Annotated in this window: 52 protein-coding genes (1 of these 52 only partly in view); 21 read left to right on the plus strand and 31 right to left on the minus strand. The window is 63.9% G+C overall.

All coding sequences use genetic code 11. The features are described from left to right. Positions 1-744 (plus strand): class 1 integron integrase IntI1 (gene intI1 / locus EA795_RS00005; RefSeq protein ID WP_050949598.1); only part of this gene is annotated, 744 nt, incomplete at its 5' end. 336 nt (positions 745-1,080) lie between these two features. Beyond that, positions 1,081-2,664, plus strand: coding sequence for a hypothetical protein (locus tag EA795_RS00010; protein WP_240644971.1), 1,584 nt, complete (start codon positions 1,081-1,083; stop codon positions 2,662-2,664). Here EA795_RS00010 and tnpC read toward each other — a convergent pair. The 5 genes from tnpC to EA795_RS00040 form a co-directional block, all read right to left on the minus strand. Then, entirely contained in the window at positions 2,646-4,193 is a 1,548-nt protein-coding gene (gene tnpC, locus EA795_RS00015; RefSeq protein WP_122074881.1) for an IS66 family transposase, read from the minus strand. The two genes, EA795_RS00010 and tnpC, sit on opposite strands and share 19 nt — an antisense overlap. Positions 4,194-4,254: 61 nt before the next feature. Next, complete coding sequence (gene tnpB / locus EA795_RS21350) at positions 4,255-4,590, minus strand: IS66 family insertion sequence element accessory protein TnpB (RefSeq protein ID WP_010562499.1); 336 nt, start codon at positions 4,588-4,590, stop codon at positions 4,255-4,257. Next, entirely contained in the window at positions 4,587-4,904 is a 318-nt protein-coding gene (gene tnpA / locus EA795_RS21600) for an IS66-like element accessory protein TnpA (RefSeq protein ID WP_122074883.1), read from the minus strand. Before tnpA ends, tnpB begins: the two co-directional genes overlap by 4 nt. A 461-nt stretch (positions 4,905-5,365) precedes the next feature. Continuing rightward, the gene (locus tag EA795_RS00035; protein ID WP_003118436.1) at positions 5,366-6,169 is read right to left on the minus strand and encodes an inositol monophosphatase family protein; all 804 of its coding nucleotides are present in this window, start codon (positions 6,167-6,169) and stop codon (positions 5,366-5,368) included. Between the two features lie 276 nt (positions 6,170-6,445). Continuing rightward, positions 6,446-6,841 (minus strand): hypothetical protein, encoded by a 396-nt coding sequence (locus tag EA795_RS00040; RefSeq protein ID WP_147456290.1) that lies wholly within the window; start codon positions 6,839-6,841, stop codon positions 6,446-6,448. Here EA795_RS00040 and EA795_RS00045 point away from each other — a divergent pair. After that, positions 6,834-7,823: a formylglycine-generating enzyme family protein gene (locus tag EA795_RS00045; protein WP_122074887.1), complete on the plus strand. Its 990-nt coding sequence runs from the start codon at positions 6,834-6,836 to the stop codon at positions 7,821-7,823. The genes EA795_RS00040 and EA795_RS00045 overlap by 8 nt on opposite strands. A 30-nt stretch (positions 7,824-7,853) precedes the next feature. Here the strand turns inward: EA795_RS00045 and EA795_RS00050 are convergent, their stop codons facing one another. From EA795_RS00050 to EA795_RS00065, 4 genes are all read right to left on the minus strand, one after another. Then, positions 7,854-10,457: a LysM peptidoglycan-binding domain-containing protein gene (locus EA795_RS00050; protein ID WP_122074889.1), complete on the minus strand. Its 2,604-nt coding sequence runs from the start codon at positions 10,455-10,457 to the stop codon at positions 7,854-7,856. Between the two features lie 12 nt (positions 10,458-10,469). Further along, positions 10,470-11,324, minus strand: a complete 855-nt coding sequence (locus tag EA795_RS00055) for a DUF4123 domain-containing protein (protein WP_122074891.1) — start codon at positions 11,322-11,324, stop codon at positions 10,470-10,472. Beyond that, on the minus strand, positions 11,317-13,371 hold the full coding sequence (locus EA795_RS00060) for a type VI secretion system Vgr family protein (protein ID WP_122074893.1): 2,055 nt from the start codon (positions 13,369-13,371) through the stop codon (positions 11,317-11,319). The genes EA795_RS00055 and EA795_RS00060 overlap by 8 nt, the downstream gene beginning before the upstream one ends. 171 nt (positions 13,372-13,542) lie before the next feature. Further along, positions 13,543-14,046 (minus strand): AP2 domain-containing protein, encoded by a 504-nt coding sequence (locus EA795_RS00065; RefSeq protein ID WP_122074895.1) that lies wholly within the window; start codon positions 14,044-14,046, stop codon positions 13,543-13,545. A 479-nt stretch (positions 14,047-14,525) separates the two neighbouring features. On the opposite strand from EA795_RS00065, the gene EA795_RS00070 reads away from it, so the two are divergent. Beyond that, positions 14,526-16,025 carry a catalase gene (locus tag EA795_RS00070; protein ID WP_122074897.1) on the plus strand — a complete coding sequence of 500 codons (1,500 nt, stop codon included), beginning with the start codon at positions 14,526-14,528 and terminating at the stop codon, positions 16,023-16,025. A gap of 80 nt (positions 16,026-16,105) precedes the next feature. On the opposite strand, the gene EA795_RS00075 is transcribed toward EA795_RS00070, so the two are convergent. From EA795_RS00075 to EA795_RS00110, 8 genes are all read right to left on the minus strand, one after another. Beyond that, positions 16,106-16,684 (minus strand): biliverdin-producing heme oxygenase, encoded by a 579-nt coding sequence (locus EA795_RS00075; RefSeq protein ID WP_122074899.1) that lies wholly within the window; start codon positions 16,682-16,684, stop codon positions 16,106-16,108. Next, positions 16,677-19,079 (minus strand): response regulator, encoded by a 2,403-nt coding sequence (locus EA795_RS00080; protein WP_122074901.1) that lies wholly within the window; start codon positions 19,077-19,079, stop codon positions 16,677-16,679. The genes EA795_RS00075 and EA795_RS00080 overlap by 8 nt, the downstream gene beginning before the upstream one ends. Positions 19,080-19,142: 63 nt before the next feature. After that, positions 19,143-19,619: a response regulator gene (locus tag EA795_RS00085; protein ID WP_122074903.1), complete on the minus strand. Its 477-nt coding sequence runs from the start codon at positions 19,617-19,619 to the stop codon at positions 19,143-19,145. A gap of 11 nt (positions 19,620-19,630) precedes the next feature. Further along, a complete protein-coding gene (locus EA795_RS00090) occupies positions 19,631-21,883 on the minus strand; it encodes an ATP-binding protein (protein WP_122074905.1) in 2,253 nt (750 codons plus the stop codon). 304 nt (positions 21,884-22,187) lie between these two features. Further along, positions 22,188-23,531, minus strand: coding sequence for a short-chain fatty acid transporter (locus EA795_RS00095; protein ID WP_122074907.1), 1,344 nt, complete (start codon positions 23,529-23,531; stop codon positions 22,188-22,190). Positions 23,532-23,935: 404 nt separating this feature from the next. Continuing rightward, positions 23,936-25,114, minus strand: coding sequence for an acetyl-CoA C-acetyltransferase (locus EA795_RS00100; protein ID WP_014854654.1), 1,179 nt, complete (start codon positions 25,112-25,114; stop codon positions 23,936-23,938). 5 nt (positions 25,115-25,119) lie between these two features. Next, positions 25,120-25,788, minus strand: a complete 669-nt coding sequence (locus EA795_RS00105; RefSeq protein ID WP_014854653.1) for a CoA transferase subunit B — start codon at positions 25,786-25,788, stop codon at positions 25,120-25,122. A gap of 47 nt (positions 25,789-25,835) precedes the next feature. Next, complete coding sequence (locus tag EA795_RS00110) at positions 25,836-26,534, minus strand: CoA transferase subunit A (protein WP_014854652.1); 699 nt, start codon at positions 26,532-26,534, stop codon at positions 25,836-25,838. 142 nt (positions 26,535-26,676) lie between these two features. Here EA795_RS00110 and EA795_RS00115 point away from each other — a divergent pair, with 142 nt between their 5' ends. Then, the gene (locus EA795_RS00115) at positions 26,677-27,588 is read left to right on the plus strand and encodes a LysR family transcriptional regulator (protein ID WP_014854651.1); all 912 of its coding nucleotides are present in this window, start codon (positions 26,677-26,679) and stop codon (positions 27,586-27,588) included. A gap of 104 nt (positions 27,589-27,692) precedes the next feature. Here EA795_RS00115 and EA795_RS00120 read toward each other — a convergent pair whose 3' ends face one another. From EA795_RS00120 to EA795_RS00150, 7 genes are all read right to left on the minus strand, one after another. Beyond that, positions 27,693-27,908: a TOBE domain-containing protein gene (locus tag EA795_RS00120; protein ID WP_014854650.1), complete on the minus strand. Its 216-nt coding sequence runs from the start codon at positions 27,906-27,908 to the stop codon at positions 27,693-27,695. A gap of 22 nt (positions 27,909-27,930) precedes the next feature. Beyond that, the gene (ssuB, locus tag EA795_RS00125) at positions 27,931-28,731 is read right to left on the minus strand and encodes an aliphatic sulfonates ABC transporter ATP-binding protein (RefSeq protein WP_014854649.1); all 801 of its coding nucleotides are present in this window, start codon (positions 28,729-28,731) and stop codon (positions 27,931-27,933) included. Beyond that, complete coding sequence (gene ssuC / locus EA795_RS00130) at positions 28,728-29,519, minus strand: aliphatic sulfonate ABC transporter permease SsuC (RefSeq protein WP_122074909.1); 792 nt, start codon at positions 29,517-29,519, stop codon at positions 28,728-28,730. Before ssuC ends, ssuB begins: the two co-directional genes overlap by 4 nt. A 249-nt stretch (positions 29,520-29,768) precedes the next feature. Further along, positions 29,769-30,917 (minus strand): FMNH2-dependent alkanesulfonate monooxygenase, encoded by a 1,149-nt coding sequence (ssuD, locus tag EA795_RS00135; protein ID WP_014854647.1) that lies wholly within the window; start codon positions 30,915-30,917, stop codon positions 29,769-29,771. Positions 30,918-31,001: 84 nt separating this feature from the next. Continuing rightward, entirely contained in the window at positions 31,002-31,985 is a 984-nt protein-coding gene (locus EA795_RS00140; RefSeq protein WP_014854646.1) for a sulfonate ABC transporter substrate-binding protein, read from the minus strand. 166 nt (positions 31,986-32,151) lie between these two features. Then, complete coding sequence (gene ssuE / locus EA795_RS00145) at positions 32,152-32,745, minus strand: NADPH-dependent FMN reductase (RefSeq protein WP_014854645.1); 594 nt, start codon at positions 32,743-32,745, stop codon at positions 32,152-32,154. A gap of 21 nt (positions 32,746-32,766) precedes the next feature. Further along, positions 32,767-33,405, minus strand: a complete 639-nt coding sequence (locus EA795_RS00150) for a peroxiredoxin (RefSeq protein WP_014854644.1) — start codon at positions 33,403-33,405, stop codon at positions 32,767-32,769. Positions 33,406-33,730: 325 nt separating this feature from the next. Between EA795_RS00150 and EA795_RS00155 the strand changes: the two genes are divergently transcribed. The 5 genes from EA795_RS00155 (at position 33,731) to hemP (ending at position 40,783) form a co-directional block, all read left to right on the plus strand. Beyond that, the gene (locus EA795_RS00155; protein WP_122074911.1) at positions 33,731-35,626 is read left to right on the plus strand and encodes a TonB-dependent receptor plug domain-containing protein; all 1,896 of its coding nucleotides are present in this window, start codon (positions 33,731-33,733) and stop codon (positions 35,624-35,626) included. Then, positions 35,626-39,585 (plus strand): cobaltochelatase subunit CobN, encoded by a 3,960-nt coding sequence (gene cobN, locus EA795_RS00160; RefSeq protein WP_122074913.1) that lies wholly within the window; start codon positions 35,626-35,628, stop codon positions 39,583-39,585. The genes EA795_RS00155 and cobN overlap by 1 nt, the downstream gene beginning before the upstream one ends. Before the next feature lie 141 nt (positions 39,586-39,726). Then, positions 39,727-40,260 carry a MotA/TolQ/ExbB proton channel family protein gene (locus EA795_RS00165; RefSeq protein ID WP_122074915.1) on the plus strand — a complete coding sequence of 178 codons (534 nt, stop codon included), beginning with the start codon at positions 39,727-39,729 and terminating at the stop codon, positions 40,258-40,260. Positions 40,261-40,265: 5 nt separating this feature from the next. After that, positions 40,266-40,574: a DUF2149 domain-containing protein gene (locus EA795_RS00170; RefSeq protein ID WP_202947594.1), complete on the plus strand. Its 309-nt coding sequence runs from the start codon at positions 40,266-40,268 to the stop codon at positions 40,572-40,574. 14 nt (positions 40,575-40,588) lie between these two features. Then, complete coding sequence (hemP, locus tag EA795_RS00175; RefSeq protein ID WP_122074917.1) at positions 40,589-40,783, plus strand: hemin uptake protein HemP; 195 nt, start codon at positions 40,589-40,591, stop codon at positions 40,781-40,783. 116 nt (positions 40,784-40,899) lie between these two features. Here the strand turns inward: hemP and EA795_RS00180 are convergent, their stop codons facing one another. The 4 genes from EA795_RS00180 to trpB all read right to left on the minus strand — a co-directional run bounded on the left by EA795_RS00180 (position 40,900) and on the right by trpB (position 44,870). Further along, a complete protein-coding gene (locus tag EA795_RS00180) occupies positions 40,900-41,286 on the minus strand; it encodes a hypothetical protein (RefSeq protein ID WP_122074919.1) in 387 nt (128 codons plus the stop codon). Positions 41,287-41,423: 137 nt separating this feature from the next. Next, entirely contained in the window at positions 41,424-42,680 is a 1,257-nt protein-coding gene (locus tag EA795_RS00185) for an MFS transporter (protein ID WP_181076088.1), read from the minus strand. A gap of 172 nt (positions 42,681-42,852) precedes the next feature. Continuing rightward, positions 42,853-43,662 carry a tryptophan synthase subunit alpha gene (gene trpA, locus EA795_RS00190; protein WP_122074923.1) on the minus strand — a complete coding sequence of 270 codons (810 nt, stop codon included), beginning with the start codon at positions 43,660-43,662 and terminating at the stop codon, positions 42,853-42,855. Next, positions 43,659-44,870, minus strand: a complete 1,212-nt coding sequence (trpB, locus tag EA795_RS00195; RefSeq protein WP_122074925.1) for a tryptophan synthase subunit beta — start codon at positions 44,868-44,870, stop codon at positions 43,659-43,661. The genes trpA and trpB overlap by 4 nt, the downstream gene beginning before the upstream one ends. Positions 44,871-45,041: 171 nt before the next feature. Between trpB and EA795_RS00200 the strand changes: the two genes are divergently transcribed. Beyond that, a complete protein-coding gene (locus EA795_RS00200) occupies positions 45,042-45,941 on the plus strand; it encodes a LysR family transcriptional regulator (protein WP_014854634.1) in 900 nt (299 codons plus the stop codon). A gap of 78 nt (positions 45,942-46,019) precedes the next feature. On the opposite strand, the gene EA795_RS00205 is transcribed toward EA795_RS00200, so the two are convergent. Further along, positions 46,020-47,333 (minus strand): OprD family porin, encoded by a 1,314-nt coding sequence (locus tag EA795_RS00205; RefSeq protein WP_122074927.1) that lies wholly within the window; start codon positions 47,331-47,333, stop codon positions 46,020-46,022. 227 nt (positions 47,334-47,560) lie between these two features. Continuing rightward, on the minus strand, positions 47,561-48,142 hold the full coding sequence (locus tag EA795_RS00210) for an alpha/beta hydrolase (protein ID WP_014854632.1): 582 nt from the start codon (positions 48,140-48,142) through the stop codon (positions 47,561-47,563). Positions 48,143-48,401: 259 nt separating this feature from the next. Between EA795_RS00210 and oscA the strand changes: the two genes are divergently transcribed. The 7 genes from oscA (at position 48,402) to EA795_RS00245 (ending at position 53,909) form a co-directional block, all read left to right on the plus strand. Continuing rightward, on the plus strand, positions 48,402-48,584 hold the full coding sequence (gene oscA / locus EA795_RS00215; RefSeq protein ID WP_014854631.1) for a sulfur starvation response protein OscA: 183 nt from the start codon (positions 48,402-48,404) through the stop codon (positions 48,582-48,584). 174 nt (positions 48,585-48,758) lie between these two features. Then, the gene (locus tag EA795_RS00220; protein WP_014854630.1) at positions 48,759-49,757 is read left to right on the plus strand and encodes a sulfate ABC transporter substrate-binding protein; all 999 of its coding nucleotides are present in this window, start codon (positions 48,759-48,761) and stop codon (positions 49,755-49,757) included. Positions 49,758-50,045: 288 nt separating this feature from the next. After that, the gene (gene cysT, locus EA795_RS00225; protein WP_014854629.1) at positions 50,046-50,864 is read left to right on the plus strand and encodes a sulfate ABC transporter permease subunit CysT; all 819 of its coding nucleotides are present in this window, start codon (positions 50,046-50,048) and stop codon (positions 50,862-50,864) included. A 10-nt stretch (positions 50,865-50,874) separates the two neighbouring features. Further along, positions 50,875-51,750, plus strand: a complete 876-nt coding sequence (gene cysW, locus EA795_RS00230; protein WP_014854628.1) for a sulfate ABC transporter permease subunit CysW — start codon at positions 50,875-50,877, stop codon at positions 51,748-51,750. Next, positions 51,747-52,721 (plus strand): sulfate/molybdate ABC transporter ATP-binding protein, encoded by a 975-nt coding sequence (locus EA795_RS00235; protein ID WP_014854627.1) that lies wholly within the window; start codon positions 51,747-51,749, stop codon positions 52,719-52,721. The genes cysW and EA795_RS00235 overlap by 4 nt, the downstream gene beginning before the upstream one ends. An 82-nt stretch (positions 52,722-52,803) precedes the next feature. Then, on the plus strand, positions 52,804-53,211 hold the full coding sequence (locus tag EA795_RS00240) for an SMI1/KNR4 family protein (RefSeq protein ID WP_014854626.1): 408 nt from the start codon (positions 52,804-52,806) through the stop codon (positions 53,209-53,211). A gap of 323 nt (positions 53,212-53,534) precedes the next feature. Then, positions 53,535-53,909 carry a DUF3301 domain-containing protein gene (locus EA795_RS00245; protein WP_014854625.1) on the plus strand — a complete coding sequence of 125 codons (375 nt, stop codon included), beginning with the start codon at positions 53,535-53,537 and terminating at the stop codon, positions 53,907-53,909. An 86-nt stretch (positions 53,910-53,995) separates the two neighbouring features. On the opposite strand, the gene EA795_RS00250 is transcribed toward EA795_RS00245, so the two are convergent. After that, positions 53,996-54,994, minus strand: a complete 999-nt coding sequence (locus EA795_RS00250; protein WP_014854624.1) for a CobW family GTP-binding protein — start codon at positions 54,992-54,994, stop codon at positions 53,996-53,998. Positions 54,995-55,073: 79 nt separating this feature from the next. Here EA795_RS00250 and EA795_RS00255 point away from each other — a divergent pair, with 79 nt between their 5' ends. The 3 genes from EA795_RS00255 to EA795_RS00265 all read left to right on the plus strand — a co-directional run. Next, on the plus strand, positions 55,074-55,430 hold the full coding sequence (locus EA795_RS00255) for a hypothetical protein (protein ID WP_014854623.1): 357 nt from the start codon (positions 55,074-55,076) through the stop codon (positions 55,428-55,430). A gap of 161 nt (positions 55,431-55,591) precedes the next feature. Beyond that, positions 55,592-56,107: a sigma-70 family RNA polymerase sigma factor gene (locus tag EA795_RS00260; protein WP_014854622.1), complete on the plus strand. Its 516-nt coding sequence runs from the start codon at positions 55,592-55,594 to the stop codon at positions 56,105-56,107. Next, positions 56,104-56,445: the 5' end (the start) of a FecR domain-containing protein gene (locus EA795_RS00265; protein WP_014854621.1), read on the plus strand. 615 nt of this gene lie beyond the right edge of the window; only the first 342 of its 957 coding nucleotides appear in the window; its start codon is at positions 56,104-56,106; its stop codon lies off the right edge, out of view. The genes EA795_RS00260 and EA795_RS00265 overlap by 4 nt, the downstream gene beginning before the upstream one ends.

The following is a 56,445-nucleotide window of genomic DNA, read 5'->3' on the forward strand; positions in this document are numbered from 1 at the left end:
GGCAAGGTGCTGTGCACGGATCTGCCCTGGCTTCAGGAGATCGGAAGACCTCGGCCGTCGCGGCGCTTGCCGGTGGTGCTGACCCCGGATGAAGTGGTTCGCATCCTCGGTTTTCTGGAAGGCGAGCATCGTTTGTTCGCCCAGCTTCTGTATGGAACGGGCATGCGGATCAGTGAGGGTTTGCAACTGCGGGTCAAGGATCTGGATTTCGATCACGGCACGATCATCGTGCGGGAGGGCAAGGGCTCCAAGGATCGGGCCTTGATGTTACCCGAGAGCTTGGCACCCAGCCTGCGCGAGCAGCTGTCGCGTGCACGGGCATGGTGGCTGAAGGACCAGGCCGAGGGCCGCAGCGGCGTTGCGCTTCCCGACGCCCTTGAGCGGAAGTATCCGCGCGCCGGGCATTCCTGGCCGTGGTTCTGGGTTTTTGCGCAGCACACGCATTCGACCGATCCACGGAGCGGTGTCGTGCGTCGCCATCACATGTATGACCAGACCTTTCAGCGCGCCTTCAAACGTGCCGTAGAACAAGCAGGCATCACGAAGCCCGCCACACCGCACACCCTCCGCCACTCGTTCGCGACGGCCTTGCTCCGCAGCGGTTACGACATTCGAACCGTGCAGGATCTGCTCGGCCATTCCGACGTCTCTACGACGATGATTTACACGCATGTGCTGAAAGTTGGCGGTGCCGGAGTGCGCTCACCGCTTGATGCGCTGCCGCCCCTCACTAGTGAGAGGTAGGGCAGCGCAAGTCAATCCTGGCGGATTCACTACCCCTGCGCGAAGGCCATCGGTGCCGCATCGAACGGCCGGTTGCGGAAAGTCCTCCCTGCGTCCGCTGATGGCCGATTGCAGCCGGTCGTGAAGCGCAGAAAACGGGTACTAGCGGTCGCTCATGTCACCCTCACACAGCAGCATGTGACAAGGCCTGTCGACTGTGCATGGGCCTATTGGCTTCAGAGAGTAGAGCGTTGCCGTGGTTAGCCAAGGTACCTTGCGAACCTTTATGGGATTGACCTGTACAGCGCCGGAGCGGAGATTAGGCTCTACCGAACCAATGGTAGTGCGAGAGGGAAGATGCGCCGATTTGAAGCCAAGGATCTAATAGCGCTCGCGACCGCGCCAATGAATCCAGATGATCATTGGTACGTGGATGCTGAACAAGCCTCGCAGTACCTGGTCACGAATGCGCATGCTGATGAGACCGTCATCTATGCATCCGCTCCCGCGGTACTGATCGTCGGAGCTCTAGTACCAACCGTTAACGTCACACCGGTTGACGGAGACGCGCTTCAGAATACGTCGCTTTGCACTGATGCAGCTTGGAAGATTCAAAAGTCTTGGAGCGCAGCTGAAGGTTACCGCGTATACCTAGAGCCACCATTTCCGAATGACCGGGTATCAGCCCTCTCTGGCGGCGAGACGCTCGTCACAAGGCGATATTTTTCGGGAGTGCACAAAGGCCCGGCTCCAATTGAAGTCAGCCAGAAACTCGTCCACTGCCTAGACATTCACTATATCCCCGAGCGGAATGCCTACTGTCGCCTAGACGGCAATGGGGATATCGAGGATGTGATACGGATTATGACGCTTCCAATTGATGAGCAGTTGGAAGGTAGAGAAGTCGTAACGATTCTTCGCAAAGATCTGGACATCTACATGGCAGTCGCGGATCTAGCGCTGGTTATCAAGTTTGACTTCACGCGGACCGTTCGCGGTAGCTTCAGCGGCTGGAATGACCTAAGCCGCTACCATCGCGATGGGGAGGATCTTTTTTACCATGGCGGTTCAGCCGCTCGTGCCAGCTTTATGCACGGCGCTATGGTTGTGCGCTCACAAACAACCCTGGCTGAACAGGAAGAGGCGTGGTGCAGGGATTTTGAAGGTGACCCTGACCGGGAATATGCAGTTTTCAAAATTTACGACCGCAAAAATGATCGCAATGTCGAGACGTCCGCTAGCCCGCTTCATATCGTCAGCTACTTCGAGCAAAGCGACCTGCCGTGGCAGATATCTCCCGCATTCTTTAGGCCCGAGGTTCTCCAGCGCTTCAAGGCGGACCCAGAAAAATACACGCTCGAAGACCGAAGCATCTCCTGCCGCGGAGCTTGGCACATCAAGTCGTACGACATAAATGAGGCAGGTCAAGTCCACGTTTACATCGGCGACCTCGCCAAGCTTCCTATTGCAGAGCAAAACTACTGGAAGACATTCAACGAATGGCCGAAGTCATCCATCTCGGCACGAGCCCATCGGACGGATCTAGAGGGGCAGTGGTGCACGACCTACGACCCCTTAACTTCTTTAAGAAATAAGGTGAGAGCGCTGGATAAGGCTAGCCCGGAATGGTGGAACCGGAGAGGCGATGCACTGATGGATAGCGTACTGGCCCCGGCTACCGACTCCCCGAAAGAATGGGGAGATGAAATCTTGGCGCTCGACCAATTGCTGGTGGAGGGCTTTCTAGATAAACCTCTGCGAAAGATCGCCCAAGAAAAAGGGCGAGAAGTAGAGTCTGTGTGGCGCTCGCTGAAGCTTCTTCATGAAATTCTGCTTGGAAGCACTCTGAGTGAGGAGGCTGCCAAACAACTTCTGGCTCCTATGAAAAAGCGTAAGCGTCTGCCGAACTCACCTTGCGTAATTCAGGCGGGTGCCCATTGATGCGGCAGTAGTTGGCCAATCTCGCTGGCCCGCTGTGTCGGCAGCCGCATCAGCACATCCTTCAGGTAGGCGTACGGATCATGCCCATTCATCCGCGCCGACTGGATCAGGCTCATGATCGCCGCCGCCCGTTTGCCGCTGCGCAGCGACCCGGCAAACAGCCAGTTCGAGCGTCCAAGGGCCCATGGTCGAATCTGGTTCTCGACCTGATTGTTGTCGATGGGCACAGAGCCATCTTCGACATAGCGAGTCAGAGCCAGCCAGCGTTTGAGGCTGTAATCCAAGGCTTTCGCCGTGGCTGATCCGTTGGGCACTCGATCACGCTGGGCCAGCATCCATTCATGCAGCGCATCGAGGATCGGTGAAGACTTTTCCTGGCGTATTCGCCAGCGTTCTTCATCGCTCATGTGCCGTGCTTGCCGCTCGATTTCATACAGCCCGGCAATGGAGTGCAGCGCCTGTTCGGCTAACTGGCTTTTGTTCGCTGCGTGCAGATCGAAAAATTTGCGGCGGGCGTGGGCCATGCAGCCAATTTCGGTGATGCCCTGCTCGAAGCTGGCCTTGTAGCCGGCGAAGTCGTCGCAGACCAGCTTGCCACTCCACTGACCCAGAAAATTGCGCGCATGCTCACCAGTCCGGCTGGGGCTGAAGTCATACACCACGGCCTTCAGGTCGGCGAAGGGTGTGGTGCAGTATGCCCAGACGTAAGCCCGGTGGGTTTTCTTCTCGCCAGGGGCCAGCATTTGCACGGGGGTTTCGTCGGCGTGGATCACGCCTTGCGCCAGTACCGCCTCGCGCAGGGCGTCGACCAATGGTTGGAGCTGTACGCCGGTTTGTCCGACCCACTGCGCCAGCGTCGAGCGGGCGATGGCCAGGCCAGCGCGCCCAAAAATCTTTTCTTGTCTATACAGCGGCAGGTGGTCGGCAAATTTGGCCACCATCACGTGAGCCAGCAGGCCGGCAGTGGGGATGCCCTTGTCGATCACCTGGGCTGGTACCGGCGCCTGGATCAGTGTTTCGCACTGACGGCAGGCCCATTTGCCACGCACGTGCTGTTCGACGGTGAACACGCCCGGCGTGTAATCCAGCTTTTCGCTGATGTCTTCGCCGATGCGTTGCAGCTGGCAGCCGCAGGCGCATTGAGTGTTCTGCGGCTCGTGACGGATCACAGTACGCGGAAACTGGGCTGGCAGCGGTGCGCGCTTGGGCTGTTGGCGGGGTTCAGCCGGAGCCGCCGGAGGATTGAGGGTTTTCAGTTCCGCCTCGATAGCGGCAATGTCCGTGTCGAGCAAATCATCCAGCAGGCTGCCCTGGTCAGGGCTTAGTTGCTCGCTACGCTTGGCGAACTTGTGTCGCTTGAACCAGGCGATTTCATGGGTGAGCTGCTCGATGACGGTTTGATCGCGGTCGATCTTCTTGCCCATCGTTTCAACCGTCTTACCCAACGTGTCGACTTGCGACAGCAACTGCGCAGCGAGTGCGCGCAGTTGCTCAGGTGTCAGTTGGTCGAGATTGGGCGAGGAAGTCATGCCGCTGATTGTGCCAGAGCAGGCGATCAGCGCAGATAAAGCGATGGGCTAATGGCCGGCGCTATAACACTGTGATCGCACCGGCTGCACCAACCCGCTGCCAAGGTAAACCGAGCACCAAAGCCTGAAGCTGCTCGGTGTCGAGTTCAACTTCCGAGCCGCGGTGGATGCCTGGCCAGTGAAACTTGCCCTGGTTCAATCGCCGCGCGGCCAGCCAGATTCCTACACCGTCATGCACCAACACTTTCATGCGGTTGGCGCGGCGGTTGGCGAACAGATAAGCACAGTGCGGCTTCGCCGCACCGAATACCTCCACTACACGGGCCAATGCGGTCTCGGTGCCGGCGCGCATGTCCATCGGCTCAGTGGCAAGCCAGATGCTATCGATGCGGATCACGGGGCAAGCCCCCGGACAAAGCGGGCGCAGCCGTCAGGATCGGACACTGGCCATTTCACTGTGACTGACTGCTCGCCAAGCGATAGCTCAATAATCACCGATGCTGCAGTCGGCCGTTTGGGCGTAGCCCTCAATGGAACGAACGCCGGCAACACCGCGGGTAGCTGATCTCGGTAAAGCGGTAGCCATTTTCGAATGACGTTGGCGTTGATGCCATGGCTGATGGCAACGCTGGAGACGGTCGCACCCGGTTGTAGGCATTCCTGAACGACCTGGACCTTGAACGGTTTGGGGTAAGAGCTTCGTTGGCGCATGGAAATCCTAACGTTAAGGACGAACGCGTCCGCTCAAAAATACGCGGACACCATCGCCCTTAATGCTGGAGTTCGGAAGGTGACTTGGCTGGACGCTTACGAAAAAGCTCCATGAGCTTCGCAATGAGATCCGCGGGCACGCGACCCATGAGAAAAAAGAGGTCGCAATTCGCGAGGCCCGTGCTACCCACGGTAATTTTCGAGCTCATTTTTTCCATATTGCAGAAGGCTGCGACCAGGCTCTCATTGGCGTGCTAAAAGCACTCGAGTTCGAAACGGAAGATTAGAAAACTCGGCTGATTGGTCTGTACGCTCCTCTCGGCGCGTAGGGCGCTAAGAGCTGTTGGTTCCCGGCTCTTCGCATGACGGCGCTCGCAAGGGGCGCCTTCTCGAATATAGTCGCGCTTGGCAAACGATTTCCTGCTTTCAACACCGGTTGAGTGCGAGTTTTCAGCTCATTATTAGCGAAACAGGCGCTTCCAGTCCCTAGTGACAAGCTCTTGACATGCTTGAGGTGCTCCGCCGAAGCAGCGCAAGGAAACCTCCTTCATTCGCTCTTCAGATTCATAGGTGATCGGCCCGCCATCTTGATCAATGAGCACGCCGCCTGCGCCGATCAGTAGTGCGTGACCTCCTACCACATCATGAGCTGACACAGGTACAAGAGACGTACCCACGACAGCATCACCAGCTGCGGCACGAGCGAGGCGATAGGCGATGCTGGGCATTGAAATGAACTCTGCCGGGGCACAAAGCTCTGCGTTGAGCTCAGGTTTGCTTGTTGCGGCAGTGCTTACCAGTACCACGCTGTTGGACGTCAACCTCAGTTGATCAAGCAGAGCATGTACTGTTTGCCTATTGCGAATGATTGCTGGCAGTCCTTCTGCCCAGGAGATGCAATCCTCACCACCATCCGGTGCGATGGGGGCGTAGACCACCCCTAGAACAGGGATTGCATTGTGAAGTAGGCCGACAGAGATGGCTGACCCTGCACGGTGTTGTAGGAAGTCCGCTGTTCCATCGTTCGGATCGACTACCCAACAGTACTCGTGACCTGTCATGTGCGTCCCAGTTTCCTCACCCCAGAAATCACAATGCAGGAGCTCGAGCAGATCTAGACGTAGCTGAGCCTCAATCTCGGAGTCGATAGCTGCTTTGTCCCCGTGGCCTCGGGGGCCGCCGATACGGTGCCACTCTGAAGACAGCAGTTTTCCGGCGGAAAGAACCCTCTCAACGACAGGGCCGAGCAAGTCCACGACGTTCATATGGACCTCCTGCATTAATCGGTTAGCCCTTAAAGATTAATCGCTTCTGCCCGAAATGCTTCTTGGCAGAAGGGGTAGATCGAGAGCGGCGACTGTGGCGGATGGAGCCTGGGAGGATGAGATGAGGCTTCTAGCGCGAAAGCTCAGCCAGCACAGAGACCGGCCTAGGCACAGATTCTTGGGTAGCCAGGGGCTCAACTACGGATGGTCAAATATTTTTGTCAATCTATGTTGTTCCAGGATTGGGGCTTCGTTCGATGTGGCAGTGGCCTTGTGTCAGACTATGTTGTCGAGGCTGGCACCTAAGGCCTCGGTTTTCCTCAGTGTTTTCAAGGGTGCTTGTGTCAATCTATGTTGTTGCCAACCATTTGCTGCTGCTGCGCTTATCAGGATTAGATCCGTCCGGGCTGTTATCAGCTCGGACATGACTTCCCAACTGTCGTGTACTTGAGCGACCTGAGACCACTTTCCCTGCTCGTAGGCTGCGTCGCAGCTACGGCCTGCAGCTTGGCTACAGACGATGGAAGCCTCAAGCTGGACGGCCATTTCGTTTGCCATCGACAGGTTGTGAGCGTCTTCCAACTCTGAGCCATGCTGGCCCTTGCCCGTCTGGCTTCTTGTTAGACTCGAGCCCTTCTGATGTGCCGTTTCAAGGACGAATACGATGAACACGATCCGAACACTTGCCCTGCTTATAGGCTGCGCCGCCGCGGCAGCCTGCAGCTCGGCCAACCTGCCTGAAAGCCAGAGGCTATCCCCCGAAAGGGTCGGCGAGATCGCCGCCCGGATCGAAGCGCAGTATCCGAATCTGGCGAAGGACAAGCGTGATGAAGTGCTTCGCGTGGTGGTGCGGTCGCTCGACGAGATGATTTTCATCGAGGGCGGCACTTTCGAGATGGGGGATTTCGGCTGGAAGTGCGATTTCAACCCCGCCGAAGTCTGCACTTGGCCGTGCGGTGTACCTGAAGACAGTGTTTGCAACATCACGATGATGGGTGATGCACCGCTGCATGCCGTAGAACTCTCCAGTTATCACCTCGCAGCCAAAAAGACCACGCTGGGTGATTTCGACTTGTATCGAGCCGTGAAGGGACTGCCACCGGTTCGAAGCGAACTGCGGGACCGAGAGCGGCTTAAATATTTATTCGATCCAATGAATCCAGCCCCGATCAGGGAATGGCAGGAAGCCAAGGACTATTGCCAGTGGGTTGGAAAACTCAGCGGCTATCCTGTGGATTTGCCCACCGAAGCGGAATGGGAATACGCCGCGCGAAGCGGCGGGCAGAAGGTGCTATATCCGACCGACGATGGCAGCTTGAAGCTCGGCGTAAACTACGCGAAGGGAGGCGGAAAAATTCTAACTGAGCGAGTCGACGCTTACCCCCCCAATCCGCTCGGGCTCTATGCCATGTCGGGTATCGCTACGGAGGTGGTGAATGATTGGTACTCAAAGGATTACTTTCAACGGTCGCCGACCAAGGATCCTCAGGGCCCTGAAGCCGGAGAGACAAAAGTCGCTCGAGGGACTAATTCAATAGAGACGCCTTGGCTTTCAGCCAATACGGTGATTCGGCGGAGTCGACCACTCGATATCGGTAAGCATCTTTTTACTGAGAGCTTTCGCTGCGCTGTTAGAAGTAGCGAGCCACTGTAAGAACGATGGGGCCCCGTGACCCCATCTCTCTTAAGCTAATCTGCTGTTGCGTTGGCGGAAAGCAGCCGCTAAGAGAGTTTCTTTCTTGTTCTGGTAAGCGACCGAGTCCTCGACCCGCCATGCATACTGCATAGCAGGCGTCGATGGATGACCTTGCAAAGCAAGCCCATCCAAGTGCCGATTGAAGTCTGCCTGCTGGCTATCAAGCAAGAAGCTATTGATCCGCTCTAGGCTTGTGATCGCATTGACCTTACTGCCGTCTACCGACATATGCTCGAGTATCTCGATCATATGTCGCCAACGCTGGACTCGAGATATAAGTTCGACAATGGCTTTCTCCTTTACGAGAGTGGCCTCCCCTATGTAGGCCTCGGTCAGCACCCATATCATCGGCCCGAGAGTTTCTGGGGGAAGCTTGTCGATCGTCAGATACTTATTGCCGACCTTGACTGCCTTGAAAGCCAGAATTCCTTTGGCAAGCTGCTCAGCCTCGACAATTCCGGCTTCACGTTCACCCCACCAATCCCTCATGCGCTGAATGCCATTGTCGACGAGCTCATTAATGGATTTTTCCGGAAAGAGCATGGCCTTGTAGAGCAGTTGGCTGATGGCGTTGAAGGCACCCTCTTCCACGCTAAACAGATATCGGTACTCAATATCACTCAACGTCTCGCAGACCAATACGACCAGGTCCCAGACTTTCTCCAGGTCAACGACGGTTCCGAAACCGCCGCCTGCACCGGGCCCGAAAACCAGGTTGGCTTTGCAATGCAAGGAAAACTGATCCAACGTAAGGCTGATGCCAAAATCCACTTCCGCCCCTATACCAAACGCAACGTTTCCTTCCGCCTTGATCTGCGCCAGCGCATTCCAGTTGGAGTTTCCGCTGGTCAGCGCGCCGGGGTTGCTTGAGTTCTTGCCGAAGTCGGCTGGTGGGAGCCATTCGACCGCACCGCTGAGTGCGCCGCCGACCTCTCCCCCCGCAAACCCTTCGGCTTTCAGGCCAGCGCGGCCGCCGGCCTTGCTGGCGTCGATCGATGGCGTCCCAAGTAAAGCAAGCGCGCCGGAGGGGCCTTCAGCCGCGCCTTTGCCAGTTTTGATGCCGGCTTCGACACCACCCTTAACCCCCGCGAAACAGGACAGCTCCAGGCTGCCGTTGAGGCGGAAGCTGCCGAACGAATGCCGGACCGGATCACCCAGGGCATTTCGGTAGCTGATCTGTAGCGTGCTGCCTGCGCGCGACGGAAAGTAGGTCGTGGTGGTGATCCTGCCTTCGGCCAGGGAGAAGGCGGCTTCGCATTTGACCCCGACGTCGATCTCGCCCTTGGCGGGATTGAAGCTTTTGATGCCCGCACTGGCGCTGGCTGCAAAGCGTAGCGCATGTGCTTCGGCGGACAGGGCGAACCGGTCGTTGTCACGTTGGGGCGACTCGTACTGGTACAGCTCCTGGTGCAGCGTGTTGAGCAGGTTGTCGTCCTGGGATTTCCAGAGCGACAGCTTGCCCTCGAGCTTGCCCAGCGGTCCGGCCTTGGCGCTTTCGCCGATCTGCGTTTTGATCTCGTCCATCAGGTCCTTGACCAGGGCCGGACTGAGGGGCTTCTCGCGCATGACCTGCGTATGGAGCTTGTAGCGCCAGGTCTTTGTGATGCGGCCCCAGAAACGCTCCGACACGTAGTAGCGGCGGTCCGGCGTGCTGAAGATGACGACTTCGCGTATGCCATGGGTGGTGGCACGGCCGCGCCCGGTTTCGACGGAACGGCTGCGCGAATAGGGACTGTTCGGGTCCGGTTTGCCACCGCCGGCGAAGGTTTCGGCATTCTTGGACCCTGTGCTCGCCGGGAGGCGTGCCTGTAGTGCGGCGATCTCCGCTTCGATCTGCGCAACCTTCCTGGCACACAGCGTGCGCCAGTTGTTCTCCACGGCGGTATGAACGTGGCCGCGTCGGACCGCGGCGAGCGTGCCGTACCGGTCGAAGAAGTCGCGCGCATCTCGCAACTCGGCGATTTGCGCCTGAAGGTCCGCCTCCTTCGTATCCGGCACCACTGTTGGCGGCTGAATCGCCTTGAGCTCGATCAGCCCGGCATCCTCGGCTTTGCCGGCCCACTCCCGCTTCCTGCAGGCCGTACAGGTGCAGGCCGCCTCGGGGTTGGCGGCCGTCTTCAGGCACTGGCTGGCGCTGGCCTGGGCGACGATGCCGTGGAACTCGTCCATCAGCGCCTGGACCCGATCGACCTCGGTTTTCAGTTCGCGCGAGTAGGCTTCGGTCAGGACGAAGAGACGGTTCTCGTCCCCGGTAAAATGCACAACGTCCACTACCTCGTCCGAACAGGGCGGCGCGCCCTTGACCGCTGCACTGCTGCAATCACCGGCGTGTTGCGGCGGAGGCAGTTCGGTGGGCTGTCTCGCCTGGCTGGGTGTTGTGGGTGGTACCGTCGCGGGCTTGGCCGGTGCCCCGCTGGTAGGGGCGGTTGGCTGGCCAGAGCCTGGGATATTTAGCTTCCAGCCGGCCTGGATCTTGTTCCGGTCCTGGATGATGGGGTTGGTGGCCTGAATGTCCGCCTGGCTGATGCCACGAGCTTTGGCAATCGATTCGAGCGTGTCGCCTGCCTGGACGACGTAGGCACTACTGGTCATGGTGCATGTTCCTTATGCAATCGTTTGCTCGAGCGCGTCGAGCTTCTCGCCTTTGGCCAGGTCCTGGCGGGTGAGTATCTGGCGGGCGTGCTCGGAGCGGAAAAACTCCTCCGAACGCTGAAGGTCGAGGCGCAGCCAGCGTTCCTGGGACGCCAGGTCATCGAAGCCCCACTGGTCGGCTTCGACGAGTGCCTCGAGCACACGCGCCTCGGTGGCGGCCGGATGATGCGGCCGGTAGTCGCCGGAAAGCTGCGCGGCGATCAGTGGCAGGCGCGCCTGGGCCAACTGTGCCTGGCGCTCGTCGTCGAGCCAGAACCAGCCAGGCGCCTTGGTGACGCCGTTCCACGGCACCAGCCGCGTAACCTGACGCCAGCCATGCTCGTTGCGCCAGGCCATGGCCGAGAACGGGCCGAGGAAGTCCAGAGCCTCCTCGGGCGACATGACGGCAAACAGCGGCTCGAGCCAGCGCGGCTCGAAGAAGCGGAACATGCGCTGCTGGTTGCGCTCGTCCCGGACGCTCAACAGGCTGCGGCAATGTGCGGCCGCCTGATCGGGCTGGACGTGGTCTTCCAGCCAGAGCACGCAACCGGCGTCCAGCTGGTTCAGCATGGCGGCGGCATAGTCGAGCAGGTGCGGATGGTCCTCGCACTCGACAAGGCAGGGGCTGACCTTGTAGAGCTCGGCATAGGGCGTATCGACGACCAGCGGGTACCAGGTTGGCAACCCGTCGTTGGCCTTGAGGTAGACCTGCATGGCCAGGTCCTCGTCGAATGCCCCGTCGAGAATGACGAAGCGGCGAGCGCCGATGCTCGTACGGGCCTGCTCCAGCGGCATCGGGATAGACTGGATGGCCGATAGCTTATGCATAGCCGTGCACCTCGCATGCACCCTGCGCGCACAGGCTGCAATTCTTCTCGACGAGCAGATGACCGGCCAGCGCCTGGGTTCGATAGAAGTTGACGGTCGTTCCGGGACCGGTCCCGGGGTCTACCGCTTCGCTGTTCAGGGGCAGGCTCGGTGTGGCGCCGGGGCCCCTGCCGGGCGCGCCACCCGAGTTGACCTTCACCTGTGCGCCCACGATGGTGACACCGCCGGGATCGAGCTTGATGAAGCTGCCGCCGGCCTGGATGGTCAGCTCCGCGCCGGCGTCGATCACGATCTTCTGCCCGGTCGAGAGATGAAATTCCTTACCGACGCTGACGTACTGCCCGGTGCCGATCTTCGTGTGCTGCGCCTGGGCGATCGTCAGGTGGTCGCTGGCCTTGAGCTGGACCTTGCGATCCAGCAGCGTCGTGCGGTGTTCTTCCTTGCGCAGCTCCGTGTAGCTGTTGGCCTCGACCGTATCGTGTCGCTCGTGGCCGACATGGATGCGCTGGTCGTTCCGGATATGTTCGTCCCAGTCACGCTGGGCATGGATGTAGATCTGTTCCTCGCCCTTGCGGTCCTCGATGCGCAGTTCGTTGTAGCCGCCACCCCCCGGGGAGCTGAGTGTCTTGAAGACGGAGCGGGTCTTGTGGGCGGGCAGCTCGTACGGCACCTCATTTTCGAGGTGGTACAGGCAGCCTGTGACGAGTGGCTGGTCGGGATCGCCTTCGAGGAAGGTGACCAGGACTTCCATCCCCACGCGCGGTATGGCGACACCGCCGTATCGACCACCCGCCCAACTGCTGGATACCCTCAGCCAGCAACTGGTCCGGTCATCGTCCTGGCCATGTCTGTCCCAGTGGAACTGGACGCGGACGCGGCCATACCGATCACAATGGATCTCCTCGCCATGGGGTCCCGTCACCCGCGCGGTCTGGCTGCCGCTGATGGTCCGCTTCGGATGGCGAAGCGGCGGGCGATAGATCGCGCCCCAGGGCGTTGCGACGAAGGCATTGCGGTAGCCCTGCGTGAAATCCAGATCGTCATCATTGGCCGATGTGATGGACTCTTCCAGCACCTGGGGCTGTTTCCCCTCGTGGACCAGGTCGGTCAGCAGCCACAGGTCGTTCCAGTCAGCGCGAGGATGCCCGGCGAGCGGCAGGAAGTGACCGCTGACCAGCCTGGCGATATCGCTTCTGCCCTCTGCCACGTGCAGGTCGGCGCGATGACGCTCCACGGCCCGGCGACTCAGGTACCTGCCATGGCCGCGATCCGAGAAGCGGCCTGGATAGTCGTAGTCCTCGAGTTCGTGCGATGCCTCGTCCTGGTGTGTCGCCTCCATGAGCACACGAGGCGTTTCGAAGTTGTAGTCGCGACGCGTCACGCGCGAGGTGCGCGTGTTGGCCTGGGCCGAGAACGCACGGACCACCTGATGATCAGCCACCATGCCGGTGTCCTGTTGGTAGGACCCGGCAGGCAGTTCCGGGAACCCCGTCTGGTCATCGCCGAAAACCAGGACATGCTCGGTCGGCGTGTGCTCGAAGTGGTAGTGGATGCCCTCCTCTTCACACAGCCGGTTGACGAAGTGCAGGTCGCTCTCGTCGTATTGAACGCAGTATTCGCGTGGCTCGTACTGGCCGGACAGCTGGAAGCGGAACTTGTCCGAGAGAATTCCGTGCTCCTTGAGCACCGTCGCGATGATGTCCGGTACGTTCTGGTGCTGGAAAATGCGCTGGTTGTGCCGGTGGGCCAGATATTGCAGCTGCGGCACCAGCGTCACCCGGTAGCGCGTCATGCGCTTGCCGGACTCGCCCTGCGCCGCGCTGTAGAGCAAGCCGTGAAAGCCGGCACCCGAGGCGTCGATCTCCAGGAAGGCGGGACAGTCTCGGAGTGCGAGGTAGTCGACGTCCGGACGATCGCTGATCAGTTCGATGTCGAACGCGTAGGCGGTGTTGATACCTTCGCGGCCCTTGAACGACAGGATCTGGAAGTCATGGCTGACGCCGAGGATCCTGAGTGTGAACTGCTTTTGGTTCGCCGATGAGAACATCCTGCTTCCTCTGCTTCCGTGCATGGCTCTGCAATGAGCCGACCTGGCATCCAGTGCAGGCGCGGAGGCTACCGGCAACGCACTGGCAAGTTCTTGCGCACCGTTGCGTCACTTCACATTCACAAAGGAAACGATCGGGAAACGAGACCTGGATCAAATTCGGGCAACGGATTACTTCGCCGAATTCTGGGCTGCTTCGTCCGGTGTCCCATCCTGTTCCCGCAGGAGCTGTGCATAGCGCATCTCCCCTTCGCTACCGCGGAACACGCGATGATCGATCTCAGTGAGCTGACGTCGGCGCTCGGCAATGGCCAGCGCCTTCGCCTTTTCCTCGCCGTAAAGATCGATCCGAAACGACTTCTTCAGCGGCTTGCCATCGCGTCGTTTGGTTTGCGCCACCCAGTACCAGTACTTGCCCATCCGATAGCGCGTGACCCCGGGATGACCACTGGTATTGGACGAGCGAACCTGCTCGCGTATGTCACGGCTGAATCTTGGCGGATGCCGCAGCAGTTGCTCGTCCCTGAAGGCCGTGGCCTTTTCCAGCGCCGCCGACTCACCGCCGTGCTTCAGGAACGGGAATTCCTTCTCGACTCGCTTGGTGCCGTCGCGATAAAGCGTGACGCGCCAGGCCCTGGCCCCGTTGTAATGAGTGATCGCGGTGATCGCATACATCTCGAGGCACCTTGGATTATTGAGGCAGCGGGCGAGTTGCTGCGGTCATCGCGCGCTGTGTGGTATGGCAAGCCCGATCAGCTTTATGTCACATCCCGACGAAAAAGCACTGGAGGGGCCGGACGTGCAACGATCGTAGCTTCGATGCGTTCGGGCGCCAGTTACGGTCGGTCATTTTCAGGAATGGTCACTACAGGCGCAACGCCGGCATCGACCATCCTTGTGGCTCGTCACGCAGTCTGTACCGGGCCATGGTACCGAGCCGTCACCCGTGACATGAATGACGTAGGCGTATTGGCGAGCGCGGAGGGAACAGCACCCAGTTGTTGGCTTCAGGGACGTCGATGTCCCGAAAAGGTCCTTCCCTGACAGCTGATATTCATCGAAGAGGCACCGTCCCGCCGAGCGGCACGGTCTACAGTGATGAAAAGAAGCCGAGTCGAAAAGCTTCGTTAGCCGCCTGAACAGGAGAAGCCGTGATGAGTGATCCGAACGAGAAACCGATTACAGGCTCGACCATGAGCACCGGCGCGCCGGCGCCCAGCGACCGCAACTCCCTCACCATCGGCGCCAACGGCCCGATCATGCTGCACGATGTGCATTTTCTGGAGCAGATGGCGCACTTCAACCGCGAAAAGGTTCCCGAGCGCCAGCCTCATGCCAAGGGTGCCGGTGCCTTCGGTTTTTTCGAAACCACCGAGGACGTGTCCGCCTACACCAGGGCCGCGCTGTTCCAGAAGGGCTGCCAGACCGAGATGCTGGCGCGCTTTTCCACGGTCGCCGGGGAGATGGGCAGCCCGGATACCTGGCGCGATGTGCGTGGCTTTTCCCTGAAGTTCTACACCGACGAAGGCAACTACGACCTGGTGGGCAACAACACGCCGATCTTCTTCGTGCGCGATCCGATGAAATTCCCGCACTTCATTCGCAGCCAGAAACGCCTGCCCGATTCGGGGCTGCGCGACAATCACATGCAGTGGGACTTCTGGACCAACAACCCCGAGTCGGCGCATCAGGTGACCTACCTGATGGGCGATCGAGGCCTGCCGCGCACCTGGCGGCACATGAACGGCTATGGCTCGCACACCTTCATGTGGGTCAACGCCGCCGGCGAGCGGTTCTGGGTCAAGTATCACTTCCATACCGAGCAGGGCATGGCGTTCTTCAGCAATGCCGAAGCGGCCGACATGGCGGGCATCGATGCGGACTACCATCGCCGCGACCTGTTCGAGGCCATTGCCCGTGGCGAATACCCGAGCTGGGAATTGTCGGTGCAGGTCATGCCCTATGCCGATGCCAGGAACTACCGCTTCAACCCCTTCGACCTGACCAAGATCTGGTCGCACAAGGACTATCCGCTGATCAAGGTGGGCCGGATGACGCTCAACCGCAATCCGCAGAACTTCTTCGCCGAGATCGAGCAGGCGGCCTTTTCCCCCGGCAACACGGTGCCCGGCATCGGCCTGTCGCCGGACAAGATGCTGCTCGGCCGCGCCTTTGCCTACAACGATGCGCAGCGCAACCGCATCGGCACCAATTTCCACCAGTTGCCGGTGAACCGGCCCAAGGTGGCGGTGAACACCTACATGTTCGATGGCCAGATGGCCTATGAACACAGCGGCAACGCCCCGGTGTATGCACCCAACAGCGAAGGTCGCAGCTGGGCCGATACCGAGGGGCAGATGAAGGATGGTTGGGAAGCGGACGGCGACATGGTACGCAGCGCCTACACCTTGCACGCGGAGGATGACGACTTCAGCCAGCCGGGCACCCTGGTGCGTGAAGTGTTCGACGACGCGCAGCGCGCCAGGCTGGTCGAACAGGTGGCCGGCAGCCTGCTGGGCGGCGTGCGCAGCCCGGTGCTGGAGCGCGCCTTCGACTACTGGAAGAGCATCGACCCCGACGTGGGTCGCCGGATCGAAGAGAAGGTCCGTGCGGGTGCCGCGCCCGAGCCGGTGCCTGGCATGGGCGAATCCTGAGCCTCACGCACCGGAGTAAATCCAGCCGAACGCAAAAGGCCAGGTCGTGGGACCTGGCCTTTTGCTGTGGTGCAGCGCGGTCAGAGTGGGCCGCTCTCCGCTGGCTCCGGGACCGAGGAGCGAGCTTCAAGGGCCGCGGCAGTGATGAACAGCTCGAATGTCGCCTCGGCGGCGGCCAGCATGGCCGGCCAGCCAAGGGGATGGGCGGCTGCCTCCAGGCGTTCGAGGAAACCGGGCCAGAGCCTGCCGACATCGCCATGTTCCAGGTACCGGGTCGGCGCCCTGGGGACGATCAGATGCAGCCGGCGCGCAAGAACCCGCCCGCCCAGGCGCGAGCCCTCCAGCACATAGGCGGCGCCCCAGCAGCTGGCGGGATCGGGTAGTTGCAACGCCGGTAGCGGCACAGGTAACGGGTCGCCCAGTGTCTGCAGATCGGTCGCCAGCGCCTGGCGTCTGACGCGCGACGGCCAGTCGTCCAGCAGGGCGGTGACGCCCGCCTGCTCCAGTGCGACTTCCAGGCTGCCCAGCACGCGGCTGTGGGCACGCAGGAACCGGCGGTAGCCACCTGGCTGATCGAAGCCGAAACCGGCGTAGGCGGCATCCACCTGTTCATGCAAGGGGGCGGTTGCCGTCCTGAGGCGGGTGCGCCATTCAGCCATTGGCCAGGCTGCCTTCCTGCAGCGCCAGCTGGATCCGTCTGGCCAGTTGCTCCTCGCGGAAGGGCTTCTGAATGATCGGAAAGCCTGCAAGGCCCAGATCGGTCAGCTCCGCATAGCCGGTGACGATGATCACCGGCAGTTCCGGGTAGAGGGCGCGTACGGATCGGGCCAGCTCCCCGCCACTCATGCCCGGCATGGCGTAGTCGGCCAGCAGCAGGTCCACCTCGATGCCTTCGGCCAGCAGCTGTAGCGTCTGCATGCCGCTGTCCGTTTCGGTCACCGTGAAGCCGAAGTTGCGCAGCATTTGCGCCGTCACTTCGCGCACGCTGCGATCATCGTCGGCCAGGAGGATGCTGCGTCCGCCCGTGATGGGCTGCAGGCTTGCTGGCACCACCGGTTCCGCTATCTGCGGTGCGCTGGTGCGCGGCAGGAAGACCTGTACCGTGGTGCCGACGCCGAGCTGGCTCTGGATGCGAGCGCCGCCGCTGGATTGCTTGGCGAAGCCGAACACCTGCGCCAGGCCCAGGCCGGAACCCTTGCCCACTTCCTTGGTGGTGAAGAAGGGCTCGAAGGCCTTGCTCAGTACCTCCTCGCTCATCCCCGTGCCGGTGTCGGTCACCGACAGCATCACGTACTCGCCCGGCGTGGGCTCTTCGGCGCGCAGTGCCGGCTGGTCGATGACCACGTTGCGGGTGCCGAGGGTCAGGCGGCCGTTGACGCCCATGGCATCGCGGGCATTGATGGCCAGGTTGAGGATGATCATCTCGATCTGCGTCGGGTCCACCAGCGCATGCCAGAGGTCGGCCTGCATGTCGGTTTCGATGCGCACGTTGCCGCCCAGGGTGCTCTTGAGCAGGCTGAGCAGTGCCAGCAGGGTCTCGTTGAGGTTGACCTCGGTGGGGGCCAGTTGCTGGCGCCGGGCGAAGGCGAGCAACTGGCTGGTCAGGGTGGCGCCGCGCTCGCCGGCTTCGCGAATGTACTGCAGCCGGCGCAGGCTGCGCTCGGCTGGAACGTTGGTCTCGAGGTCGTTCTGCAGAAAGCTGGTGCTGGTCAGGATGACCGTCAACAGGTTGTTGAAGTCATGGGCGACGCCCGCGGTGAGCTGGCCGACGGCTTCGAGGCGCTGCATCTGCTGCAGGGTCGCTTCGACCCGTTCACGCTCCTGGATCTGTGCCCTCAGCTCGCGGTTGGCTTCGGCCAGCTTGTCGACGGTGGCGATCTCGTTGGTGATGTCGCGGGCCGCCGCGTAGATGCGGCCATCTTCGGCCACGGCGGACCAGGACAGCCAGCGATAGCTGTCGTCGCGATGGCGCATCCGGTTGACGAAGCGATTGGTGACCTTGCCTTTGGCAATGCGGATGTTTTCCGCCATCGAGTCCTGCAGGTCGTCCGGGTGCACCAGCTGACTCAGGGGTTGCTGCATCAACTGCCCGAGCGACCAGCCGAGAATGTGCTCCCAGATGGGGTTTAGCGCGATCGGCATCATGTCGAGCCGGGTGACAGCCAGCAGATCACGCGAAAGCTCCCAGGTACGGTCGCGTTCGCGGGTGCGTTCCTCGACCCGTTCGCCCAGGGTTTCGTTCAGGCGCTTGAGGTTCTGGGTCGCCAGCTGCTGCTCGGTGATGTCCATCATCACGCCGAGGAAGCGGGTACATTCGCCATCTTCGAAGAAGGCCTGTCCGCGGGTCTCGATCCAGCAGATGCGGCCATCTTCACGCAGCACGCGATAGGTGGTGCAGAATTCGCTGTCGCTTTCCTGGGTGATAGCCCGTTGCACCTGCAGGCGCAGGGCTTCGCGATCCTCCGGGTGGCAGAGCTGCTCCAGCAGCGCCATGCTCACGGGCGTATCTGCCGCGAGGCCGAACATCGCGCGGCTGCGTTCGTCCCAGATCAGGGTGTCGCTTGGCGGCTCGTAATCCCACAGGCCCAGGCGTGCGGCGTCGATGGCCAGGCGTGCCCGTACCTCAACCTCGCGCAGCGCCTGTTCCGCGTCCAGCCGCCGCCGCCGCTCGTTGACCTCGCCCAGTGCACGTTCCACCGCCTTGGGCAAAAAGCCGAGGTTCTGCTTGAGGACGTAATCGACCGCGCCGGAGCGCATCATGTTGACGGCGTTCTCTTCGCCGAACACGCCGGAGAGGAAGATGAATGGCGTCTGCGGCGCCAGGTTGCATGCATCCTGCAGTGCCTGGCTGCCTGAAAAGCCTGGCAGGATGAAATCGGCCAGTATCAGGTCGAACTCGCGTCGCTGCAGCGCCTCGACCACGCCGTCATGGTCGAAGACCCGCTCGGCATGCACCAGGGTGTAGCCGTTGCGCTCCAGCGAAAGCTGGGCCAGTTCGGCATCGTGTGGGCTGTCCTCGATGAACAGGACGCTGATGTGCTTTGGCGCTGGCATATTTACCCAGTCAGGGAACGCGGAAGTCGTTGAAACAGCCACCATGCAGCAGCGAGTGACAGATCATTCACTTGGGTCTTCGTGCTGGCGCGACCGCTTGAGCCGCAGGGAGCCAGGCGGAGGCTCATTGAGCACGGCCCAGAAGATCCCTAGGTCGGAAATCGCGGCGACGAAATCCTTGAACTCGACGGGCTTGACCACATAGGCATTCACGCCCAGCTCGTAGGCTTTGAGCAGGTCGGGCTCTTCCCGCGACGAGGTCAGCATGACCACCGGGATGCTGCGCAGCTCAGGCGTCTCGCGCACGATCTTGAGCACTTCCAGGCCATCGACCTTCGGCAGTTTCAGGTCCAGCAGCAACACGGCCGGATTGCCATCGGCCCGCCCGGCATGGTCGCCGGTGCGCTGCAGATAGTTCAGTGCTTCAGCACCATCGCGCATGATCACCACATCGTTCGCCAGCTGGCTACGCTCCAGCGCGATCAGCGTCAGTTCCAGATCGTGGGGGTTGTCTTCCACGAGAAGTATCGGTTTCAGCATCGCTTGTCTCGTCAGGAAGAGAGAGGTGTGTAGGGCAGTTTCGGTAGCGAGAAATAGAAGGTAGCGCCCTGGCCCAGCTCGCCTTCCGCCCAGACTCGCCCATCGTGGCGCTCGATGATGCGCCGCACGCTAGCCAGGCCGATGCCGGTTCCCTCGAACTCTTCCATGCGATGCAGACGCTGAAAAACACCGAACAACTTGCCGGCATATTGCATATCGAAGCCCACGCCATTGTCGCGTACATAGACGGTCACTTCGTTCGAACGTTGCTCGGCGCCGATCTCGATGATCGCCCGCTCGCGGGTGCGGGTGTACTTCACCGCATTGCCGATCAGGTTGCGCAGCGCCATGTGCAGGAACGCCGCATCGGCGACGACTATCGGCATCGGTAGCAGCCGCCATTCGATCTGTCGGTCCTGGCAATCCGGCACGAGTTCGTTGCGGATCGAGGCGACCAGCGCGCCCAGATCCACGTCTGACAACCGCAGCGCGGAGCGTCCCATCTGCGAGAAGCTCAGCAGATTGTCGACCAGGGTGCCGGCAAAGCTGGCCGCGTCGGCGATGTTGTCGAGAAAGCGCATGCCGCGCTCACTGAGGCGATCGCCTTCCAGTTCGCCGAGCAGCTCCGTATAGCCGGCGATGTGCCGCAGCGGCGCACGTAGGTCGTGGGACACGCTGTAGGAGAACGACTCCAGTTCCTTGTTGCTGGCGCGCAGCTCGCCGGCCATCTGGGCCAGCTCTTCGGCCTTGCGCAGCACGATACCCAGCACGGCGTTGCGCAGTTCGAGCGCACCTTCGATCTCCACCGGCTCCCATGGCTTGGCGTAGCCACCGAGAATCTGCTGCCAGCGTTCAAAGCTGTGACGCGGGCTGAGGGCGCCGCTGTGGCGGTCCACCTGTTTTTCCGGCTTGCCCGCCCACTCGACGGTCTTGACCTGTTCGCGGCGGAACCAGATCAGGTAATGCGCGTGAATGCGCGAAATCGAGATCGCCATCACGCCGGCACAGTGCTCGGCGAGGGCGGGCAGGTTGGGGATGTCACGGCTGACGCAGTCGCTGTGATAGACGAGGCGGTCGCGTTGCTCGCCGAGCCATTGGACCAGTTGCATGATCTGGTCGTAGTCGGGAGTTTCACCGATGGTTTCGCAGCTTTCCGAGGAAATGATCGCGGCGCCGTGGGCTCCGGCAAAGGCCAGCGCGACGTGCGGCAGCTGGCGGAAGCCCTCTACGACGCTGTCATGATCGGCCATGGCCGACAGTAGCCGAACGATCTGCTGGCGCAGCTCCAGCTTGCGCTGTGTCAGGGTTTCAACCTCCCTTGCCTCGATCTGCAGTGCCAGGATGCGCCCTAGCAGTTCGCAGGAGGTGCGGGTCTGGTAGCTGACCTGACGGGGGGCGGCATCGTGGCAGGAAATCAGTCCCCAGAGCCGGCCGCGCACGATGATGGAGATCGACAACGAGGCCAGCGTGCCCATGTTGCGCATGTACTGAAGATGTACCGGGGATACGCTGCGCAGGCCCGCAAAACTCAGGTCCAGGGGCTCGCCGCTGGCGGGATTCAGCGCCGGAATCAGCGGTGAGGGTTGATAGTTCGCGTCCTGGATCACGCGGATGAGGTTTTCCCGGTAGAGCTGGCGGGCCTGCGGCGGGATATCGGATGCCGGGAAGCACAGCCCCAGGTAGCAGGCATAGCCCGGGTCGGCTTCTTCGGCCAGCACCGTGCCATTGCCTTCAGCATCGAACTGGTAAGCCTTGACCCGGCCGAACCTGGTGATGCGCTTGACTTCCTTGACGGCCAGTCGGCAGAGGTCGAGCAGCTCGCGGGTTTCCTGCAATTGGGTCACGAAGGTGCGCATCAGCGGGTAGAGCGTGTCGTAGGCGTCACGCGTGTTGCCGGCCTGCTCGAATTCCAGGATCAGCTGGCCATTGCGGCGGTGTGCCATCAGCGCGAAAAGCCGCTCGCCGGCACCTTCGAAGCTCATATCACCCATGTGAAAAGGATTCTGATCATCCTCCGCCAGTGCAGCCAGGCCGGCTTCGATCCGGTCGGTATCGATCAGCGTCGAAAGTGGCTGGCCCAGCAGCGTCCGAGCATCCCGGCCCAGCCAGTGCTGAATGTTTTCGCTGACCTGTTGCAGCCGTAGCCCGGATTCTTCGACTGCCAGCAGAAAGCCGTGTGGCTGGATGCTGCCAGGAATGTGAATGGGTTCTTCGGCGCATCGATCGATGGCATCCAGCAGATCCTGGGCCTCGGTGGTACTCATTGTGTGTCCTTGTTCAGGTCTTGATCCGACCGAAATGACGCGCGGGCATCAATGCGAGTTGCTGCCGGAAAAGGCGGCGGCGGTGGTGGTGTTCTAAGGGTGACGGATTCTTGGACCCGATAAGAGATGGTTCTGCTTCGTCGGGCACTTTAACCCGGCGAAAACGGACGCGCCAATCCACCATGCGTCGAAAAGTGAGCGGGAAAGTGCGCAGATGAAAGGGCAGTTGGGCGCTCGGTAGCGATTTGCGGGAGTGATGGATGGATGAGGCGGACGGTATTGCACCGTCCGCCGATTGGCCTGGTCAGGTCATGAAGTAGAACGCGCCGCAGATCACCACGCCCGAGTACAGCAGCATCATCAGGCAGTAACCCATGATGTCGCGGGCGCCGAGGCCGACGATGCCGAGCAGCGGCAGCGCCCAGAATGGCTGGATCATGTTGGTCCAGGCGTCGCCCCAGGCGATGGCCATGGCGGTGACGGTGGGGGAGACGCCGAGCGCCTGGGCGGCCGGCAGCATGATCGGACCCTGCACCGCCCACTGGCCGCCGCCGGAGGGCACGAAGACGTTGACCACACCGGCGCTGAGGAAGGCCAGCAGCGGGAAGGTGTCGGCCGACGACCAGGAGATGAACGCCTCGGTGATCTGCCGACCGAGGGAGACGCCTTCTGCGTTGGCACCCATCATCATGCCCATGATCCCCGCATAGAAGGGGAACAGCAGGACGATGCCGCCGATGCCGCGCACGCTCTCATCAACCGCGCGCATGTAGCGTTCGGGCGTTCCGTGCAGCAGCAGGCCGCAGAACAGGAAGATGGCGATCACCACGTCCAGGCCGAGCACGAAGCCCTTGCTGCTGAAGTGGTTGAACAGGTAGATGGCCGCCATGGCCACCAGTGCCAGGCCGAGGATGCGGCTGTCGTCCAGGCGCTGCGCCGGGGTTTCCCGCAGCGGCTGTTCGGCGCGCGACTCCACCAGCTTGGCCGGGTCGGCCACCTTGGCGTTCTGGCGCGGGTGCATGGCGCGGTTGAGCAGCGGCAGGCCGATGACCAGCAGGGCGACGATGGTCAGGTTCAGCGGGGTGAACAGGGTTTCGGTGATGCCGACGGGCTCGGTGAGTACGCCGGCCGTCATGCGCGCCAGGTCGGGACCTCCGCTGGCCAGCGACAGCGGGACAGAACCCGCCAGGCCGCCGTGCCAGACCAGGAAGCCGGAATAGGCCGAAGCCACCAGCAGCGGGTAATCGACCCCCTGCACCTGGCGGGCCAGGGCGCGAGCGAATACGGCGCCGATCACCAGGCCGAAGCCCCAGTTGACCCAGCAGCCGACCAGCGCCACCAGAGTGACCATGATGATGGCCTGTCCGGGTGTGCGGGCCATGCCGGCCAGGCGGTCGAGTTGACGGTTGACCATCGGCGCGCTGGCCAGGGCATGGCCGGTGACGAAGATCAGCGACATCTGCATGGCGAAGCCGAGCAGGGTCCAGAAGCCCCCGCTCCAGTGCTGCACCATGCCGGGCAGCGACTGGCCGGTGGAGAGCATGCCTGCAATCAGCACGGCGAGGGTGAGCAATGCGGAAAACACGAAGGGTGAGGGCAGGTAGCGTTGTACCAGACTCACGCTCCAGCCTGTGAGAGTGTTGAACATGAATGATGCCTCTTCTTATGTCTGTTTCTTATGTTTGTGGACAGGCGCTTTTCGATCGGGCCTAGGGTCTGTTGCCGTTTCGTCGCGAGCCGCGTTGCTGCGAGAAATGGCGCCAGGTTAGGCGTAGGACGCAGGTAATGGCATTCCCTTGCCAAGTCCTACAACGACAGCTGGCGCCATTTCCCGCGCAACCCTTCGGGCCGGGCCTGTTTTTACGCGATGCGGCGTTATTCGTCGTTCATTTGGAATGACCAAACTTCGCTCCTCATGCCTTGCCTCGCGTAAAAACAGGCGCCGGCGCGGCCGCGCACGAAATGGCAACAGACCCTAGCGACGCCCGTGTGCGGCAGCTTGGTGCCGCAGCCCGGTCGCGGGACCGGGCTGGTTTCAGTCTCCTTTGTGGATCAGCGTTCGACGGCCAGCGCCACACCCTGACCGCCGCCGATGCACAGCGTGGCCAGCCCCTTGTGGGCATCACGGCGGATCATTTCGTGCAGCAGGGTGACCAGGATCCGGCAGCCGGAGGCGCCGATCGGATGGCCGAGGGCGATGGCGCCGCCGTTGACGTTGACCTTGGCGGCGTCCCAGTTCAGTTCCTTGCCGACCGACAGCGACTGGGCGGCGAAGGCTTCGTTGGCCTCGATCAGGTCGAGCTGCTGGATATCCCAGCCGGCCTTGGCCAGCGTGCGGCGGGTGGCGTCCACCGGGCCGATGCCCATGATCGCCGGGTCGACGCCGGCACTGGCGTAACCGGCGATGCGTGCCAGCACCGGCAGGCCGAGGGCCTGGGCCTTTTCCGCGCTCATCAGCAGCACTGCGGCGGCGCCGTCGTTGAGGCTGGAGGCGTTGCCCGCGGTGACGCTGCCGTCCTTCTTGAACGCCGGCTTGAGCTTGGCCAGCGCCTCGGCGGTGGTGCCGGCGCGCGGTTGCTCGTCGACGGCGAAGGCCAGGGGCTCGCCCTTGCGCTGGGGAATCAGGATCGGAGTGATCTCGTCGGCGAAACGCCCGGTTTCGATGGCCGCTGCGGCCTTCTGCTGCGAGGCGGCGGCGAAGGCGTCCTGCTCCTCGCGGGACAGGTTGTACTTCTCCACCAGATTCTCGGCGGTGATGCCCATGTGGTAGTCGTTGAAGGCGTCCCACAGGCCATCCTGGATCATGGTGTCGACGATCTTGCCATGACCCATGCGCAAGCCGGTGCGGGCGCCGGGCATGACGTAGGGCGCCAGGCTCATGTTCTCCATGCCGCCGGCGATCACCACCTCGGCGTCGCCGCAGCGGATCGCCTGGGCCGCCAATTGCACGGCCTTGAGGCCCGAGCCGCAGACCTTGTTCAGGGTCATGGAGGACACGCCGTGGGGCAGGCCGGCCTTGACCGCCGCCTGGCGCGCGGTGTTCTGCCCGGCGCCGGCGGTGAGCACGTGGCCGAGGATCACCTCATCGACCTGTTCGCCCGGCACGCCGGTCTGCTCCAGCAGGCGCTGGATCACGGCGGCGCCGAGGTCGACGGCGGGCACATTGGCCAGCGCGCCCTGGAAACTGCCAATCGCGGTGCGCGTGGCGGCAACGATGACGACGTCTTGCATGGTGGTTACTCCGCTCGGTCGAAGGTCATTTCCGGGACATGCTCGGGCACGATCAGGCGCCCGGCGGTTTTCTCGATGATTTCCTCGACGCTCACCCCCGGCGCGCGCTCGCGCAGGACGAAGGCGCCGTCTTCGATTTCCAGGTAGGCGAGGTCAGTGAGCACCTTGCGGATGCAACCGGCGCCAGTCAGCGGCAGCGAGCAGCGGTCCAGCAACTTGGATTCGCCGTTCTTGGAGGCGTGGGTCATGGTGACGATGATGTTCTCGGCACCGGCCACCAGGTCCATCGCGCCGCCCATGCCCTTGACCAGCTTGCCGGGGATCATCCAGGAGGCGATGTTGCCTTGCACGTCCACTTCGAAGGCGCCGAGCACGGTCAGGTCGACGTGGCCGCCGCGGATCATGGCGAAGGATTGGGCCGAGTCGAAGATGGCCGCGCCGGGCAGGGCGGTGACCGTCTGCTTGCCGGCGTTGATCATGTCCGCATCCAGCTCGGCCTCGGTGGGGAAGGCGCCCATGCCGAGCAGACCGTTCTCCGACTGCAGCATCACGTCCATGCCGGCCGGCACGTAGTTGGCCACCAGGGTGGGAATGCCGATGCCGAGGTTGACGTAGTAACCGTCTTTCAATTCGCGCGCCACGCGCTGCGCCATCTGTTCGCGAGTAAGTGCCATGGGGAGCTCTCTTCTTGTAGTCGGGCTTCGTGTAATCGTGAGGGGGATCAGTCGCGCAACGTGCGCTTCTCGATGCGCTTCTCGAAGCTGCCCTGGATGATGCGATCGACATAGATGCCCGGCGTGTGGATCTGGCTGGGCTCCAGCTCGCCGGGCTCGACGATTTCCTCTACTTCGACCACGGTGATCTTGCCGGCGGTGGCGGCCAGCGGGTTGAAGTTCTGCGCGGTGTGGCGGTACATCACGTTGCCGAAATGATCGGCCTTCCAGCCTTTGACGATGGCGAAGTCGCCGCGGATGGCGTGCTCGAGGATGTAATGACGTCCGTCGATTTCACGCACTTCCTTGCCTTCGGCGACCGGCGTGCCGTAACCGGTCGCGGTGTAGAAGGCCGGAATGCCCGCACCGCCGGCGCGCATCTTCTCCGCCAGGGTGCCTTGGGGGGTGAGTTCGACTTCCAGCTCACCGTTGAGCAGCTGTTGCTCGAACAGGGCGTTCTCGCCGACGTACGAGGCGATCATCTTGCGGATCTGGCGATCTTCCAGCAGCACGCCGAGGCCGAAGCCATCCACGCCGCAGTTGTTGGAAACCACGGTCAGGTCCTTGACGCCGCGCCGGCGGATTTCCGCGATGAGGTTTTCCGGGATGCCACACAGGCCAAAGCCGCCGGCCAGCACGGTCATGCCGTCCGTGAGCCCTGCCAGGGCCTCTTCATAGGTACTGACGCGTTTGTCGAGTCCCGCCATGGTGCTTGTTCCTCTTTCTTGTTCTGTTTCGATACCGGTTGTCTCTACCGGCTGCCTCTACCTGAATATCGAGCCAGCTTCCACCTCTCTGATTCATTTGTTAAGTTTGTTTTTGTGATCTATTGATTTGCGAAACAAATTAATGACTGTCAAACAGCTGCGCGCCTTCCTCGCTGTCGCCCAGACCCTGAGCTTTGCCCAGGCCTGTGAACGCCTGCATCTGTCGCAGCCGGCGCTGAGCCTGGCGATCAAGAGCCTCGAGGAATCCATGGGCGGCCAGTTGCTGATCCGCAGCACCCGCAGCGTACGCCTGACGCCCGAAGGCGAAGTCCTGCTGCCCATCGCCCGGCGCCTGTTGACCGACTGGGACAATGCCGAGGATCTGCTGCGTCAGCATTTCACCTTGCAGCGCGGCACCGTGAGCATCGCCGCCATGCCGTCGTTCGCCGGCAATCTGCTGCCCGACGCGCTCAAGGTGTTTCGCGGTCGATACCCGAAGATCAACGTCGCGGTGCATGACCTGATCAACGAGCGGGTGCTGGAAATGGTGCGCAGCCGGCAGGTGGAAATGGGCATCGCCTTCGAGCCGGAGGCGCTGGACGGGCTGGAGTTCATCCCTTTCTACACCGATCGTTTCGTTGCCGTGGTGCCGGCCGATTCACCCCTGGCGCAGCGCGAACGGCTCGACTGGGACGAGTTGCTCGCCCAGACCTTCATCACCCTGCAACGGCCCTCCGCCGTGCGCCTGCTGCTGGAGCACAGCCTGGCGGCCCGGCGGCGCAAGCTGGTGGTGGGGTTCGAGACCCATCAGCTGGCGACCGTCGGCCGCCTGGTGGCCAACGGCCTGGGCGTCAGCGCGGTGCCGTCGCTGTGCATCCGCCAGATGCAGGAGCTCGGCGCCCGTTGCGTGCCCTTTCACGGGCCCCAGGTGGAACGCCGCATCGGCCTGCTGCGCCTGACCGATCATTCACTGTCCAGCGCCGCCCAGGGCCTGGCCGATGTGCTGGTGAGCATGACCGACTGGCCGGACCTGCAACTGCTGCGCCCGTCCTGAACTGCCTTCATACCGTAGGGCCGAATTCATTCGGCCGGTCGACAGAGGCCGGACAAGTCCGGCCCTACAGGCGGCTCGCTCGTGACGGAGCCCGGTCTGCTTGCTCAGAGCTTGGCGATGGATACCTCCGTGGATTTCACGAAGGCGATCACCTCGCTGCCGACATCCAGCTCCAGCTCGCGCACCGAGCGGGTGGTGATCACCGAAGTGACGATGCCGGCGGCGGTCTGCACGTCGATCTCCGACAGCACGTCGCCGAGGACGATTTCCTTGATGGTGCCCTTGAACTGGTTGCGGACGTTGATGGCCTTGATGGTCATGGCATTCTCCTGATGAGCTTGCTTAAAGCGCCCAGCGCAACTGCGTGGGCAAGGGGTTGACGGGTTCGGGACGTTCGGCGAGCGGCGGGCGTTGCAGCACGCGGTCGAGTACCCGGGCTTCCAGCGCGGCCAATGTGGCCGAGCCGCGGTTGCGTGGGCGCGGCAGGTCCACGGCGAGGTCGAGGCCGATGGCGCCGTCCTCGATGAGGATCACCCGGTCGGCCACCGCCACCGCTTCGCTGACATCGTGGGTGACCAGCAGCACGCTGAAGCCATGCTGCAGCCAGAGCCGCTCGATCAGTTGCTGCATCTCGATGCGGGTCAGCGCATCCAGCGCCCCCAAGGGTTCGTCCAGCAGCAACAGGCGCGGCTGGTGGATCAGTGCGCGGGCCAGCGCCACGCGCTGTTTCTGCCCGCCGGACAAGGCCGCCGGCCACTCGTTGGCGCGTTCGGCCAGGCCGACCTCGGCCAGCGCCTGATCGGCCCGTGGCCGCCAGTCGCCGACCAGGCCCAGGCCGACGTTGTCGATCACCCGCTTCCAGGGCAGCAGGCGCGCGTCCTGGAACATCAGCCGCACCTCGTCGCGGTTGTCCGCCAGGCGCTCGCCGGCGCTGTCGATGGCGCCCCGGCTCGGCTGGTCCAGCCCGGCCAGCAGGCGCAGCAGGGTGCTCTTGCCGCAACCGCTGCGGCCGACCACGGCGACGAACTGGCCGGCCGGAATCTGCAGGTCGATGCCCTGAAGCACCTCGCGTTCGCCGAAGGCCTTGCCGATGCCTTCGATGGCCAGAGGAATGCCCTGGCGAATGCTGTGCAGCGCGGTCATTGTGCACCTCCCTTGACCTGGTAGGCCGGGTGCCAGCGCAGCCAGGCACGTTCCAGCCCACGGGCGGCGACGTCGGCCAGCTTGCCGAGTACCGCGTAGAGCAGGATTGCCAGCACCACCACGTCGGTCTGCAGGAACTCGCGGGCGTTCATCGCCAGGTAGCCGATGCCGGAGCTGGCGGAAATGGTTTCAGCGACGATCAGCGTCAGCCACATAAAGCCCAGGGCGAAACGCACGCCGACCAGGATCGACGGCAGCGCGCCGGGCAGGATCACCTGGCGGAACAGGGCGAAGCCGGACAGCCCGTAGCTGCGCGCCATCTCCACCAGCGCCGGGTCGACGTTGCGGATGCCGTGATAGGTGTTCAGGTAGATCGGAAACAGCGTGCCGAGGGCGACCAGGAAGATCTTCGCGCTCTCGTCGATGCCGAACCAGAGGATCACCAGCGGGATCAGCGCCAGGTGCGGCACGTTGCGGATCATCTGCACCGAGCTGTCGAGCAGGCGTTCGCCCCATTTCGACAGGCCGGTGATAAAGCCCAGCAGCAGGCCAAGGCCGCCGCCGATGGCGAAGCCGATGCCGGCGCGCCAGCCGCTGATGGCCAGGTGCGTCCAAATCTCGCCGCTGCGCAGCAGCTCCCAGCCGGCACCGAGTACCGCACTCGGCGCCGGCATGATGCGCGTGGACAGCAGCCCGAAGACCACCGCCCCCTGCCAGGCCAGCAGCAGCGCCACGGGCAAGGCCCAGGGCGCCAGGCGCAGGGCGAGGTGTTTGATCGTGATGTTCATGCCCTACCTCGAATCATCGTTTGGTCTACCGGACAGGGCACCGATTGGTGCCTGCCTTCCTCGATAAGTGGCCACATCCCTGCGGCCTCGTGCGCTCCCTGCGCAACCCTTCCAGTCCGTAGGGTGGAAAACTCGCGCAGCGATTTTCCACGCGTACTGGGCATCGACTCCGTGTTAGTCCCCGCGCTTCTCCGCGTGGATGGCTTCGGCCATTCACCCTACGTCTGGCCGGATGTTCCACGTGGAGCGTCAGCCGGCGGCGGCCGCCTTCGGCAGGATGTCGCTGGAGATCATTTCGCCGAACGGGCTGACGTAGCCGCGGCTTTCCGGGTGTTGCGGCTGGGCGACGTCCAGGTGCGGGAACAGCAGCTCGGCGACGCGATAGCTCTCTTCCAGGTGCGGGTAGCCGGAGAAGACGAAAGTATCGATGCCGAGATCGGCGTATTCCCTGACCCGCGCCGCCACCGTCGGGCCGTCGCCGACCAGAGCGGTGCCGGCGCCGCCGCGCACCAGACCGACCCCGGCCCAGAGGTTGGGGGCGACGACGAGCTTGTCGCGGCGTCCGCCATGCAGCGCCGCCATGCGCTGCTGGCCGACCGAGTCGAAGCGCGCCAGCGAAGCCTGGGCCTTGGCGATGGTGTCGTCGTCCAGGTGGCTGATCAGGCGGTCGGCGGCGGCCCAGGCTTCTTCGTTGGTTTCGCGCACGATCACATGCAGACGGATGCCGAAGCGCACTGTGCGGCCCTGCCTGGCAGCGCGGGTGCGCACGTCGGCGATCTTCTCGGCCACGGCTTCCAGCGGCTCACCCCAAGTCAGGTACAGCTCCACCTGTTCGGCGGCCAGCTCATGGGCGGCTTCCGACGAGCCGCCGAAATACAGCGGCGGGCGCGGCTGCTGCACTGGCGGGTAGAGCAGTTTGGCGCCCTTGACCTGGATGTGCTTGCCGGCGTAATCCACCGTCTCGCCCTCCAGCACCCGGCGCCAGATGCGGGTGAATTCGACGGCGGCTTCGTAGCGTTCGGCATGGCTCAGATTGAGGCCGTCGGCTGCCAGTTCGTCCGGGTCGCCGCCGGTGACCAGGTTGAACAGCGCGCGACCGTTGGACAGCCGGTCCAGCGTCGCCGCCTGGCGCGCCGCCACGGTGGGCGAGATGATGCCCGGACGCAGGGCGACGAGGAATTTCAGTTGCTGCGTCAGCGGGATCAGCGAGGCGGCCACCAGCCAGGAGTCCTCGCAGGAACGGCCGGTGGGGATCAGCACGCCGCCGAAACCGAGGCGGTCGGCGGCCTGGGCGATCTGCGTGAGGTAGCCGTGGTCGACGGCGCGGGCGCCTTCGGCGGTGCCCAGGTATTTGCCGTCGCCGTGGGTGGGCAGGAACCAGAAGATATTCAGACTCATGAAAAATGCTCCGTGTGCGGTGCAGCGCGGCAGACGGGTGTCCGCCGCGCCGGGGAAGTCGCTGTCGCTTACTCGGGGTACGGGTTATTCGGGGTGCTGGGCGATGGTCTTGGGCGGCGTCCAGATCACGTCACCGATGGCGAGCTTCTTCGGAATCAGCCTGAGCGCGGTGAAGGTGTCGGCGATGTCCTGCTGGGCGCGCACCACCGCCGGGGTGATCGGCCTGGCGCCGTAGCCCTGGCGAATCACCGCCTTGCGGGTGATCGCGCTGGACAGGCCCAGCAGCGGTGCCACCTGGGCCGTGGCCTCGTCCGGGTTGGCTTCGACCCAGGTGCCGATATCGCGGATCTCGTCGATGAGGGTGGTGATCACCCGCGGGTGGTTTTCGGCGAAGGGCCGTGCCGCCAGGTAGAACTGGTGATTGCTGACCAGGCCCTGGCCGTCGCGCAGGGTACGGGCCTGCAGCTGCTCTTCGGCGGCGGCCTGGAAGGGGTCCCAGATCACCCAGGCATCGACGCTGCCGCGCTCGAACGCGGCGCGCGCATCGGCCGGCGGCAGGTAGACCGGCTGGATATCGCTGTACTCCAGCCCGGCCGATTCCAGCGCGCGCACCAGCAGGTAATGCACGTTGGATCCCTTGTTCAGCGCGATCTTCTTGCCCTTGAGCTCGGCCAGCGAGCGGATCGGCGAATCCTTCGGCAGCAGGATCGCCTCGCCGGAAGGTGCCGGCGGCTCATGCGCCACGTAGAGCAGGTCGGCGCCGGCGGCCTGAGCGAACACCGGTGGTGTCTCGCCGGTGACGCCGAAGTCGATGGAGCCGACGTTGAGCCCTTCCAGTAGCTGCGGGCCGCCGGGGAATTCGGTCCAGCGTACCTCGAAGCCCTGATCGGCCAGGCGTGTCTCCAGCGTGCCGCGGGCCTTGAGCAGCACCAGCGTGCCGTATTTCTGATAGCCGATCCGCAGAACATTGTCCTGCTTCGATTGAGCATGTACCTGGGTGATGGCGCCGAAGGAAATGGCCGCGGCAAACAGGGCGACCAGTCCTCGACGCAAGGTGTGGGTGCGCATGGCACTCTCCTTTGCAGTCTGGATTTGGAATTACGGCCTGCTTGCCCGTTGGCGGGCGAGTAAGGCTTTTTTTAGCGGCAAGCTACAAGCTTCAAGCGGCAAGTAAAGGCCCCCGCCGGGCTTCAGCTTTTAACTTGCAGCTTGTGGCTTGAAGCTTGCCGCTGCTTTAAATGCTCCAGCGTGCGCTGGTCAAACGTTCGTGCAGCAATTGCGGATCGTGCGGCGGCTGCCGGCGCGCCAGTGCCGCAGACAGCTGCTGCAGCGATTCCTCCAGGCGCTCCTGCAGCTCGGGCGCCAGGCTGGCCGGGCGTCCGGCTTCGGCATAACCGATCTGCGCATCGACGGCGTACACGCCGTGCAGCATTTCCTGCGCCTTGAGCGCGGTCAGCACCGGCTTGAGCGCATAATCCACCGCCAGCATGTGCGCCACGCTGCCACCCGAAGCCATCGGCAACACCACCTTGTGCGCCAGGGCGCGCTCGGGCAGCAGGTCCAGCAGCGTCTTCAGCGCCCCGGCGAAGGACGCCTTGTACACCGGCGTGGCGATGAGCAGCCCATCGGCCGCTTCGACATGCTCAATGAAGCGCTGCACCAGCGGGCTGTCGAAACGGCCGTGCAGCAGGTCCTGGGCATCGAAGTCACGCACGCCGTAGCGCACCAGCTCGACACCGCGCCGCTGCAACCAGTCGCCGGCGATATCCAGCAGAACGCCGGAGCGCGAGCGCTGGCTGGGACTACCGGCGAGAGAGACGACCAACATGGGCGCTATCCTTCTGCTCGCTCAACGGTTGGGCTGCGGCGTCAGGCGCAGGTACGGCTTCACCGCACGGTAGCCCTTGGGGAAGCGCCGCTGGATTTCTTCCTCGTCCTTGAGCGACGGCACGATCACCACCTCGTCGCCGACCTGCCAGTTGGCCGGGGTGGCGACCTTGTGCTCGTCGGTCAGCTGCAGCGAATCGATCACCCGCAGGATCTCGTTGAAGTTGCGCCCGGTGCTCGCCGGGTAGGTGATGGTCAGGCGCACCTTCTTGTTCGGGTCGATGACGAACAGCGAGCGCACGGTCAGGGTGTCGTTGGCATTGGGGTGGATCAGGTCGTACAGCTCGGACACCTTGCGGTCGGCATCGGCCAGGATCGGGAAATTCACCGCGGTGCTCTGCGTCTCGTTGATGTCGTCGATCCACTTGATGTGCGAATCCACCGGGTCCACCGACAGGGCGATGGCCTTGACGTTGCGCTGGGCGAACTGGTCCTTGAGCTTGGCGGTGAAGCCCAGCTCCGTGGTGCACACAGGGGTGAAGTCGGCGGGATGCGAGAACAGCACGCCCCAGCTATCGCCGAGCCATTCGTGGAAACGGATGCGGCCTTCGTTGGAATCCTGTTCGAAGTCGGGGGCGATGTCGCCGAGACGGATGCTCATGGTGGTGCTCCTTGAGAGGGTTGTCGGCGATCACTATGTTCAGAAACGATCTAAATTAAAAAGAATAAATAACAATTAATTTATAACTCTGGCGAATATAAAGGGCGTCAAACCTTGATCATCGTCAAAGTCGAGCAGGGGTATGGCGGCAGCACATTGGTAAGGCATTCTGTCCGCGATGATCACAAATTGCATTTGTTAATCATTCTCATTAGTATCCTTCGCCTGACCAATCCAACGACTTTTCAGCCAGCCAGGGTGCGATGCCCGAGCCAGCCAGTCTCATTCTTTCCTGGGGGTGAACATGCGCAGGCACGCGCTGGCAATGGCATGCATCATGGTTTCTCCGGCGGCGCTGGCCGCTGGCACGACCGAACTCAACCCGATGGTGGTCACTGCCACCCGTAGCTCGCAGTCCCTGGCCGATGCCCCGGCGGCGATGACCGTCATCACCGCCGAGCAGATCAAGGCGCGCGGCGCCACCAACCTGCTCGAAGCGCTGCGCGGCACGCCCGGCATCAGCCTCAATGGGCGACAGGTCGGCGGGCGCAAGACCCTCAGCATTCGCGGCGCCGAGGACCGCCACACCCTGGTGCTGATCGATGGCCGGCGCATTTCCTCCACCGACGACACCATCGGCCACTCCGACTACCAGTACGGCTGGGTCGGCATCGAGCAGATCGAGCGCATCGAGGTGGTGCGCGGGCCGATGTCGGCACTGTACGGTTCGGAAGCCATCGGCGGGGTGATCAATATCATCACGCGCCAGGCGCAGCCCGAATGGCATGGCGGCGTGACCCTGCGCGGCGAAGTGGGCGACGGCGATACCGGCAATGGTCACCGCCTGGCCGCACGGGCATCCGGGCCGTTGGCCGAAGGCCTGAACCTGGCGCTGAGCGTCGAGGAAGTGCGCCGCGAATCGACGCCCTGGGAGCAGGACTCGCGCGTGTCCGAAGTGGAAGGCCAGGACCGCCAAACCGGCAGCCTCGGGCTGAGCTACAGCCCGATTCAGGGCCAGACGCTGAAGCTGGACATGCTGCGCAGCGACGAAACCCGCGACCGCGAACAGCAGTACGCCTACTACGCGCGACCCTATTATCTGGACACCTACGAGCTGGATCGACGCCAGGATTCGCTGGCCTGGAACGCCGACTGGGGCGCGTTGCAGTCGCAGCTGCGTTTCACCCGCTCGGAGTTCGATGTCACCAACAAGCGCACCCAGAATCTGGCGCCGACCCGCCCGCAGTCGCTGCGCGACGACGTCTGGGACACCAGCCTGAACTTCCATCTCGGCGACAGCCATGCCCTGACGGTCGGTGGCGAGCATCGTGACGAACGCCTGGAGAACGCCGGCCTGATCGGCGGCTCCGATTCGGTGGTGCATCAGGCGGTGTTCATCCAGGACGAAATCGCCTTGGGCCAGGACTGGGCGCTGACCCTCGGCGCGCGCCTGGACGATCACGAGATCTTCGGCCGCGAAACCAGTCCGCGCGCCTGGCTGGTCTGGCGCGCCACGCCGGAGCTGACCTTCAAGGCCGGCTACGGCGAGGCCTTCCGCGCGCCGACCCTGAAGCAGATCTCGCCCAACTACGTCGGCGCCGAAGGGCCGCATACCTTCCTCGGCAACGCCGATATCCAGCCGGAAACCAGCCGTTCCTTCGAGCTGGGCGTGGACTGGCACGACGAGCACAGCGTCTACACCGCCAACCTCTACCGCAACGAGATCGACGACCTGATCTATTACCGGCGCTTGCGCATGGAGCCGGGCATCCCGCCGCGCACCGTCTACCAGTACGACAATATCGAGGAGGCCCGTATCGAGGGGCTGGAGCTCTCCGCGAGCAGGGCGCTGGGCTACGGACTGACGATCAATGCCACGCTGAACTGGATGGATGCGCGCGACGCCAAAACCGACGCCAGGCTCAACGGGCGTCCCGAATTCACCGCCACGCCAGCGCTGGAATGGAATACCGGCAAGTGGAATGCCTTGCTGCAATGGGAATACATCGGCAAGCAGTACCTGGAAGGCGCGACCGGCCAGGAACGCGCGCCGGGCTACAACCTGATCAATGCCAGCCTCGGCTACCGGCTGCAGGAAAACCTCATGTTGCGCGGCGGCGTGCAGAACATCGGCGACTTGCGCCTGGAAGACAAATCCGAACTGTTCGGCTACGTCGAACAGGGCCGTACCGGCTGGCTGGCGGTGGAGGCCAGTTTCTGATGCGTGAACTCGCCCTGCTTGGCAAAACGCTGATGCTGCTCGCCTGCGGTCTGCTGGCGATGAGCCTGTCGATGCGCATCCAGGCGCAGACCGAGCCGCCGAAGCGCCTGCTGTTCATCGCTGCCGCGCCGGTGCAGGCGGGCAAGTTCGAGCGTCTGAAACCGCTGGCCAGCGCCGCCGGTTTCGCCCTCGACTACCGCATGCTCGATGGCGCCAGCGGCATCCCGAGCATGGCCGAACTGAACGCCCAGGATATGCTGGTAATCGACGCGCCCTATGGCGCCGCGCTGGGCACCGTGCAGATGAGCCTGGGGCCGCTGCTCGATGCCGTGCAGGCGCCCTGGCTGTGGCTGCGCCGCGACGGCAGCCGTGGCCGGCAGGTGCCCGATGCGTTGATCGCCGATCTGGATCTGTATTACAGCAACGGCGGCGTGGCCAACTTCGACGGCTTCTTCTGTCGCCTCCAGGCGCAGTTCGCCGGTGAAGACGGCGCAGCCTGCCCCGCGCCGGATATCCATCCGCAGGCCGGCATCTATCATCCCCAGGCCAACGGGCGAATCTTCACCAGTCTGGACGATTTCCTCGCCTGGAAGGGCGTCGAGTTGCGCCGCGAAGTGCCGCTGATCGGTGTGCTGTTCCACAAGGCCTATATGGACTCGGGGCTGACCGGCTTCGTCGACGATACGCTGCGGCGCATCGAGGCCGCCGGTGCCGTCGCCGTGCCGCTGTACACCACGGCGATGGGCAACGGCGAGATCACCACGCTGCTGAGCAGTGCCGGCCAGCCGCGCGCCGACGTGCTGATCAACATGCAGATCATGCTCAACGGCGCCGGGCGCAAGGCCGAGTTCGAGCAGCTCGGCATCCCGGTGCTGCAGGCCATGCCCTACCGGGGCGGCGAGCAGGCGGACTGGGAGGCCGATCCCAAGGGCCTCGATCCGCAGGACATTCCCTTCTACCTGGCGCAGCCGGAATTCGCCGGGCTGATCGACCCGCTGTTCGCAGCCGCCACGCGCAAGGTCGACGGCGACATCGTCTCCATCGACCGCCAGCTGCAGGCGGTGGTCGGCAAGGCCCTGCGCCTGGCGCGCCTGCAACGGCTGCCCCACGAGGAAGTGAAGACGGTCATCCAGTTCTACAACTACCCGCCCGGCGAAAAGAACCTCGGTGCCTCCTTCCTCAACGTGCCGCGCAGCCTGGAGCGCCTGCTCGGCGGCTACGCCGAACGCGGCTACGACGTGGAGCAGATCGACGAGCAGCGGCTGATCGAGGAACTGAGCGGCCTGCTGGCGCCCTTCTACCGCGACGGCAAGCTTGAGGAACTGCTGGCCAACGACCGCGCCGCGCGCCTGCCGCTGGAAAGCTACCAGGCCTGGTTCGACGGCCTGCCCGATAACGTGCGCCAGCCGATTCTCGAGCGCTGGGGCGAACCGCAACAGGCCGGGCTGTACCTGGCCGAGGCCGGTGCTTTCGCCATTCCGCGCCTGCAGCTGGGCAAGCAGGTCATCATGCCGCAACCGGCGCGTGGCGAGCGCTCCGGCGACCGCGAAAAGGCGCTCTACCACGACACCAAGGTGCCGCCATCGCATAGCTACCTGGCGGCCTACCTGTGGCTGCGCGAAGGCTTCGGCGCCGATGCGCTGGTGCATTTCGGCACCCATGGCACGGCCGAATGGCAGCCGGGCAAGGAGCGCGGCCTGGACGTGCTGGAGGCGCCCTACCTGGTGCTCGGCGATCTGCCGGTGATCTACCCCTATATCGTGGATAACATCGGCGAAGCACTGCAAACCAAGCGCCGTGGCCGCGCGGTGACCATCAGCCACAACACGCCCTCGTTCGGCCCGGCGGGGCTGCATGGCCCGCTCAACGAACTGCACGATCTGCTGCACCAGTGGCTGAGCATGACCGAGGGCGAGGTGCGCAGCGCCACCGCCGCGCGCATCCGCGAACTGACCACGGAACTGAAGATCGACAAGGACATGGCCATCGACACGGCAGCCATCGACAGCGACTTCAGCGCCTTCGTCGAGTCCCTGCACGTGCAACTGCACGACCTGGCGCTGGAACAGCAGCCGCTGGGCCTGGCCCGCTTCGGCGTGCCGGCGGACAGCGACCTGCGCCTGCTCACCGTGCAGCAGATGCTCGGCAAGCCGCTGCTGGCCGCGCTGGCGCCGGAGGACCCGGAGGAACTGCTGCTGGTGGACTATGAAGAAATCCGCGCCACCCCGGTGTGGTCGCTGCTCGACAGCCATATCCGGCAGAACCAGCCCTGGACGGGCGATGCGGCCATCGGCGAGTTGCTGGAGCGCGGCCGCGACCATTGGCAGAAGCTGGGCAACGACAGCGAGCTGGATGGCTACTTTGCCGCGTTGCAGGGCCGCCATGTGCCCAGTTCCTATGGTGGCGATCCGATCAAGAATCCCGAGAGCCTGCCCACCGGGCGCAACCTGTACGGCTTCGATCCCTCGCGCATTCCCACCCGCGAAGCCTGGGAAGCCGGCAAGCTCGCCGCCGAGCGGCTGATCGAGCAGCACCGCGAGGGCCACGGCGATTACCCGAGCAAGCTGGCCTTCACCCTCTGGTCGGTGGAAACCATGCGCCACTTCGGCATGCTCGAAGCCCAGGTGCTGGCGGTGATGGGCTTCACGCCGCAGTGGGACGCCGCCGGACGGGTGATCGGCATCGAGGCGATTCCCGTTGCCGAGCTGGGTCGTCCGCGCATCGACGCGGTGATCTCTGCCACCGGCCTCTACCGCGACCAGTTTCCCAACGTGATGCACTGGCTGGCCCAGGCCGCCGACCAGGCCAGCACGCTGGACGAACCGGACAACGTCATTGCCGCCAACAGCCGGCGCATCGAGCAGGCGCTGCTGCAACGCGGCTTGCCCGCCGCAGAAGCCTCGCTGGCGGCGCGCACGCGGATCTTCTCCTCCGAATCCGGCGCCTACAGCACCGGCCTGGAAGACGCCACGCTGGCCAGCGACAGCTTCGGCGAAGCCGCCGACGGTGGCCAGGACCGCGCCGCCGGCGAGGAAAAACTGGCCGAGCTGTACCTGGATCGGATGCAGTTCGCCTACGGCCCGGACAGCCAGCGCTGGGGCGAGAAAGCCACGGTGAACCTCTACGCCGAGCAGTTGCGCGGCGTGCAGGGCGCCGTGCTGTCGCGCTCCTCCAACCTCTACGGCATGCTCACCACCGACGATCCCTTCCAGTACCTGGGCGGCCTGGGCCTGGCGGTGCGCCATCTGGATGGCCAGTCGCCGGAGCTGTACATCAGCAACCTGCGCGACGCCGACAACCCGCGCAGCGAAACCGCCGCGGGCTTTCTCGCCCGCGACCTGCGTGCCCGCTACTTCCACCCCGGCTGGATTAAATCGATCCAGGCCGAAGGCTACAGCGGCGCGCTGGAAGTGCTGGGCACCGCCAACAACCTCTGGGGCTGGCAGGTCACCGCGCCGGAGACCGTGCGCAGCGACCAGTGGGACGAGTTCAAGGCCGTCTACGTCGATGACAAGCTCGAACTGGACATCAACCAATGGTTCGAGCGCCACCACCCGCAGGCTCAGGCACAGCTGATCGAGCGCCTGCTGGAAGCCGCGCGCAAGGAATACTGGGACACCGACGCCCAGACCCTGCAGCAACTGGCGCAGCGCTGGCAGGACCTGGCCGAGCGGCATGACGTGGCCAGCGACAATGCCAAATTCAGCGAATACGTCGAACAGGCGGCCAGCGGTTTCGGCCTGGCCGCACCCGTCAGCGACGCCGCCGAAGCCCAGAACGAGGCGAGCGATGCGCCGATGCAGCAGGTGCAGGGTCAGAAACTGGAAAAGCAGCAGGCCCGGCCGCAACCCTTCGACTGGTTGCCACTGGTGGCGCTGCTGCTGATCGCGCTGGCGCTGCTGGCCGGTATCAGCCAACAGGCCCGACGCCGTTCACATAACCCTCGCCCGGGCACATGAATCCCCTCTCCCCTCGCGGGAGAGGGTTAGGGAGAGGGGGAGACATGAGCCTTTCACCCTCTCCCCCGGCCCCTCTCCCGTCAAGGGAGAGGGGGGATGACATCCAGCCGGCCGCAGATGCTCAACGACCAAGGAGACCCCATGCAATACCTCGTCGAATCGGCGCTCTACAGCGCCAGCCAACTGTTCATGCTGCCGGTGCTGCTGGCGGTGATCCTGATGTTTCTCTATGCCTTCTACGCGGTCGGCGGTTTTCTCTGGCAGTCGCGCCAGCGTCGCCAGGGCGATGCGCGCGGCTTCGACCTGCTGCACAGCTGGCGCCAGGCGCCGGGCATGAGCGCGGTGGAGCTGGAAACCCTGGCCTTCAAGCGCCTGGAGGTGCCGCGCATCGTCACTCGCGTCACGCCCATGCTCGGCCTGGTGGCCACCATGATTCCCATGGGGCCGGCGCTCAAGGGCCTGTCCAGCGGCCAGCTCGACCAGGTCAGCGACAACCTCACCGTGGCCTTCTCGGCGGTGATTCTCTCGCTGCTGGCCGCCTCGCTGACCTACTGGGTGGTCAACGTGCGTCGCCGCTGGTACGCCGAGGAACTGGTGCAGATCGAGCATGAACAGCGCAACGGCAACAGCACGGCGGCCAGCATTGCCCACGAGTTGACCGTGGAGACTGTCTGATGAGCCTGCGCCTGCTGGAAGAGGCCGATGCCGACGACCCGATCCTCTCGGTGGTCAACCTGATCGACGTGTTCCTGGTGATCATCGCTGCGCTGCTGATCGCGGTGGCCAACAACCCGGTCAACCCGTTCGCCAGCGACGAGGACGTCACGGTGATCAAGAACGCCGGCAAGCCGAACATGGAAATCTTCGTCAAGGAGGGCAAGACCATGGAGCACTACACCTCGACCGGCGACATCGGCCAGGGCGAAGGCGCCAAGGCCGGCGTGGCCTATCGGCTCAAGGATGGTTCGATGGTGTACGTGCCGGAATGAGAGGAATCGCGACCATGGAGCTGCAACAAGGATACGGGCCGGTGCCGGAGGCCGAAGGAAGCGGACGCAGCGATAGCGCCGCTGCGCCGCGCCGGGCCATGCCCAGCGAACAGCTGCTCGAGGGCGCTCGCGAGCTGGTCATCCTGCATGACGGCTGCGAATACGTGCTGCACCTGACCCGGCAGAACAAGCTGATCCTGACCAAATGACGTGTGGGCATGGACCTGTGCGAACTCGGTAGGGCCGAATTCATTCGGCCACTTGCCCCCAGTGGTCGAACAAGTTCGACCCTACGGCGAGCCCAGCCGCCCCATGAGCAATGGGCTCAGAACGGTTTGACTGTCATCAGCCCATAGGCGGCGACCAGCAGCAGGATCTGCACCACCACCGCCACCACTGCCGTTGCCTTGTTGCCTGCCACCAACGCCTTGCGGCTGCGCACGCCGGCGAAACCATGGCCGGCGACGGCCACCAGACCCAGCCAGGGAAACAGCAGCGCCAGCCATGCGCCCACCGCCAGCGCGACCAGCACCAGCCCGCTGACCCCCGCCAGCCCCGTCACGGCCATCGCGCCGATGTAGAGCAGCCGTTGCACCCCTCCCAGGCCAGCGCTGGGGCGCGGCGCGAACAGCACAACGGCCGCCCAGCCGAGCGTCAGCAGCAGGGACAGCATGGCCAGGCCCTGGTGGCCGTGATTGAACAACTCATACATGGGTCAATCTCCTCGTTTCCCTTCTTTGAATGGTGCGGCCGGCGAACCTCGAGGGTCAGCGGTGCATGGCTGCGCTGCATGGTACTGAAAGGCCCGGACTTTGCGAGCGAACAGCCGTAACGAGACGAGACAGCGGCTCAGCCCCTGCTGCCCGGCGCCGCGTCCTCGAAACGGTCGACCTGGCGCAGGCTCTTGAAGCCGAGCATCCAGCCGCCCGTCACCGCGAGGGTGCAGAAGCAGCCCAGCAGCGCCGCCGGCACCGCGCCGAACCAGGCGGCGCTGGTACCGGCGCGGAATTCGCCGAGCTCGTTGGAGGAGCCGATGAACAGCATGTTCACCGCGTTGACCCGCCCGCGCATGGCGTCCGGCGTGCTGAACTGGATCAGCGAGGAGCGGATGTACATGCTCACCATGTCGGCGCCACCGGCGACCAGCAACGCGGCGAAGGACAGCCAGAACAGGCTGGACAGGGCGAACACCAGATTGGCCAGGCCGAAGATCGCCACCGCGATGAACATGACCATGCCCACGTGGCGGTTGAACGGCCGGGTGCTCAGGTAGAAGCCCACGGTCACTTCGCCCAGGGCCATGGCGCTGCGCAGCGCGCCGAGGCCGGTGGGGCCGACTTCCAGCACCTCCTGGGCGTAGATCGGCAGCAGCGCCACCACGCCGCCGAGCAGCACGGCGAACAGGTCCAGCGAAATGGTGCCGAGGATGATCGGACGCGAGCGGATGAAGCGGATTCCGGCGGTGAAGCGCTGCCAGGCTGTCGCCTCCAGCGCCTGCATCTTCTCCGCATAGAGCACCGGCACCCAGCGCAGCAGCACGATGCCCGCGACGAAGAACAGCAGGCAGGCCGCATAGGTCAGCCCGCCACCGCCCAGCGCGTACAGGCCGCCGCCGAATACCGGCCCGGCGATGGTCGAGCCGCGCACGATCATGCTGTTGGCGGCAATCGCCGCCGCCAGTTTCTCGCGCGGCACGATCTGCGGCAGCAGGCTGGACAGCGCCGGCCCGGTGAACGCCCGGGCGCAGCCGTAGAACACCAGCACGATGTAGAAGCCAGTGACCGCGCCGCCGCTTAGCGACAGCCACAGCAAGGCCGCCGCACAGAGCGCTTCCAGCGCCCAGCTGAGCATGAGGATGCGCTTGCGGTCGTAACGGTCGATCAGGTCGCCCGCCGGCATCAGCAGCAAGAACATGGGAATGAACTGCGCGAGGCCCACGTAGGCCAGCGACAGCGGGTCGCGGGTCATGTCGTACACCTGCCAGGCCACCACCACGGCAAGAATCTGTACGGCGAACATGGCCAGCACCCGGCTGATCAGGAACGGCAGGAAACCGGGCTGGCGGTAGACGGAAGCGGGTACGGCGGAAGCATCGGAAAGGGACACGGCAGACATCCAGGCAAGAGGCGCCACATATCGGCGCCGGGGCCGGGCCGAAGGCGGGCCAATCTACTGGAGGGAACGGCCATCAGGCAATCGGCGGCCGGCTTTTTCGGACTTGCAGGCACGCCCGATCGCTTCAGCCCACAGAGGCGCTCCTCCGTGGGCTGAAACCGGTTCAGGCGCGGGCGTTGCGGATGCCTTCGGCCAGCTCGCGGCAATGGCCGAGCACGCCGGCGACGGCTTCGGTGGAACTCTCGGCCTTGGCGATATGGTCGATCAACGCGGAGCCGACCACCACGCCGTCGGCCAGCCGGGCGATGGCCGCCGCCTGTTCCGGGGTGCGGATGCCGAAGCCGATGGCCACCGGCAGCCCGGTGTGGCGCTTGAGGCGCGCGACGGCCTGCTCGACGTGCTCCAGGGTCGCGGAACCGGCACCGGTCACGCCGGCCACCGAGACGTAGTAGACGAAGCCCGAACTGTTGTTCAGCACCACTGGCAACCGTGCGTCGTCGGTGGTCGGGGTGGTCAGGCGGATGAAGTCGATGCCGGCGGCCTGAGCCGGGTCGCAGAGGTCTTCGTTATGCTCCGGCGGCAGGTCGACGACGATCAGACCGTCGACGCCGGCTTCCTTCGCCTCGGCGATGAAGCGCTCGATGCCCATCTTGTGGATGGGGTTGAAGTAACCCATCAGCACGATCGGGGTGGTCTGGTTGCTCTGGCGGAATTCGCGAACCATCTGCAGGGTCTTCGCCAGGTCCTGCTTGTTGCTCAGGGCACGGATATTGGCCAGCTGGATCGCCGGGCCGTCGGCCATGGGGTCGGTGAAGGGCATGCCCAGCTCGATCACGTCGGCGCCGGCATCCGGCAGGCCCTTGAGGATTTCCAGCGAGGAGGCGTAGTCCGGGTCGCCAGCGGTGATGAAGGTCACCAGCGCGGCGCGGTTCTGTTCTTTCAGCTCGGCGAAGCGCGTCTGCAGGCGGCTCATATGCGTTCTTCCTGTTCGGCAAAGTGGTGCATGACGGTCTGCATGTCCTTGTCGCCACGACCGGACAGGTTGACCACCATCAGATGATCCTTGGGCAATGTGGGCGCGCGCTTGAAGACTTCGGCCAGCGCGTGGGAGGACTCCAGCGCCGGGATGATGCCTTCCTTGCGGCAGCACAGGTGAAAGGCGTCCAGCGCCTCCTGATCGGTGATCGAGGTGTACTCGACGCGGCCGATGTCGTGCAGCCAGGCGTGCTCGGGGCCGATGCCGGGGTAATCCAGGCCGGCGGAAATCGAGTGGGCATCGATGATCTGGCCGTCGTCGTCCTGCAGCAGGAAGGTGCGATTGCCGTGCAGCACGCCGGGTACGCCGCCATTGAGGCTGGCAGCATGCTTGCCGGTCTCGATGCCGTAGCCGGCGGCTTCGACGCCGATGATCTTCACGCTCTGGTCATCGAGGAAGGGGTGGAACAGGCCCATGGCGTTGGAACCGCCGCCGATGCAGGCGACCAGCGAGTCGGGCAGGCGACCTTCCTGGGCCTGCAGCTGGTCGCGGGTTTCCTTGCCGATCACCGCCTGGAAGTCGCGGACCATGGCCGGGTAGGGGTGCGGGCCGGCGACGGTGCCGATCAGGTAGAAGGTGCTGTCGACGTTGGTCACCCAGTCGCGCAGGGCTTCGTTCATCGCGTCTTTCAGCGTGCCGGTGCCGGCGGTGACCGGGATCACCTCTGCGCCCAGCAGCTTCATGCGGAAGACGTTGGCCTGCTGGCGGTCGATGTCGGTGGTGCCCATGTAGATCACGCACTGCATGCCGAAGCGCGCGGCCACGGTGGCGGTGGCCACGCCGTGCATGCCGGCGCCGGTCTCGGCGATGATGCGCTGCTTGCCCATGCGCCGCGCCAGGAGAATCTGGCCGATGCAGTTGTTGATCTTGTGCGCGCCGGTGTGGTTCAGCTCTTCGCGCTTGAGGTAGATCTTCGCGCCGCCGCAGTGCTCGGTCAGGCGTTCGGCGAAATACAGCGGGGAAGGGCGACCGACGTAGTCGCGCTGGAAGTAGGCGAGTTCCTTGGCGAACTCGGGGTCCTGCTTGGCCTTCTCGTATTCGGCGGCCAGCTCGTGGATCAGCGGCATCAGGGTTTCGGCGACGTACTGGCCGCCGAACGAGCCGAACAGGCCGCGGGCGTCAGGGCCGTTGCGGTATGAAGTCATGGGATGATCTCCTGGAATGCTCTTTGTAGGAGCGAGCTTGCTCGCGATCATGAAGCCCGTACGAACTGGATCGCCGGCAAGCCGGCTCCTACGCAATGGAATGCACCCTAACCGGATGCAGTGCGGAAAAAAAGCGATAAGATTGCCGCAATACGTCAGGAAAACTCACCCATGACTGCCGGCCTTCCACCTCTTAATGCTCTGCGCGCATTCGAAGCAGTCGCCCGCCTGGGTAGTGTCAAGCAGGCAGGCGTTGAGCTTAATGTCACTCACGGTGCTATCAGCCGGCAGCTGAAGACCCTTGAAGAGGCCCTCGGCATAGTCCTGCTGGAAAAGGAAGGGCGCGGCGTAAAACTCACCGATGCCGGCATTCACCTACGAAATGCCGCGGGCGAAGCCTTCGAGCGCCTGCGCAGCACCTGTGCCGAGCTGCAGCGACAGACTGCCGAGGCGCCCTTCGTCCTGGGTTGTCCCGGCAGCCTGCTGGCGCGCTGGTTCATTCCGCGACTGGACCGGCTCAACCGCGACCTGCCCGACCTGCGCCTGCAACTGTCAGCCAGCGAGGGCGAACTGGACCCCCGCCGCGCCGGCCTGGATGCCACCCTGTGGTTCGCCGAGCCGCCGTGGCCGGCGGACATGCGGGTGTTCGAGCTGGCCACCGAGCGCATCGGCCCGGTGCTCAGCCCGCATCATCCGCGCTGTGCCGAATGGCAGGGGGCGCCGCCGGCAGCGCTGCTCGGCGAACCGCTGCTGCATCCCACCTCGCGTCCCCAGGCCTGGCCGAGTTGGGCACGGCAGCAGAATCTGGACCCGGCGCGCCTGCGCCTGGGGCAGAGTTTCGAGCACCTGTATTTCCTGCTGGAAGCGGCGTTGGCCGGTCTGGGGGTCGCCATCGCCCCGCAGCAGCTGGTCGCCGACGACCTGACCACGGGTCGCCTGCTGGCGCCCTGGGGGTTCGTCGAGACAACGGCGCATCTGGCGCTGTGGGTGCCGGCCCGCCGCGCGGATCGTCGGGCGGAACGCCTGGCCGAGTGGTTGCGTGGGGAGCTTGGGGCGCAGAAAGCGCACTGAAGGCCAGCAGCGAGGCTGGCCCTGGCGCTCGCTCGAGCGCGCCGTTCATGTCGACGCCGGAGCGAGCTTTCGGTGGGATTACAGCAGCGGCAGGCTGTAGCTGACGATCAGCCGGTTCTCGTCCGCATCGGTGGTGGTGGCCACGTTGCTGCGCAGGCTCGCGTTGCGCCAGGAAAAGCCCAGGCCTTTCAGCGCGCCGTCCTGCAGGGTGTAGTCCAGGCGGAAATCGCGTTCCCACTCCTTGCGGTCGCCCTGGGCTCCGCCCTTGATGTTGTCACCGGAGAGGTAGGTCACGCTCGCTTTCAGGCCAGGAACGCCGGCGTTGGCGAAGTCATAAGCGTACTCGGCCAGCCAGGTGCGCTCGCCGGCGCTGAGGAACTTACCGATCTGGCGGTCGGTGATCAGGTAGGCGGTGGAGCCGTCGCCCTGGTTGAGGAAGGGGAAGGCGCTGTCGCCCGAAACCTGCTGGTAGCCGGCGCTCAGCGAGTGGCCGCTGAGGCTGTAGGTGAACAGCGCACTCCAGGTGCGGTTGTCGACTTCGCCATCGAAGCCGGGCTCGCCGGCGCTGCGGTAGCCCTGGGCGCGCCCGGCGGTGCTGCCGTTCTTGCCATCGGAGCCGCTGTCGAAGTAACGCAGGTCGGACTTCAGGCTGCCTGCCGGCAGGGCCAGGTTATGCACCAGACCCAGGAAGTGCTGCTTGTAGTAGTCGTCCAGGTTGCCGTAGTAGTACTGCGCGGTCAGGTCCTGGCTGATCCTGTAATCGCCACCGGCAAAGTAGAACTTGTTGCTGTCGGCGTCGGCCGCCGAACCGCCGATACGCAGGCCCACGTCGTCGGTCGACGAGCGGGTCTTGGTGTGTTCCAGCTGGCCGCCGGTCAGGGTCAGGTCGTCGATCTCGTTGGAGATGATCTGCCCACCCTCGAAGGTCTGCGGCAACAGGCGACCGTCGTTGAAGTTCACCACGGGCAGCTTCGGCAGCAGGGTGCCGAGTCTCACTTCGGTCCTGGAGACGCGCAGCTTGGCGGTGGCCCCGGCCTTGCTGTAGTCGTTCACGGCGATGCCGTCGGTTTCGGTTGGAAACAACTGGCCGGGCGCGCGATCGCGGGGCGTGCTGCTGTCGCCGCCGCCATCGAGGCGGAGGCCGTAGAGGGCGATGACGTCAACGCCGAAACCCAGGGTGCCTTCGGTGAAACCGGACTGGTAGTTGAAGATGAAGCCCTGTCCCCATTCGTTGGCTTCGCTGTTGTTGTTCGCGGTGTTCTTGTTGTTCAGGTCGTAATAGAAGTTGCGCAGGTCGAGCCTGGCCTTGCTGTCCTCGATGAAGCCGGCGGCGCCGGCCTGTTGGGCGAGAATGCCGAAGGCGACGGCCAGGGCGAGTGTCGATCGTTTCATGCGTGTGCTCCAGATGCATTGCTGTCGTTTGGTGTGGCATTGCACTGGGACTCGGGCGGAACGACACGCGAATGTACGGACCAGCGGCTGGAGCCCCAGATGATCCGGTGCGGTGGTCCGCTGTCGGTGAGATGAAAATCTACGTAGAACCTGTATCCCTTAAAGAATCAGGAAGCCTTTTGTGCAGCTTCCTGGGAAGTCGATCCCAGCTATGCGTCCTCCTCGTTTCAGGCGCGTTTGCGGGCGTTCTGCTCGATACGGTTCTGCAGGCGATACAGGTAGGCGAAACCCTGCTCCCAGCGGTGATGCCCGGATTTCACGTTGATGTGCCCGGCGCCGGCGAGTATCGCGGTCTCGCTGCCCCAGTCGCGGCCCAGTTCGACGGCACGCGCGGCACTGGCGGCGGTGTCGTTGTCGGAGCCGACCAGCAGGCTGGCGAAGGGCAGGGGCTGGCGAGGTATCGGCGCGAAGTTGCGCAGGGGCTCGGGGCAATTGCTGCGCTGTACGTCGGCCGGGGCGACCAGCAACGCGCCGCGCACCCGACGCAACAGTTCCTGCGGGGCTTGTGCAGCCCAATGCGCGACGGTGATGCAACCCAGGCTGTGCGCGACCAGAACCACCGGCCGAGCGTCGCTTGCCACGCTGCGCTCCAGCTCGGCGACCCAGTCGTCGCGCCGTGGCGTCAGCCAATCGGCCTGCTCCACCCGAGAGCTGTTGGGCAGCGTGCGCTGCCAGTGGCTTTGCCAATGGTCATCGGGCGAGCCCTGCCAGCCCGGCACTATCAGGTAACGGATGGATTCGCTGCGCATGTCTGGCGCCTCCTGTAGATGGATGGGAGGGAGTCTAGGCAGCGTAATCATTTACAGGAAGGAATAAAGAATTCTTTGCTTATTACTTTTAAGTGAAGGTGAATGGTGGATTTCCCGAGCGCCAAGTTATTCAAAATAGTTCTATAAATGTTCTTAAATGGTCTTTTTAAGAATATCTCGGCTCTGACTACTATTCGCTCCACGCCTCACTGGCCACGACCGTCTGGGTCGTCTGGAGGCTTCCACGGAGAGAAGAAAAATGACCGCGACCATTCGCAACCTCGAAGGCCAGGACGAAGCCAGCATCCTGCGCGAAATCCACAGCGCGTTGAGCGGCCTCAAGTTCGGCTCGGTGGAGATCACCGTACACAACGGCCAGGTCGTGCAGATCGAGCGCAAGGAGAAGTTTCGTCTGCAGCCGAGCCCCGGCAAGAACGCCTGACCAACCCCCTGCAACCCTAGCCCGACTGGACCACCGGAGGGCGTGAACATGAGCAAGAGCCATCACATGCACACGCACCGGTACTGCAGCTGTCACCCGCGAATGCGGCGCTGATTGCCCAACACCCTGAACAGATACAGCCAACACCGAACTCGATTTTTCAGGAGCTGCACCATGTCCATTCGTCGCTTCACGCTCGCCGCCCTGGCCAGCGCACTGATCGCCGGTCCCGCCGTGGCCGCCGAAACCCTGCTCAACGTGTCCTACGACCCGACCCGTGAGCTCTATGTCGAATTCAACGAAGCCTTCAACAAGCACTGGCAGGCCGAAGGTCACGAACCGATCAAGGTCCAGCAGTCCCATGGCGGTTCGGGCAAGCAGGCCCGGGCGGTGATCGACGGCCTGCGCGCCGACGTGGTGACGCTGGCGCTGGCCGGCGACATCGACGAGCTGCACAGGCTCGGCAAGCTGATCCCGGAGAACTGGCAGGAGCGCCTGCCCCAGGCCAGCACGCCGTACACCTCGACCATCGTCTTCCTGGTGCGCAAGGGCAACCCGAAGGGCATCGAGGACTGGGACGACCTGGTCAAGCCGGGCGTCGAAGTGATCACGCCGAACCCGAAGACCTCCGGCGGCGCGCGCTGGAATTTCCTCGCCGCCTGGGCCTACGCCCGGCAGAAGTTCGGTGACGAGCAGCAGGCCCAGGCCTTCGTCGAGAAGCTCTACAAGAACGTGCCCGTGCTGGATACCGGCGCCCGTGGCTCGACCATCACCTTCGTCAACAACCAGATCGGCGACGTGCTGCTGGCCTGGGAGAACGAGGCCTTCCTGGCGCTCAAGGAAGAGGGCGGCGACAACTTCGAGATCGTCGCGCCGTCGCTGTCGATCCTCGCCGAACCGCCGGTGGCCGTGGTGGACAAGAACGTCGAGCGCAAGGGCACCCGCGAAGTCGCCGAGGCCTACCTGAACTACCTGTACAGCGAAGAAGGCCAGCGCATCGCCGCGAAGAACTTCTACCGTCCGCGCAACGAAGCGGTCAGCGCCGAGTTCAAGGAGCAGTTCCCGCCGCTGAAGCTGGTCACCATCGATGACGACTTCGGCGGCTGGAAGGCCGCGCAGCCGAAGTTCTTCAACGATGGCGGCATCTTCGACCAGATCTACCAAACCGAATGAAGCTACTGCGCTTGCTCATACTGCGTTGAAGACCGGCTCGGGCTGCTCATTTACAGCTCGTAAACTCCGCGGCCCTCGCCGGTCTTCGCCTTGTCTGAGCTGCGCTCGTGACGCTTCAGCCGACACATTGCTTGAACAATTCGTAGGGTGGATGGCCGAAGCCATCCACGCGTTCGAGGCACCGGCCTGCACACGGCAGGCGCGGGTGCGGTGCGTGGAAAATCGCTTTGCGAGTTTTCCACCCTACGGCTTTCCGGCTTCCAACTCCAAACCGATCGAGCCGCAAACATGTCTAGCCGAACTTCCCCCGTCATACCCGGCTTCGGGCTGACGCTGGGTTACACCCTGGTGTACCTCAGCCTGTTGGTGCTGATTCCCCTGGGTGCGCTGTTTCTCAAGACCACCGAACTCACCTGGGAGCAGTTCGTCGCCATTATCAGCGCGCCGCGCGTGCTGGCGGCGCTCAAGCTCAGTTTCGGCACCGCCTTCGTCGCGGCGCTGCTCAATGGCGTGATCGGCACGCTGCTGGCCTGGGTGCTGGTGCGCTACACCTTTCCCGGGCGCAAGGTCATCGAGGCGATGATCGACCTGCCGTTCGCCCTGCCCACCGCCGTGGCCGGCATCGCGCTGACGGCGCTCTATGCACCCAACGGCCCGGTCGGCCAGTTCGCCACCGCGTTGGGTTTCAAGATCGCCTACAGCCCGCTGGGCATCACCCTGGCGCTGACCTTCGTGACGCTGCCGTTCGTGGTGCGCACCTTGCAGCCGGTGCTGGCCGACATCCCGCGCGAAGTCGAGGAAGCGGCCGCCTGCCTCGGTGCCCGCCCGCTGCAGGTGGCGCGCCACGTGTTGCTGCCGGCATTGCTGCCGGCCTGGCTGACCGGCTTCGCCCTGGCTTTCGCCCGCGGCGTCGGCGAATACGGCTCGGTGATCTTCATCGCCGGCAACATGCCGATGAAGACCGAGATCCTGCCGCTGCTGATCATGGTCAAGCTGGACCAGTACGACTACGCCGGCGCCACGGCCATCGGCGTGCTGATGCTGGTGGTGTCCTTCATTTTGCTGCTGCTGATCAACCTGCTACAGCGCCGCATCTCGCACCCATAAGGAGGTCGCCATGTCTTCTGTTTCGCTACCCGCGACAGCCAGCACCTCCGCCAACGCCGCGCGTCGCGGCAATGCCCTAGGGCGCCGCCTGCTGATCATTTCCGCCTGGCTGGTGTTTGCGCTGTTCCTGCTGCTGCCGCTGGTGATCGTCGTCAGCGAGGCGCTGAAGCAGGGTTTCGGCACCTTCTTCGAGGCGATCTTCGAGCCCGACGCCATCTCGGCATTGAAGCTGACGCTGCTCGCCGTGGGCATCTCGGTGCCGCTCAACCTGGTGTTCGGCGTGGCCGCCGCCTGGTGCGTGAGCAAGTACCAGTTTCGCGGCAAGAGCATCCTGGTGACGCTGATCGACCTGCCGTTCTCGGTGTCGCCGGTGATTGCCGGCCTGATCTACGTGCTGCTGTTCGGCGCCCAGGGCTACTTCGGCGAATGGCTGATGGACCGCGACATCCAGATCGTCTTCGCCGTGCCGGGCATCGTGCTGGCCACGCTGTTCGTCACCGTGCCCTTCGTTGCGCGCGAACTGATTCCGCTGATGCAGGAGCAGGGCACCACCGAGGAGGAGGCCGCGCGCCTGCTTGGCGCCAGCGGCTGGCAGATGTTCTGGCACATCACCCTGCCCAACATCAAATGGGGCCTGGTCTACGGCGTGGTGCTCTGTACCGCGCGGGCGATGGGAGAGTTCGGCGCGGTGTCGGTGGTCTCCGGGCATATCCGCGGGCTGACCAACACCCTGCCGCTGCACGTCGAGATTCTCTACAACGAATACAACCACGTCGCCGCGTTCAGCGTGGCCAGCCTGCTGCTGGCCCTGGCGCTGGTGATCCTGCTGCTCAAGCAGTGGAGCGAGTCGCGCATTGCGCGCCTGCATACGGAAGCACAGCCATGAGTATCGAAGTTCGCAACGTCAACAAGCGCTTCGGCCAGTTCCAGGCGCTGAACACTATCGACCTCGACATCCAGAGCGGCGAGCTGGTGGCCCTGCTCGGCCCCTCCGGCTGCGGCAAGACCAGCCTGCTGCGCATCATCGCCGGGCTGGAGACCCCGGACACCGGCAGCATCGTGTTCCACGGCGAGGACGTATCCAGCCATGACGTGCGCGACCGCAACGTCGGTTTCGTCTTCCAGCATTACGCGCTGTTCCGCCACATGACGGTGTTCGACAACGTCGCCTTCGGCCTGCGCATGAAGCCGCGCAAGCAGCGCCCGAGCGAAGCGGTGATCGCCGGGAAGGTCCATGAGCTGCTCGGCCTGGTGCAGCTCGACTGGCTCGCCGACCGCTACCCCGAGCAGCTTTCCGGCGGCCAGCGCCAACGTATCGCCCTGGCTCGCGCGCTGGCGGTCGAACCCCGCGTGCTGCTGCTCGACGAGCCCTTCGGCGCGCTGGACGCCAAGGTGCGCAAGGAGCTGCGCCGCTGGCTGGCGCGCCTGCACGAGGACGTGCATCTGACCAGCGTGTTCGTCACCCATGACCAGGAAGAGGCGATGGAAGTGGCCGACCGCATCGTGGTGATGAACAGGGGCGTGATCGAGCAGATCGGCACGCCGGCGGAGGTCTACCGCAACCCGGCCAGCGAGTTCGTCTATCACTTCCTCGGCGATGCCAACCGCCTGCAACTGGACGATGAGCGCTCCGTGCTGTTCCGCCCGCACGAGGTGTTCCTGAGCCGGGTCGCCAGCGCCGAGCACCTGCCCGGCGAGGTTCGTGACATCCGCCCGCTCGGCGCGATCACCCGCGTGACGCTGAAAGTGGCGAGCCAGGCCGAGCCGATCGAGGTGGAGGTCGCCAATGACCACGCCAGCCTGCTGGGCGCCGCGCGAGGCGAGACGCTGTACTTCCAGCCGGCGCCACGGCCCTGAGCCGAAAGTGGCGTGCGGGGCTGGTCCGCTCGCGTCGGGGCTTGTATAAACGCGTTTTCTTGGCGTGAGCGGGGGCGGCGGTATGGAAGAGGTGATCGAACAACTGCGCGAACTCAACGAGCCGGTGCCGGTGCCGCTGGAACTGCCGGACGACGATCGTCTGGTAGAGGTCGAGGAAGAGCTGCTGATCAACCTGCCGTACGGCCTGCGCGAGTTCCTGCTGCTGGTCAGCGACGTGGTCTATGGCCGGCTGGAGCCGGTCACGGCGGTCGACCGGCAATCTCACACCTACCTGCCGGAAATCGCGGCCCTGGCCTGGGATGCCGGTGTGGAGCGCGACCTGCTGCCGATCTGCCAGGACGGCAACGACTTCTATGTGGTCGATCTGGAAGGCGAGGTCATGCTGTTCGACGGCGACAGTCACGAGCTGACCGATGAAAGCTGGGAGTCGGTCTGGCACTGGGCGCGGGACGTCTGGCTGGAGAGCTAACAGGCTGTTGAAAAACTACCTGTGTTGGCAATACGGCGTTAAAAACGGCGTCAGCAAGCCGCTTGCGGCTAACGCGCTTTAGCGCGGCCCGACGGGCGAACGAAGTGAGTCATGCTCATCTACAACCGTAAACTCCGCTTCTTCGGCCGCTTGATTCGCTACGCTCACCCTTCGGGCCAGCCTGCGGCTGTTACTCCCGGTGGTCGTTGCGCCTTGTATTGCCTGCCTCGCCAACGTTTTTCAACGGCCTGGTAAGGCAATGCCGGTCGGCCACCCGTGCGCCGGCCTGATAAGCTGGTCGCCTGTTTCGATGAGCCTTTTCCATGCTGACCCTGGGCAATTTCACCCTGTTCCTGTTGTTCGTCGCGGCCGTTGCCTGGCTCTGGCATTCCCATGGCATCCGCGAGCGGGCGCTGCTGGCCGCACAACGCCATTGCAAGAAGCTGGACGTCGAACTGCTGGACGGCAACGTGGCGTTCCGGCGCATCGGCCTGCAGCGCGACAATCGTGGCCGGCGCCGGATCGGACGGGTCTACGGTTTCGAGTTCACGGTCACGGGCGAGCGTCGACAGCCCGGCACCATCGTCATGTTCGGCGCGCATGTCGGGCGCATCGAGCTGGAGGCGCATGCCTTCGAGCCGGAGGCAGAGCCCTCCCGGGTGGTCCAGCTCGATGACTGGCGACGTCCACCGAGCTGAGCGAAGCAAGATCGGCATAGCCCGTAGGGCCGAATTCATTCGGCCTCAGGTTGGCGAAGGCCGAACAAGTTCGGCCCTACGGCCAGTCAACGCCCATCGGACGGCCGGTCCTCGCGCTCCGTGCCGATCAGGCAACCCTCCAGCCCGCTGATCAACGCTTGTTCCTCCTGCGCTTCGGCGAAGATCAGTTCCAGGCGTGAATCACGCCGCCATTCGCTGGTGCGCAATGCCAGTGGCGCGCCGTCCAGCCCATTGGCCGATACCCAGCCTTGCGCACCGTGCAGCACCAGCTTGGCGCGGCGCCAGGGCAGTTGGGCGAGCCAGTCGGTTACCTGGTCGATATCGAAACGCCGTGCGGGGTGCCAGCGCCAGCCGATGCTCCAGCCTTCGGCGGCGGCATGGCTGAGCACGATGGGCTGCAGAGGGTCGAGCCAGATGCTGGCCAGCGGCGCGGCGCCGGATGGCGGCAGCTGTGTGGTGGTTGCCGCGCGGGCGCGGGCGTCGATACCGGGCAGGCGGGCCAGGTCGAGCTGGCCATGCTCGGTCCAGTACAGCGGGCGCGGCGGCAGTCTTTCCAGCACGCCTGCCCGCGCCGCTTCGTCCAGCCCCTCGCTCTTGTTCAGCACCAGCAGGCCGGCTTCGGCTGCCAGTGCCTGCTGGCTGGGCGTGAGCGCAGCGCCACCGGCCAGGGCGGGGGCATCCAGCAGCATGACCGGCGCCTGCAGCGCCAGCACCTGTTGCCAAGGTGGCTGGCGCAACTGCTGCAATAGCTCCAGCGGATGGCCCAGCCCCGAGGGTTCGATCAGCAGCCGGTCCGGCCGGGCCTTGCGCAGCAACTGGCTCAGGCCGATCTGGAAAGGCACGCCGTTGACGCAGCACAGGCAGCCGCCCGCCACTTCGGCGAAGCTGACGCCGGCCTCGTCGCGGTGCAGCAGGGCGGCATCCAGGCCGATCTGGCCGAATTCGTTGATCAGCACGGCCCAGCGTTCGCCGGCGGGCTTCTGCGCCAGCAGCGCTCGGATCAGGCTGGTCTTGCCCGCGCCGAGCGGGCCGGCGATGAGATGGGTGGGGATATCGTTCAGCATCGTGCCATGGTGCGCATTTCGGCTGTTCAGGGAAAGCCGATTCGGCGTAGAGTCGTCGCCGTTTGCCGGGAGGAACGAGATGCGCGCACTGATGGGGTTGTTGGGGCTGTTGGGTTTGGCCGGCGAGGTGCTTGCCGAAGGCTGTGTCATCCATAGCCAGGACGAGCGCATCGAGGTACGGATCTGCCAGCAGAATCGCAACATCCCCGCCGAACTGTTCCGCAGCGGTTTCTGCCAGCCGCAGCTCAAGGACCAGCAAGTTGAAGTGACCTTCGTCGAGGCTTGCCCCAGCGGCGCCTTTGGCGTTTGCCGCAATGCGCAGGTGTCGAACATGCCCTATCGCCAGGACATCCACTATTACGGTGTAGCGAGCGATGCGCGTTATCTCCAGCCTGCCTGCGAGCAGACCAGCCAGGGCACCTGGTCCGCCGAATAAGCCACAGGCCAGCCATCATGGGCGTTTCACGTGGAACGGCGCGTTCTGGCCTTCACTGGCGCCATGGTTCTGTAGTTCTTCATCGAAAAGCCGACCGGTGACGTATGGATTTCAGTTGTTGAGAAGCGTTAGCATTAACGCCAATCTACAGGGGAGGCTCCATGGCCACCGAGGGTATGCTCCGGCAGCAGTTGCTGCATCGGCTGTATGTCGATCACCAGGGCTGGCTGAACGGCTGGTTGCGGCGTCAACTGGGCTGCAGCCAGAGCGCTGCCGACCTGGCGCAGGACACCTTCGTGCGGCTGCTGGGCAAGGATCAGGACATGACCGCGATCCGCGAGCCCAGGGCCTACCTGCATACCATCGCCAAGGGGCTGCTGATCAACCACTGGCGCCGCCGCCAGGTGGAACAGGCCTATCTCGATGCCCTGGCACTGCAGCCGGAAGCGCTCGCGCCTTCGCCGGAATCCCAGGCGCTGATCGTCGAGACCTTGCTGCGCATCGACGCGATGCTGGCCCGGCTGCCCGCAAAGGTGAGCGCGGCATTTCTCATGTCCCAGCTGCACGGGATGACCTATGCGGCGATTGCGGCGGAGCTGGGCGTTTCCGAACGCATGATCAAGAAATACATGGCGCAGGCGATGCTGCATTGCCTGTTGCTGGTTGAAGAGCCATGAACGCCGATTACCGGGTGCTGCAGGACGCGGCGCAATGGTTTGCCGTGTTGCAGTCGGGTTCTGCCAGCGAGGCGGACCGCCTGGCCTGGCGCAGCTGGTTGCGGGAGCCGGAGCACGCGGCCGCCTGGCAGCGGGTCGAGCGGATCAGCGGGCAGTTCCAGCCGCTGGCGGATGACCGGATCGCACGCTCGGCCAGCCGCCTGTTGCAGCAGCGCCAACCCAATCGGCGGCAGGCGCTGAAGATGCTCTCGCTGATGAGTGGCGGTGCGCTGGTGCTGGCGACGGGCCTGACCTCATGGCGGGAGTGGGCGGCCGATCAGCGCACCGCTGTCGGCGAG

The sequence above is a fragment of the Stutzerimonas nitrititolerans genome (genome assembly GCF_003696285.1).
GTDB classification, from domain to species: domain Bacteria; phylum Pseudomonadota; class Gammaproteobacteria; order Pseudomonadales; family Pseudomonadaceae; genus Stutzerimonas; species Stutzerimonas nitrititolerans.

What these genes read in the sequence shown, in the direction of transcription:
- EA795_RS00105 (WP_014854653.1), bottom strand. Translation starts at nt 25,788, where the DNA reads ATGGCACTTACTCGCGAACAGATGGCGCAGCGCGTGGCGCGCGAATTG.
- cobN (WP_122074913.1), top strand. Translation starts at nt 35,626, where the DNA reads ATGCGTGAACTCGCCCTGCTTGGCAAAACGCTGATGCTGCTCGCCTGC.
- EA795_RS00080 (WP_122074901.1), bottom strand. Translation starts at nt 19,079, where the DNA reads ATGCCAGCGCCAAAGCACATCAGCGTCCTGTTCATCGAGGACAGCCCA.
- cysT (WP_014854629.1), top strand. Translation starts at nt 50,046, where the DNA reads ATGTCTAGCCGAACTTCCCCCGTCATACCCGGCTTCGGGCTGACGCTG.
- EA795_RS00085 (WP_122074903.1), bottom strand. Translation starts at nt 19,619, where the DNA reads ATGCTGAAACCGATACTTCTCGTGGAAGACAACCCCCACGATCTGGAA.
- EA795_RS00055 (WP_122074891.1), bottom strand. Translation starts at nt 11,324, where the DNA reads ATGCATAAGCTATCGGCCATCCAGTCTATCCCGATGCCGCTGGAGCAG.
- EA795_RS00115 (WP_014854651.1), top strand. Translation starts at nt 26,677, where the DNA reads ATGACTGTCAAACAGCTGCGCGCCTTCCTCGCTGTCGCCCAGACCCTG.
- ssuB (WP_014854649.1), bottom strand. Translation starts at nt 28,731, where the DNA reads ATGACCGCGCTGCACAGCATTCGCCAGGGCATTCCTCTGGCCATCGAA.
- EA795_RS00255 (WP_014854623.1), top strand. Translation starts at nt 55,074, where the DNA reads ATGCGCGCACTGATGGGGTTGTTGGGGCTGTTGGGTTTGGCCGGCGAG.
- ssuD (WP_014854647.1), bottom strand. Translation starts at nt 30,917, where the DNA reads ATGAGTCTGAATATCTTCTGGTTCCTGCCCACCCACGGCGACGGCAAA.
- EA795_RS00090 (WP_122074905.1), bottom strand. Translation starts at nt 21,883, where the DNA reads ATGAGTACCACCGAGGCCCAGGATCTGCTGGATGCCATCGATCGATGC.
- trpB (WP_122074925.1), bottom strand. Translation starts at nt 44,870, where the DNA reads ATGACTTCATACCGCAACGGCCCTGACGCCCGCGGCCTGTTCGGCTCG.
- EA795_RS00035 (WP_003118436.1), bottom strand. Translation starts at nt 6,169, where the DNA reads ATGAACGTCGTGGACTTGCTCGGCCCTGTCGTTGAGAGGGTTCTTTCC.
- oscA (WP_014854631.1), top strand. Translation starts at nt 48,402, where the DNA reads ATGACCGCGACCATTCGCAACCTCGAAGGCCAGGACGAAGCCAGCATC.
- EA795_RS00250 (WP_014854624.1), bottom strand. Translation starts at nt 54,994, where the DNA reads ATGCTGAACGATATCCCCACCCATCTCATCGCCGGCCCGCTCGGCGCG.
- EA795_RS00050 (WP_122074889.1), bottom strand. Translation starts at nt 10,457, where the DNA reads ATGACCAGTAGTGCCTACGTCGTCCAGGCAGGCGACACGCTCGAATCG.
- EA795_RS00095 (WP_122074907.1), bottom strand. Translation starts at nt 23,531, where the DNA reads ATGTTCAACACTCTCACAGGCTGGAGCGTGAGTCTGGTACAACGCTAC.
- EA795_RS00100 (WP_014854654.1), bottom strand. Translation starts at nt 25,114, where the DNA reads ATGCAAGACGTCGTCATCGTTGCCGCCACGCGCACCGCGATTGGCAGT.
- EA795_RS00165 (WP_122074915.1), top strand. Translation starts at nt 39,727, where the DNA reads ATGCAATACCTCGTCGAATCGGCGCTCTACAGCGCCAGCCAACTGTTC.
- trpA (WP_122074923.1), bottom strand. Translation starts at nt 43,662, where the DNA reads ATGAGCCGCCTGCAGACGCGCTTCGCCGAGCTGAAAGAACAGAACCGC.
- EA795_RS00210 (WP_014854632.1), bottom strand. Translation starts at nt 48,142, where the DNA reads ATGCGCAGCGAATCCATCCGTTACCTGATAGTGCCGGGCTGGCAGGGC.
- hemP (WP_122074917.1), top strand. Translation starts at nt 40,589, where the DNA reads ATGGAGCTGCAACAAGGATACGGGCCGGTGCCGGAGGCCGAAGGAAGC.
- EA795_RS00260 (WP_014854622.1), top strand. Translation starts at nt 55,592, where the DNA reads ATGGCCACCGAGGGTATGCTCCGGCAGCAGTTGCTGCATCGGCTGTAT.
- EA795_RS00140 (WP_014854646.1), bottom strand. Translation starts at nt 31,985, where the DNA reads ATGCGCACCCACACCTTGCGTCGAGGACTGGTCGCCCTGTTTGCCGCG.
- EA795_RS00065 (WP_122074895.1), bottom strand. Translation starts at nt 14,046, where the DNA reads ATGTATGCGATCACCGCGATCACTCATTACAACGGGGCCAGGGCCTGG.
- EA795_RS00120 (WP_014854650.1), bottom strand. Translation starts at nt 27,908, where the DNA reads ATGACCATCAAGGCCATCAACGTCCGCAACCAGTTCAAGGGCACCATC.
- tnpC (WP_122074881.1), bottom strand. Translation starts at nt 4,193, where the DNA reads ATGACTTCCTCGCCCAATCTCGACCAACTGACACCTGAGCAACTGCGC.
- EA795_RS00245 (WP_014854625.1), top strand. Translation starts at nt 53,535, where the DNA reads ATGCTGACCCTGGGCAATTTCACCCTGTTCCTGTTGTTCGTCGCGGCC.
- EA795_RS00240 (WP_014854626.1), top strand. Translation starts at nt 52,804, where the DNA reads ATGGAAGAGGTGATCGAACAACTGCGCGAACTCAACGAGCCGGTGCCG.
- ssuE (WP_014854645.1), bottom strand. Translation starts at nt 32,745, where the DNA reads ATGTTGGTCGTCTCTCTCGCCGGTAGTCCCAGCCAGCGCTCGCGCTCC.
- EA795_RS00200 (WP_014854634.1), top strand. Translation starts at nt 45,042, where the DNA reads ATGACTGCCGGCCTTCCACCTCTTAATGCTCTGCGCGCATTCGAAGCA.
- EA795_RS00180 (WP_122074919.1), bottom strand. Translation starts at nt 41,286, where the DNA reads ATGTATGAGTTGTTCAATCACGGCCACCAGGGCCTGGCCATGCTGTCC.
- EA795_RS00235 (WP_014854627.1), top strand. Translation starts at nt 51,747, where the DNA reads ATGAGTATCGAAGTTCGCAACGTCAACAAGCGCTTCGGCCAGTTCCAG.
- EA795_RS00110 (WP_014854652.1), bottom strand. Translation starts at nt 26,534, where the DNA reads ATGGCGGGACTCGACAAACGCGTCAGTACCTATGAAGAGGCCCTGGCA.
- EA795_RS00010 (WP_240644971.1), top strand. Translation starts at nt 1,081, where the DNA reads ATGCGCCGATTTGAAGCCAAGGATCTAATAGCGCTCGCGACCGCGCCA.
- EA795_RS00060 (WP_122074893.1), bottom strand. Translation starts at nt 13,371, where the DNA reads ATGTTCTCATCGGCGAACCAAAAGCAGTTCACACTCAGGATCCTCGGC.
- EA795_RS00075 (WP_122074899.1), bottom strand. Translation starts at nt 16,684, where the DNA reads ATGGCTGAATGGCGCACCCGCCTCAGGACGGCAACCGCCCCCTTGCAT.
- cysW (WP_014854628.1), top strand. Translation starts at nt 50,875, where the DNA reads ATGTCTTCTGTTTCGCTACCCGCGACAGCCAGCACCTCCGCCAACGCC.
- EA795_RS00070 (WP_122074897.1), top strand. Translation starts at nt 14,526, where the DNA reads ATGAGTGATCCGAACGAGAAACCGATTACAGGCTCGACCATGAGCACC.
- EA795_RS00155 (WP_122074911.1), top strand. Translation starts at nt 33,731, where the DNA reads ATGGCATGCATCATGGTTTCTCCGGCGGCGCTGGCCGCTGGCACGACC.
- tnpA (WP_122074883.1), bottom strand. Translation starts at nt 4,904, where the DNA reads ATGCGCCAACGAAGCTCTTACCCCAAACCGTTCAAGGTCCAGGTCGTT.
- EA795_RS00150 (WP_014854644.1), bottom strand. Translation starts at nt 33,405, where the DNA reads ATGAGCATCCGTCTCGGCGACATCGCCCCCGACTTCGAACAGGATTCC.
- ssuC (WP_122074909.1), bottom strand. Translation starts at nt 29,519, where the DNA reads ATGAACATCACGATCAAACACCTCGCCCTGCGCCTGGCGCCCTGGGCC.
- EA795_RS00045 (WP_122074887.1), top strand. Translation starts at nt 6,834, where the DNA reads ATGAACACGATCCGAACACTTGCCCTGCTTATAGGCTGCGCCGCCGCG.
- EA795_RS00220 (WP_014854630.1), top strand. Translation starts at nt 48,759, where the DNA reads ATGTCCATTCGTCGCTTCACGCTCGCCGCCCTGGCCAGCGCACTGATC.
- EA795_RS00205 (WP_122074927.1), bottom strand. Translation starts at nt 47,333, where the DNA reads ATGAAACGATCGACACTCGCCCTGGCCGTCGCCTTCGGCATTCTCGCC.